Raw genomic sequence first — 56,927 nt, 5'->3', positions numbered from 1 at the left:
AGCTGGCTCGCACCAGCATCTACACCGGCGGCGACCGGAAGGTCTGGCTGCGGCGTCGGATCATCCGGGTGGAGTCGACGTTGGGGGTCTACGCCGACTGACGTCACTGGATCGGGTGCCCCCGGCGCAGCCGGTGCAGCAGGTCGAGGAACGCCGCCGAGTCGGCCCCGAGTGTCGCAAAGTACGCGCTGTCCGCTGATTCGACGTCCCGGGTCGCGCTGTTGACCAGCGCCACCCCGGCCTCCGTTGCCCTGATCAGGCGGGCCCGGCCGTCGTGGGGATGCGGGAGCCGTTCGATCAGCTGCGCACGCTCCAGGCGACGCAACACCTGCGAGGTCATCATCACGTCGGTCCCGGCTCGGCTGGCCAGCTCATGTTGGGTGAGCGACTCGTCCTCCCGCGCGGCGGCGGACATCGCCAACAACACGTACTGGACGTGGGTGAGGCCATGAGGCGCGAGGGCATCACGCATCACGCGCTGCCACGCCGTGGCGACATGCCAGAGCGCCAGCCCGGGGCTCTGGTCCGGGTCAGGATGCGCGGTGCGCAGCCGCGATCCCGTCACGCCGTCCGGTCCAGGTGGGCGAGCAGTCCGGCACCACTGGACCGGGCGGCGTCCCGCATTCCGCGACCGAGCACCAGTCGCCACAGTCGCGCCATCGGACCGCGCAGGGCCACGGTCACGCTCATGGTCGTCGTTGCGCCGATCTTCTCCACGTGGTGGATGAAGTCCAGGTGGGCCCCGGGCAGTGAGCCGGTGTTGGTGAAGGTCTGATCCTGGGTCAACGCGGTGATCGTGAAGGTGGACTTCGGCCCGCTTGTCGGCTCCATCGTCCCGGTCGCCCCGAGGACCACCGGGCCGTCGAGCGAGGCGGCACGCACCTCAGGGTCCCAGGTGTGCCAGGAGGACGGATCCGCCCAGCAGGCGAACACGGCCGCCGGGTCGTGCGTGGTCTGTGCGTTGAACGAGCTCACTGTCAGTATGAATTTAGTATGCGCGCATACTATTTATCGAGTCAAAGCGGTCTCCGGCCGACCACCGTGGTCACGCCTCGCGCAGCAACCCGTCCAGCACCCGCACCCCGAACCGCAGCGAATCAGCCGGAACCCGCTCGTCCACGCCGTGGAACAGTGCGGTGAAGTCCAAATCCGCGGGCAGGCGCAGCGGCGCGAAGCCGTATCCGGTGATCCCCAAGCGGGCCAGTGACTTGTTGTCGGTGCCAGCGCTGAGCATGTACGGCAGCACCACCGCACCCGGGTCCTGCGCCTGGAGCACCCGGGTCATGGTGTCCACCAGGTCACCGGTGGCAGGGACCTCCAGGCCGATGTCGATGTGCTCCGGCTCGACCCGGACCTGGGGACCGGCGAGCTCGCGGACCTTGGCCAGCACCGCATCGTGGTCACCGGGCAGCGGCCGGATGTCGATGGTCGCCGAGGCACGACTGGGTACCACGTTGCTCTTGTACCCGGCGTGCAACTGCGTGGGGTTGGCCAGCGTACGGATCGACGAGCCGACGAAGCGCCGGGCCGGGCCGAGTGCGCCGATCAGTCGGTCGATGGCCAGCGGGTCGTCGACGTCCAACGGCAGCCCGGTGAGGTCGGCGACACCTTCCAGCAGAGCCAGGACGGTCGGCGTCAACCGGATGTCCCATTGGTACGCGCCCACCCGGGCCACCGCGGCGGCCAACTCGGTGACCGCGTTGTCCGGGTTGACCGCCGACCCGTGACCGGCCTGGCCGTCCGCGATCAGCTTGAGCCAGGCGATGCCCTTCTCCGCGGTCTGCAACAGGTACGCGCGACGACCGTCGACGTCCACGGAGAAGCCGCCGACCTCGCTGATCGCCTCGGTGGCACCCGCGAACAGCTCCGGACGCTCGTCCACCGCGTAGCGCGCGCCGTAGGTCCCGCCCGCCTCTTCATCGGCGAACATCGCCACGATCAGGTCCCGAGCCGGACGGCGGCCCTCGCGCATCATCTGGCGGACCACCGCCAGGATCATCGCGTCCATGCCCTTCATGTCCACGGCCCCGCGGCCCCAGACCATGCCATCGAACTCCTCGCCAGCGAAGGGGTCGACCTTCCAGTCCTTGGCCTCGGCCGGCACCACGTCGGTGTGGCCGTGCAGTACCAGCGCCGGACGCTCCGGGTCGGTGCCGGGAATGCGGACGACGACATTCGCCCGGCCCGGCGCGGACTCGAACAGCTCCGGGTCCAGCCCGACCTCCTGGAGCTGCGCCACCACGAACTCCGCCGCCGCGCGCTCCCCCGGGCCCGACCCGTCCCCGTAGTTGGAGGTGTCGATCCGGATCAGGTCCTGGGTCAACCGGACCACCTCGGCCTCGGCGGCGCTGAGGTGGGAGTCGTCGGCAGGGGTGGGCTCGGCGCCGGGCAGGGGGGTCATGCGCCCACCGTACCCGGCGCCGAAAAGGCTCAGACCGCTCAGAGGGTCAGGCCGCGACGAGCCAGCAGCGGCTCAGTCCGGGGGTCACGACCCCGCAGCTCACGGAAGGCGTCCATCGGGTCGATCGAACCGCCCTTGGCGAGCAGCACCGACCGGAACCGGTCGCCGTTCTCCCGACGCAGACCGCCGTTCTCCTCGAACCAGGTCACCGTGTCGGCATCCAGCACCTCGGACCAGATGTAGGAGTAGTACCCGGCGGAGTACCCACTGCCGAAGACGTGGTTGAAGTACGTCGTCCGGTAGCGCGGCGGCACCGGGGCAAAGTCCACACCGGCCTCCGCCAGAGCAGCCGCCTCGAAGGCCTGCACCTGCTCCACCTCGGTGGGCACCTGCTCCGGGGACAGCCGGTACCAGGCCTGGTCCAGCAGCGCCGCCGCCAGGTACTCGGTGGTGGCGAAGCCCTCGCCGTCCTGACGGGCGGCGATCAGGGTGTCGATCCACTCCGACGGCATCGGCTCACCGGTCTGGTGGTGCACCGCGTAGGCGGCCAGGATGCTCGGCTCCCAGGCCCAGATCTCGTTCACCTGCGAGGGGTACTCCACAAAGTCGCGGGGCACCTCGGTCCCGGACTGCGAGGGGTACCGCACGTCGGAGAACAAGCCGTGCAGGGCGTGCCCGAACTCGTGAAACATCGTGATGACCTCGTCCCAGGTGAGCAGCGTGGGCTCACCGGCGGCGGGCTTGGGGATGTTGAGGTTGTTCACCACGACGGGCTTCTCGTCCAGCAGGTGCGACTGGTCGACCAGGTTGTTCATCCAGGCACCGCCGCGCTTGGAGTCTCGGGTCCAGTAGTCACCGAGGAACAGGCCCAGACCGCTGCCGTCCTCGTTGAACACCTCGAACACCCGGACATCAGGGTGGTAGCCAACCAGGTCGGGGCGCTCGGTGAAGCTCAGGCCGTAGAGCTCGTGCGCGGCGCGGAACACGCCCTCGTGCAGCACCCGATTCAGTTCCAGGTAGGGGCGCAGCAGGGAGTCGTCCAGTGAGCGGACCTCCTTGCGGACCTGCTCGGCGTAGTACGACCAGTCCCAGGCCTCCAGCGTGGCCTCGGGCAGATCGCGACGCAGGGCAGCCTCCAGGGCACCGGCCTCGGCGCGGGCATTCGCGACGGCGGCCGGGGCCAGCGGACGCAGGATGCCGTCCACCGCGGCGGTGGTCGTGGCGGTGGCGTCCTCGACCACGTAGGCGGCGTGGTGCTCATAGCCGAGCAGCTGGGCGCGCTCGGCACGGGCCTTGGCCAGGGCGAGCAGGGTGGCGCGGGTGTCGTGCTCGCCGCCCTTGCCGCCCCGGGTGACGCTGGCGGTGTGCAGCCGCTCGCGCAGACCGCGGTGCGCGATCTGGGCCAGCAGCGGCTGCTGGGTGGGCAGGATCAGATCGATCAACCAGGCGCCCTCGTGCCCGCGACGGGTGGCGGCCTCCGCGGCAGCGGCGATCGCGTCCTCCGGCAGACCGACCAGCTCGGCCGGGTCGGTGACCAGCACGGCGGCGGCATTGGTCTCATCCAGCAGCAGCCGACCGAAGACGGTCTCCAGCCGGGTGATCTCCGCGTTCAGTTCACGCAGTCGGGCCTGGGCGTCCTCGTCCAGTCGGATGCCCGCCCGGATGAAGTCGGTGTGCAGGTTCTTCAGCAGGTAGGCGGTGTCCGGATCGAGATCCAGGTTCTGCTGCACCAGGGCGTCCACCCGGGCGAACAGGCGGGCGTCCAAGAAGATCGCGTCGGCGTGCTCGGCAAGCAGCGGCGCGATCTCCTCCTCCAGGGCGGCCAGCTCGTCGGTGGAATCGGCGGAGGCCTGGTTGAAGAAGACCGTCGCCGCCACATGCAGCAGATGGCCGGAGCGTTCCAGTGCCACCAGGGTGTTCTCCACCGTGGGCTCTGCCGGGTCGGTGGCAATGGCCTCGACCTCGGCCCGCTCCTGCGCCATCCCGGCCAGCAACGCCGGACGGTAGTGCTCGGGACGGATCCGGGTGAAGTCCGGCAGACCGTAGGGCAGCGTGGACGCGGTGGCGAACGGGTTCGCGGGATCGAGGGTGGTCATCGGGCCATCATCGCCGATCCGTAGCCAGCAGCGTGCCGACCCAGTCGTCGTACCGGGCCTCACCCTTGACCGCGCCCCCGCGGATGCAGCCGTCCATCGAGAACCCGGCCCGCACCGCCACCGCCCGGGACGCCTCATTCCCGGCGAAGGCCCGCCACTCCACCCGGTCCAGGCCGAGCCGCCCGAAGGCCGCCTCGATCACCAGCTCCACCGACCGGCCCATCAGCCCCCGCCCGCGCGCGTCGGGATCGAGCCACCACCCGATCTCCGCCGAGCGCACCGGCTGCGCGGTCAGTCCGATCATGCCGACCAGTCGCTCGCTCTCCCGGATTCCCCAGGTCGGACCGCCCTTCGCCCATCCCGCTGGCACGAAGTCCTCGACGAACCCCACGGCGTGCTCGCGCAGGTAAGGGCCCGGCACCGTGGTCCAGCGCTGGATGTCCGGGTCCTGGCAGATCCGCGTGATGTCGTCGACATCCGCGGCGGTCGGAGTGCGCAGCAGCACCGTGCCGTCGGTCAGCTCGAAGGGTTCCATCCGGGCATGCTGCCAGGTCAGCCGCGCGGGGTGAAGGTCATGTCATGCGCGGCGGCGACCGCGGCGTGACGCAGCATTCCCGCCTCGGTCGTCAGCCCCCGGGCCAGCGCCGGGTCGGCGTCCACCGCACGCTCCCAGCCCTGATCGGCGAGCGCGGACAGGTACGGCAGGGTGGCGTTGGTCAGGGCGTGCGTGCTGGTCACCGGCACCGCACCCGGCAGGTTGGCCACGCAGCAGAAGGTCGACCCATGCACGGTGAAAACCGGGTCGTCGTGGGTGGTCGGCCGGGTCGACTCGAAGCAGCCGCCCTGGTCCACCGCGATGTCCACCAGCACCGACCCGGGCCGCATCCGTTCGACCATGGCATCGGTGACCAGTCGGGGCGCGCGGGCACCGGGGACCAGCACCGCACCGATCACCAGATCTGCCTGCGCCACCCGGTCCGCGATGGCCAGCGCCGAGGACGCCACCGTGCGCACCCGCCCCTCGAAGGCCGCGTCGATCTCGCGCAGCTTGGGCAGGGACAGATCCAGCACCGTCACCTCGGCCCGCATTCCCAGCGCGACCTCGATCGCGTGTCGCCCCGAGACGCCACCACCGATCACCAGCACCTTCGCCGGTTCCACGCCGGGCACCCCGCCCAGCAGTCGCCCGGCGCCTCCGGCCGGTGAGGTCAGGTAGTGCGCGCCGATCTGCACCGCCAGCCGCCCGGCGACCTCACTCATCGGGGCCAGCAGCGGCAGGCTGCCATCGGGAAGCTGCACCGTCTCATAGGCCAACGACGTGACCCCGGAGGACAGCAACGCCTCGGTCAACGGGCGGTCCGCAGCGGCGTGCAGATAGGTGAACAGGGTCAGATCCGGGCGCAGGAACCCGTACTCCTGCTCGATCGGCTCTTTGACCTTGCAGATCAGCTCGGCCGTCGACCACACCTCGGCGGCGGTGGGCAGGAGGTGGGCACCCACCGCGCGGTACTGCTCGTCGCTGATCGCTGAACCGGCCCCGGCACCCGACTGGATCAGCACCTCGTGCCCGGCCGCGACCAGCTGATGCGCCCCAGCCGGGGTCAGTGCGACCCGGTCCTCGTGGTTCTTGACCTCGGTCGGAATGCCGATCCTCATGCGTGTGCTCCTGTCTGGTGACCTGTCCCCCACGCCCCAGGGTGCCAGGATCGGCGGTATGGGCCATCGCAAGCAGCGTGTCGGAGCACCGCCGGGATTCTTCGCCTGCGAGGCGGCCGGTCTGGACTGGTTGCGCGTGCCCGGCGGTCCGCCGGTGGTCGAGGTGCTCGATGTCGCCGACGATCACCTCGATCTGGTGCGGCTGACCGAGGTCGGCCCGGACCGGGCGAAGGCCGAGGACTTCGGTCGACGACTGGCTGTGCTGCACGACGCCGGAGCCCCCGCCTTCGGCAGCCCGCCCGAGGGGTGGCACGGCGACGGATTCTTCGGCCCACTGGACCAGCCCCTGCCGATGCCCACCGGCGCGCACGACTCGTGGGGCGAGTTCCTGGCGGTGCGCCGACTGGAACCCCTGCGCGACCTGCTGCCCGCCGAGGACGCCCACGCACTGGACCCGCTGATCGCGCGGCTGCGCTCCAGTGAGCTGGACGACGACGACTCCCCCGCCCGGTTGCACGGCGACCTGTGGTCCGGCAACGTGCTGTGGACCGCGGACGGGGCCACCCTGATCGATCCGGCCGCACACGGCGGGCACCGGGAGTCCGACCTGGCGATGCTCGCCCTGTTCGGCTGCCCGCACCTGGACGCGGTGCTGGCTGGCTATCAGGCGGTGCATCCACTGCGCCGAGGCTGGCAGCACCGCAGGAGTCTGCACCAGGTGTACCCGGTGGGAATGCATGTCGTGCTCTTCGGCGGTGGCTACCGGGCGCAGCTGCACCAGTTGCTGGCCGCGATCCCGACATGACGAAGGCCCCGGGTGTACCCCGAGGCCCTCGCAGCTGGTGACAGCATCCCTACGCCATCGTCCACCGCGCCCGCTTGTCCTTCTCCCGCGCGGCTTGAACCGTCCCGGCCTCGTTGAGGACCGTCGATGACGAGCCACCCGTCCCGTGTCCGTCCAACCCTCACCAGGGAAGCGTGCTCCACGTCCGGGCCGGTCCCTCCGCGACGGGATGCTGCCACCGCCGCGCGGACCGGGTGAGACCAAGTCTCGCCGGGTACAGCAAACGGCGTCCAGGGATTATTCCTGGACGCCGTTTGACGGGGTGGATCAGCTCACTTGACGGTGCTCGGGTCGTCGGTGGTCATCCGCGCGGTCAGCGTGATGGTCGACCCGGCCGGCACCTCGCCGTTCATCGGGTCCTGCGTGACGACGACCCACTGCGACGGGTCCTCAATCGTGCGGCCCTGGCCGGTGGCGTCCGCGACATCGACGACCAGGCCCTTGGCCTCGAAGGTCTCCTGCGCGGTGACCAGCAGCAGGTTGGTCTGGTCCAGGATGGTGACCGCGGCGTCGCTGTTGGAGGCGGCGCTGTTGCCGGAGGCGGCGGTGGTCTCGTCCGAGCTGCCGTTGTCGGAGGAGCAGGCACCCAGCAGACCGACGGCGACCAGCGCGGTGGCACCGATCATCAGCGTGCGGGTGACGGGGCGGCGGGTCAGGGACATGGTCATCGAAGCCCTCCTGGGGCGAATCGTCTGGTCAGTGACCGCGGGCCCCGGGATCGCCGGGTCCGCGGAGGGTGGAGTGGTGCCACACGGGCCCCCCACAGGCGGCGCATCCCCGCCCGACCCGGACGGTGCACCCTCGACGCACAGGGTACGCCCGGTGTCAGCCGTGTTTCACCAGGATTTCCGCTGCGTGACGCGGGACACGTCCGCCCCTGACCGGTACGTCCTGATTACGCCGTCAGCGCCGGTTCCTCGGGTTCGGACAGGGACAGCACCGCCCCGATGACCCCCGGCGTGCGGGCCACCTCGCGCTCCACCGCGGCCAGCGCATGGGCGGCATCGTCCTCCGCTGGGTTGCCGGCCAGGTCCACGGCACCAGTGAGGAACACCCGCCCGGCACCGACGTACTCCAACCGCACCTGCGTCACCCGCGCCACACCGGGCAGTGCCAGCAGCGCCCGGACCGCCGCCCGCTCCAGCTCCGGGTCTGCCGCCTCACCGACCAGGAACCGCCGATTGCGGTCGATCAACACCAACGCCACCACCCCGAGCAGCACCCCCACCAGGATCGAACCCACCGCATCGGGCACCGCGGACCCAGTGAGCTGATGCGCCCCGATCCCCGCCGCGGCGATCACGATGCCGATCAGCGCCGCCGCATCCTCAAAGAACACCGCCCGCACCGTCGGGTCCGAGGTGGACAGGATGTGCTCCCACAGCTCCCGATCCCGACGGTCCGCCGCCGCACGTGCCTGCCGCCACGCCTGCAGGAAGGAGATGCCCTCCAACACGAAAGCCACCGCCAGCACTACATAGGCCACCGTGAAGGACTCCGCCGGTTCCGGATGGGCCAGTTCCTGGATGCCATGGGTGATCGACACCCCGGCGCCCACAGCGAACAGCCCGATGGCCGCGAACAGCGACCAGATGTAGATCTCCCGGCCGTAGCCGAAGGGGTGGCTGCGGTCCGCCGGTCGCGCGCCGCGTCGCTGCGCCACCAGCAGAAAGACCTCATTGCCGGTGTCCGCCCAGGAGTGCGCCGCCTCAGCCAGCATCGAAGCGGCACCGGTGACGACGGCGGCCACGGTCTTGGCCAGCGCCACCAGCGCATTGGCCCCCAGGGCGAGCACGACAGTCACGGTGCTCTCCTGGTGCGGGGTGTTCTCGCTCATGGGACTGGATTACCACCAGGACGCATGCCGCGCCGCCCGTCTAGAGTCGGCACCGATGTCCGAGAACTCCGCCCCCACCGCCGCCCCCGGCCGTCTGCGCAACCGACTCGGCTGGGCACTCGGGGTGCTGTTGGCCGTCGTCGTCGCCCTGACCTTCGGCGTGACCACCGCGAGCGCCCGGCTCAGTTTCGGCCCGCATGAGGCGCAGTACGACGTCACCATCGACCAGCAGATCACCCTGGACCTCGGCCCATTGGGTGCGCTGGAGCTGGACTCCCCGCTGCCGCTCGGACTCGGAGCCCGGGTCACCGTGCAGGAGATCCCCGAGGACGTCGACGCGCTGAACGACATCGACACCCTGCAACAGCTGAGTGATGACGCGGCCTCGTACTTGCAGTTCTTCACCGGACCGCAGGCGACAGTCGAGGACGCGGCCCGGGCCTTGATCGGCGATGCGCTGTGGCGGGCCGGGTTGGCGCTGCTGGTGATCGCCGCCGGGACGGTGGCTGTGCGGGCGCTGCTGGGCCGTGCGCGTCGGACCGAGCTGGCCCGTGGTGCCCGCCAGCACTACGGCCCCGTGCTGTCGGTCACGGCCACGGTGCTGGTGCTGGTGCTGGCAGTGAGCGTGTCCGTGGTCCGCGAGCGCCGAGAGCAGGCGCAGGCCACCCCCGTGACCACCGTCTTCGACGACACCCCGCTGGAGGGGGCGCGGGTGACCGGCCGGCTCGGCGGCATCATCAACACCTACGGCGGCCTGCTGGTGGACGCCTATCGGGACAATGAGGACTTCTACGCGCAGGCCGACGACGCGCTGGTCGCCGCGTGGCAGGACTGGGAGACCACCCCCGCCGCCGATGACTCCCCCGCACCGGAGCCGACCGCGAGCACCTCACCCACCCCGTCGGCCAGTCCGAGCGGCGAGGGGTCGGAGCCCATCACCCTGCTGCTGGTCTCCGACCTGCACTGCAATGTCGGGATGGCTCCACTGATCACCTCCATGGTGGAGCTGTCCGGGGCGCAGATCGTGCTGGATGCCGGGGACACCACGATGAATGGCACCTCGGTGGAGCAGTACTGCGTGACCACTTTCGCCCGGGCGATCCCCTCCGGTGTCGACCTGGTGACCGCACCGGGTAACCACGACTCCTCGGACACCACCGCGCAGTACGCGAAGGCCGGGGCCACCGTGCTGGACGGCAGTGTGATCGATGTGCGCGGCATCCGGATCCTCGGCGACCACGACCCGAAGGCCACCCGGCTGATCATCGAGCAGCAGCAGGACGAGTCCTACTCCTCGGTGGCCCGCCGGTTGAACGAGGTGGCCTGTGCGGACCCGGACGGGGTGGACCTGGTGCTGTTCCACAACCCCCGCATCCCTGCGCTGTTGGATGACGGCTGCGTGCCCGCGCTGTTCTCCGGGCATCTGCACTCACGCACTGACCCGGAGCAGATCGGCCAGGGCATCCGGTACATCAGTTCCTCCACCGCGGGCGCTCAGGAGAACGAGCCCCGGATCGGTCCGCTCAAGGGCACGGCGGAGATGACGCTGCTGCGCTTTGACCCGGACACCCGCAGCATCCTGGACTGGCAGCTGATCGAGATCGGCACCGATGCGTCGGCCACCGTGCACGACCGCACCGCCTGGCCGCAGATCGAGGAGCTACCCGCCGAGGATGAGGACGAGGACGGCAGCCCGACGCCGACCGCGTCCCCCACCGCGGGCTGATCTATGCGGGTGGTGCTCGCCCCGGACTCATTCAAGGAGTCGATGAGCGCCGACCGCGCTGCTCGGGCGATGGCCGCCGGGGTGCGCGCAGTCCACCCCGACGCGCAGTGCGTGCTGCGACCGATGGCGGACGGCGGCGAGGGCACGCTGGCGGTGTGCACGAGCGCCCCGGGTTGGGCGGCTGTCGAGGTGCCGGTCGCCGGACCGCTGGGTACCCCGGTCACGGCCCTCCTCGGGTGGCATCCCGACCGACGGCTGGCGCTGGTGGAGTCAGCCCAGGCAGTCGGCGTGCACCTGGTGCCCCCAGCCGAGCGGGATGTGCTGCGGGCCGACTCGGGCGGGGTGGGTGAGCTGCTGTCGGCGGCGCTGGATCTGGGTGCGAAGCGGGTGGTGATCGGGCTCGGCGGCACGGTGACCAGCGACGGCGGGGCGGGGCTGCTGCGGGCGCTGGGGGTGCGGCTGCTGGGGCCGGGCGTGGTCCGGCCGGGTGCGTGGGGACCGGGTGCGGAGACCGGCGTGCTGGGCCCGGGTGCGGCGACCGGCGTGCTGGGGCCAGGTGCGCCCCTCGGGGTGACCGGCTTGGACGCGACCGGGCTGGACCCTCGACTCCGTCGCACCGTCCTCGACCTGGCCTGCGACGTGCGCAACCCGCTGCTCGGCCCACGGGGCGCGGTGGCGGTGTTCGCGCCGCAGAAGGGGGCGACTCCCGCGCAGCTCCCGGTGCTGGAATCGACACTGACCGCACTCGCCCCGCAGCTGGACCATCTGCGTGCGGCCCGACTGCGCCAGGACAGCCCGCGTCTGAACGGCCTGCATACGGACCACGACGAGCGGACCCCGGTGGCTGCCCTACCCGGCGCGGGGGCAGCGGGTGGCCTGGGTGCGGCATTGCTCGCGCTGGGGGCTCGGATGCGATCCGGGGCCTCGGTGGTGGCGGAGGCGATCGGATTACCCGACGCGATCCCCGGCGCGGACCTGGTGCTCACCGGGGAGGGCCGCGTCGACGCGCAGACGCTGGAGGGCAAGGTGGTGGCCGGCGTGTGCCAGCTGGCGCGGGCAGCCGGAGTGCCGGTGGCAGTACTCGGCGGGTCCGTCGCGCAGGACACCCGGTTGAACCGACTCGGTGCGGTGGCGATCCGTGACCTCGGCACCGGGCTGCCACTGTTGGAGGCGCTGCGGCGCGGGCCGGAGCTGGTGGAGCAGGCGACCGCCGACCTGCTGCGCACGCTGCCCGGCTGACCGGGTGCGATCCGGGACCACCGGCCCGCACCGACCGTCACGGAACGCCGATAGCCTCGATCCGTCACCGCCTTCCTGAACTGGAGTGTCATGGGCTACGAGCTGGGCACCGACGGACCGTCCGCCATCGTGGTGGGCGTCGATGGCTCCGAACCCTCGCTGCGGGCCGCCGCCTATGCCCTGGGCCAGGCCCGACGGCACGGCAGCCGACTGGTGGCGGTATTCGCCCGGACCACCACGGGCGGGATGGCCTCGATGATCGACGCCAGCGGCTCAGCCCGGACCGCGGTGCTCGCCGCGCAGGACGAGGTGGAGACCCTGCTGCGGCGGGCGCACGCCACCGAGGCCGGCGGAGTGGAAGCCGAGCTGATCGTGCGCCCCGGCGACCCGTTCCAGGTGCTGTCCGACGTGGCACGTGAGGTCCGGGCCGACTGCGTGGTGGTGGGCTCCTCGGAGTCCATCGGGCACCGGTTCGCCGGGTCGTTGGCCGTGCGTCTGGTGCGCAAGGCGCACTGGCCGGTCACCGTCGTTCCCTGATCGGAACCGCCTCGGGTGAACAGCCAGTTCACCCGGGTGAGCGCTCACACTCGGGCTGATCCGCGAGCATGCCTGACCGATCCTGAGGTCAGCGCTGGGGGGCGTCGCGCCCACCGTCCCCCCCCGCTCGGTGCGCAGCGGTTCCCGGCGATGCCCTGTCGTCGTCCTCCGAGGAACCCGCCATGCCGCTGTCCCTCCGTTCGCTCCGCCGGATGCCCGCCCGCCCACAGCCCAGCACCGGACGACAGAGCCCGACCGGTGCGCGCAACGGTCCGGAGCCGCATCGATTGGTCGGTCTCCTGCTCAGTGCGGTGGTGGTCGGCGCGCTGACCCCCGCCACAGCCCTTGCCAGCACCGCCGCACCGGTTCCGTCCACGAGCACCGCACCATCCGCGGCTGCCGCGCCGTCCACCAGCACCACGCCGGCCCCGAGTGCCGCGCCGTCCCCGTCGCCGAGTGACGTCGCCGAGCTGTCGGATGCTGCTCGCGTAGCGGACACCCACCCCGAGGCCACGCCCCTACCGGGTCCACTCGCCCCCGCGTCACTGCCCGCCCCCGGGCCGGGTCCGCTTCCCCCTGAGCCACTGCCCGAGCCCGGCTCCCTCATGCCGACATCAGCCCCGACACCCGACGCCCCCACCCCGCCCGACGCCCACGCCGACGGGGCAACCACCCCGATGCTCGTCACCCTGGCCCCCGGCACCAACGTCACCGCCACCGCCCGCGCCGCCACCGCACAGGACGCCTCCACCATCGAGGACCTCTACCCAGCGGCCTCCGGGTTCGCCGCCGACCTCACGCCGGAGGCCATCTCCGAGCTGGACGCCGATCCGCGGGTGATCTCCGTGGAGCCGGACGGACCGATGGCGATCACGGCCACCCAGCGCCCGCCGTCCTGGGGCCTGGACCGGATCGACCAGCCCACCCGGCCGCTGTCCGGCACCTTCACCTACCAGTACACCGGCAAGGGCGTGACCGCTTACGTCATCGACACCGGCATCCTGGCCACCCACCGGGAGGTGAAGGGTCGGGTCCGGTCGGGCTTCACCGCGGTGCAGGACGGTCGCGGCACCACCGACTGCAACGGCCATGGCACCCACGTCGCGGGCACACTCGGCGGCAGCACCTACGGCGTCGCTAAGCAGGTGACCCTGGTCCCGGTCCGGGTGCTGCCCTGCGCCGGGTCAGGCACCTTCAGCCAGCTGATCGCCGGGATCGACTGGGTGATCGCCGATCACAAGCCCCAGACCCCGGCGGTGGCCAACATCAGCCTGGGTGGCACGCTCAGCCCCGCGGTGAACGCCGCCGTCGACCGGTTGATCGCCGACGGGGTGATCGTCGTGGTCGCCGCCGGCAACGGCAACAAGGACGCCTGCGGCACGTCACCGGCGTCGGCGCGGTCCGCGATCACGGTCGGTGCCACCACCAAGGTCGACCGGCGGTGGCCGCAGTCCAACTGGGGGCGCTGTCTGGACATCTTCGCGCCGGGCGAGCACATCCTGTCCTCCTCGCACCGCAGTACAACGGCGAGCTCGTCGATGTCCGGCACCTCGATGGCGGCACCGCATGTGTCCGGTGCCGCGGCGATGATCCTGCAACGCACCCCCAAGGCGACCCTGGCGGCGGTGTGGAACGCGATGTCCGCCCGCAGCTCCAAGAACCAGGTCACCGGCGCGGGCACCGGGTCACCGAACCGGCTGCTGCGCACCCCCTGAACTCAGGGCCGCACCGTCACCCAGCGCTCGGTCACCGCGTAGCCCACCGCCCGGTTCATGCCCAGGCTCGCCGCGTTGTCACCGGCACCCCCGGTGCCAAAGAGCTCAGCACCCTCCGCGGCGAGCGCGAGCACGGAGGCTGCCTTCACCGCCGTGGCGATCCCCCGTCCTCGATGGGGCGCTCGCACCGCGGTGAAGGCGGTCTCGACGCGGTCGGACAGCCGCTCGACGGCGGTCATCGCGACCAGCGCTTCCCCGTCGCTCGCCCCGAACACCCGACCTTCTCCGAACAGCGCCACCGCACTGTTCCGGTCCAGATCCGGTCGCGGGGTGGCAGGTCCCTCCGGGTAGTCCGCCCGGGTCGCCCGGTGCAGATCGAGCACCCGGGGCAGATCCGTCACGGTCAGCTCGCCGACGGCGATCCCCTGACCGGTCACCCGCGCCACCAGTGCTGTCAACCGGGCCGGGTTCAGGTCGTCGCGGTGCAGGCGAGCACCCCAGGACTCGGTCACCACCCGCGCACCCGCGTCGAGCAGCACGGCCAGCTCGGGGTCGTCGGAACGCAACGTCCTGGTGGTCATCCGTGCACCGTAGCCGGACCCGCCATCGAATCGATACGACAATTCCGGCCACACCTGGGTAGTGTCACCGCACCGACTCAGCGAGGAGAGCGCTTCCATGACCGACCCGGGCACCACCGGCCTGACCCCCGATTCCCTGGCCCAGGCCTCCACGACGATCCTGGACGACGACCGGCATGTGGACCCCGAACTGGTCCGGCTGGCCCGGCGCGCGGCCGCCGACGGCGCGGTCCTTCTGCGCCATGACGGCACCCTGCCGCTGGTCGCGGACGCCCGGGTCGCTGTCTTCGGCCGGGTGCAGATCGACTGGTTCGCGGTCGGTTACGGCTCCGGTGGCGACGTGAACGCCCCCTACACGATCAACCTGCTGGACGGGCTCCGGGAGGCCGGGGTCGACGTCGACACCGAGCTGGCCCAGACCTACACCGCCTGGTCCGCCGCGCACCGCCCCGACCCGGGCGAGTGGGGCACCTGGCCGCGTTCCTTCGAGGAGATGCCGCTGGACCCCGCCCTGGTCGACGCCGCAGCCGCACGCACCGACGTCGCCGTGGCGGTGATCGGCCGGGCCGCCGGCGAGTCGCGGGACAACGCCCTGGAGCAGGGCAGCTTCCTGCTCACCGATGACGAGCGCCACATGCTGGAGCAGGTCACCGCGGCCTTCGACCGGGTGGTGCTGGTGCTCGACATCGGCAGCACCATGGACCTGTCCTGGCTGGAGGACGACTTCGGCCGACGGATCGGCTCGGTGTTGCTGGCCTGGCAGGGCGGCATGGAGTCCGGCCGGGCCGTCGCCGACCTGCTCACCGGTGCGGTCTCCCCCAGCGGTCGACTCACCGATTCCATCGCGCTGCACTACCCCGACTACCCCACCGCCGGGAACTTCGGGCACCTGGACGAGAACGTCTACGCCGAGGACGTCTACGTCGGCTACCGCTTCTTCGAGACCTTCGCCCCGGACCGGGTGCAGTTCCCCTTCGGCTTCGGACTGAGCTACACCAGCTTCCAGCTCGACGACGACGGCAGCACCGTCACCGGCGACACCGCCGCGGTGGCCATCCGAGTCACCAACACCGGTCAGCACTCCGGACGTCAGACCGCCCAGCTGTACGCCGCTCGACCCCAGGGCGCTCTCGGACAGCCGGTGCTCACTCTCGCTGCCTTCGGCAAGACCGCCGAGCTGGCCCCCGGCGAGACCAGCACCATCCGGCTCACCGTCGACCTGACCGAGCTGGCCAGCTACGACGATTCCGGGGTCACCGGATACCCGCACGCCTGGGTGCTCGAGGCCGGCGACTACACCCTGCACGCCGGTGTCGACGTCCGGGACGCCGGAGCAGCCTCACCCATCGCCCGCTTCACGGTCCCGCAGACCCGAGTGGTGCAGCAGCTGCGCCAGGTCGCCGCACCGGACCCGGCCCAGCCCTTCCTGCGCATGCGGCCGGTCGCCGAGGGCACCTCCTTCCGGGTCGACCGCGAAGAGGTGCCCACCAGCGCCGTCGAGCGCCCGGCCCGCATCGCCGAGGCCCTGCCCACCGAGCTGCCCACCACCCACCGCGGCCTGACCCTGACCGATGTCGCCGCCGGGCGGGCCACCCTCGCGGAGCTGGTCGCCGACCTCGACCCGGAGGAACTGGAGGGCCTGACCCGCGGCGACTACGTGATGGACTCCCCGCTGGGCGCACCGGGCAACGCCGGCGTCCTCGGCGGTACCACCGAGGCCCTGCGCGCACGGGGCATCCCCCCGATCACCACCACCGACGGCCCCTCCGGCATCCGACTGTCCGCCTACGCCAGTCTGCTGCCCTGCGGCACCGCCCTGGCCGCCACGTGGGACCCGGACCTGGTCGAGGCGCTTGCCGCTACCCACGGTGCCGAGATGGTCGCCAAGGGCTCGGACATCCTGCTCAGCCCCGGGACGAACATCCACCGTGACCCGCTCTGCGGCCGTAACTTCGAGTACTTCTCCGAGGACCCGCTGATCACCGGCCGGACCGCCGCCGCCGTTGTCCGCGGCATCCAGTCCACCGGTGTGGCCGCATGCCCCAAGCACTTCGCGGCCAACAACCAGGAGGAGAACCGCAACCGCAACGACTCCCGGGTCTCCGAGCGGGCCCTGCGTGAGATCTACCTGCGGGGCTTCCAGATCTGCGTCGCCGAAGGTCGCCCGCAGACGATCATGACCAGCTACAACAAGATCAACGGTGTCTGGGCCCACTACCACCACGACCTGGTCACCACCGTGCTCCGTGAGGAGTGGGGCTACGACGGGCTGGTGATGACCGACTGGTGGATGCAGCCGGCCACCGACCCGGACTTCCCCGCGCTGACCAACGACGCCTACCGGGTCCGGGCACAGGTCGACGTCCTCATGCCCGGCGGCAAGGACTTCGGCACCGACCACGGGGACGGCAGTCTGCTGACCAGCCTCACGGCGGAGGAGGGGATCACGCTGGCCGAGGTGCAGCGCACTGCGCAGACCGTGCTGCGGTTCGTGCTGGGGACGCGACGATTCCGGGACAGCATCGGCTGACACGCTCGCGGGGGGGGCGGTTCGGGTCGCCACTCGAACCGCCCCACCGCAGACTGCTCGGCATGACCGACCTCACCGCCCTCGCCCTGATCGGCTCCCTCAAGCCCTCGCCCGCACCGTCCAGCAGCGAGCACCTGGCCAACCAGGTGCTCGCCGCGCTCGCCCAGCACGGCGTGACCGGCAGCACCCTCCGGCTCGCCGACTACGACATCCGCCCGGGGGTCGAGACCGACATGGGCGACGGCGACCAGTGGCCGCAGATCCGGGCGCAGGTATTGGCCGCGGACATCCTGGTGATCGCCACCCCGATCTGGATGGGACAGACGTCCTCGGTGACCAAGCGGGTGCTGGAACGCCTCGACGCCGAGCTGTCCGAGACGCAGGCCGACGGGCGACCGATCCTGTTCGACAAGGTGGCCGCGGTGGCAGTGGTCGGCAACGAGGACGGCGCGCACCATGTCAGCTCCGAGCTGTTCCAGGCGCTGAACGACGTCGGCTACAGCATCGCGCCGCAGGCGGTCACCTACTGGGTGGGCGAGGCGATGGGGTCGGTCGACTACCGGGACCTGCCCGAGACCCCGGAGTCGGTGGCGACCACCACGGCGACACTCGCCCGCACGACCGCGCACCTGGCCCGGCAGCTGGCGACGGCGGCTTATCCCGGAGCGTGACGTGCCGCCTCGGGTGGCTGCGGCTCAGTGGTCTACCGGGGCAGGGGCTCGGCTGCGTCCTGGGCAGCGGGTCCGCCGCGCAGCGGGCAGCGTCTCAGCGAGGCACCGGGGCGGGTGGGATGGGAACCTCCGACACCACAGCCTCGGGCACCGCCGCAGGCACACGACGCCGTGGCCGGATCGTGCTCCACGCCACCGCCGCGAGCACCACCACGATCCCGACGATCTGCACCACGGTCAGCGACTCCCCCACCACCACGGTGCCGAGCAGGATTCCGGTCAGCGGGTTCAGCATCCCCAGCGCCCCGACCTGCGCCGCCGGCAGGTGTTTCAGGCCGCCGAACCAGCACAGGAACGCCAGCGCGGTTGCGATGAGACTGGTGAAGGCAAAGCCGATCCCCGCCCGCAGGTCGATCTCCGGCGGCGGACCACCGATCGCCGCCACCGCCGCGAGCACCAGACCGCCCAACGTCATCTGCCAGGCCGTGGAGGCCAGCACCGGAGTACCCGCCGACCACCGTTTGCCGAGCAACGCTCCGGTCGACGAGGACAGCAATGCCGCCACCGCCGCGACCACCCCCACCGGGTCGATGGCCCCACTCGTGCCACCGAGCACCAGCACCAGCGCGCCCGCTCCGATCACCCCACCGGCGACCGCCCGGAATGTCGGTCGCTCACTGGTCAGCGGCCAGGCCAGGAAGGTCAGCGCCAGCGGACTGAGCGCCATGATCGAGGAGGCGATGTTGCTCGGCAGCAGTTGCGCGGAGGCGTAGACCAGCGCGAAGAACCCGGCCACATTCAGCAGCGCGAGCACCACCGACTGCCACCACTGCCGCCCGTGCGGCAGTGCCCGGGCCAGCGGCAACAGCACCAGACCGGCAGGCAGCGCACGCAACGCCGACCCCCACAGCAGCGCATCGGCAGGCAGCATCTGCCGGGTCACGACGTAGTTGGCGCCCCAGGCGATCGGTGCCACCGCGGTGATCGCCAACCACCGTCCCTTAGCTTCCATGGAAGCCACTATAGCTTCCATGGAAGGTATTCTGACCGGATGAGCCCGGACCGCGTCGCCAGGATCCAGCAACAGTGGCAGCGAGAACGCCCTGACCTCGACGTCTCCCCGCAAGGACTCATCGGCCGCTTGCACCGCCTCGCCGATCTGATGCGGGTCGAACTCGTCGCGCTCTACCGGCGCTACGGACTGGGCGAGGGCGAATTCGACGTGCTCGCCGCCCTCCGACGCCAAGGCGCACCCTACGAACTCGCACCCGGAGCACTGGCCCAGCACACCATGGTCACCACCGGCGCCATGACCAAGCGTCTCGACCGCCTGGAGGAGGCCGGACTGGTCGAACGTCGACCCAGTGACGACGACGGACGCGGCCGGGTGGCACGCCTCACCGAGGCCGGACGTGCCCTGTTCGACGAGGCCTTCACCGCCCACATCCGCAATGAGCACCGCCTGGTCGCCGCCCTCGACCCCGCGCAGCAAGCAGCCCTGGCCGACCTGCTCACCGTCTGGCTCGGCGGATTTGAGACCCCGGAGGCCTGATCAGGCCTGCTCGGCGACCTCGTCCTCGTCCTCGACCGGCCGGGTGTGCCCCTCGGTCTCCTCCGGTTCCATCGGCGGGTCCGGGGTGTGTAGGCGGGAGTACACCGCCCACACCACCGACACCAGCGGCACCGCGATCACGGCCCCCAGGATGCCGGCGCTCAACGTCCCCGCCGTCACCGCCAACGCCACCACCACCGGGTGCAACGACACCTGCTTGCCCATCACCAGCGGCTGCAGCACATGCCCCTCGAACTGCCCGATCAGCGCGATCCCGATCCCGACAACGGCAGCCTGGATCGGACCGTTCGCCGCCAATGCCACGATCATCGCGATCACCATCGCCGCCGGCGCACCGATCAGCGGGATGAACGCACCGATCAGCACCAGCACCGCCAACGGTGCCGCCAACGGCACGCCCACGATGCTCAGCAGCACGAACGCCAAAATCCCGTCGGTGACCGCGATGATCACCGTGCCCCGGGTGTACCCGGAGAACGTGTACCACCCGGCACCACCGGCGGTCAGCCAGGTTGGCCGCACCCGCGACGGCAGCTGGTTGAGGAACCACGTCCACATCTCCTGCCCGCGCGCCAAGAAGAAGATCGCGCAGAACAGCGCCAACGCCAACGCGGTGAACACCTCCACCACCGACCCCGCCTGCGAGGCCGCCTGCCCGGCGATGTCCCCGGCATGATCCTGGATCCACTGCCGCCCGGTGTCGATCCACTCCCCGATCTGATCGTTGGTGATCGTCACCGGCAGCGGACCGTCCTCCAAGAAGTCGACGATCTGATCGATGCCGTCCCCGAACTGCGCCGACAGCGCCGTCCACTGCGTCGCCACCGAGTAGCCCACGTAGAAGATCAGCCCGGACAACACCAGGAACCCCGACAGCAACCCCAGCGCCGTCGCCAACGGCCGCGGCATCACCTTGGCGTAGATGTCCACCAGAGGCCGCAGCACCGCCGTCAACACCAGCGCGATGAACACCGCGATGAACAGCAGCTTCACCTGGGAGGTGGCGTAGAACACCACCCCGACCCCGACCAGCAACACCAGCAGCCGCCAGGTCGTCCCAGCCGAGGTCTTCAACCACTGCGGCACATTCTCCTCAGTGCCACCGGTAGGACCTCGCCGCTGACCGGCCACCCGGCGCACCCCGCTCCCGCCGCCCGGGATCTGCTCGGCCATCGTGTGTGCCACCTCCACCTCGACACCTGGACCGGACGGTCGCCCGGTCACCGACCGCCCCGCCGCCGGGTCAGCCGCCCGACCAGGAACGATCCAGTCGCCTCCCAGTCTGGACCCGGGAGGCGATGCATGCCCGAGCACCGCGCCGTGCTATCTTTACTCACCGTTCCTGCGACACCGGGGCCGAACGCTGCTGCGCTCGATCCGGGGCCGTGGGGAGCACCTGTCCGGGTGGCGGAATGGCAGACGCGCTAGCTTGAGGTGCTAGTGCCCGTATAGGGCGTGGGGGTTCAAGTCCCCCTCCGGACACTCGTTGAGACAGCGACGACGAAGGCCCCGATCCCGCCAGATCGGGGCCTTCGTCGTTCCGGAGGACACCTGGCCTACGCGGGCCCCACGGCCACGGGCACCGCGGCGGGTGCAGCGCGACGGCCTCACCGGGGCCCGACCTCTCAGGAGCCGGCCGGCAGCATCTCCTCCAGCGCCGCGATCACCTCGGGAGAATCCGGTACCGTGCGCGGCCGGAACCGGCGCACCCGGCCATCCGGTGCCACCAGGAACTTCTCGAAGTTCCAGGTGATGCGCCCCGCCTTGCCGGAGTCGTCGGGCGCTTGGGTGAGCTCGCGGTAGAGCGGATGCGCGTGCCGACCGTTGACCGGGGTCTTCTCCAACATCGGGAAGGTGGCGCCCCAGGTCACCGAGCAGTACTCGGCGATGGCGTCGGAGCTGCCTAGTTCTTGCAAGAACTGGTTGCTGGGCACCCCGACCACAGTGAAACCGCGCGGGCCGTACTCGCGGTGCAGCGCCTCCAGTTGCTCGTACTGCGGGGCGAGTCCGCACCGGGACGCCACGTTGACGACCAGGGCGAGCCGACCGTCCACGAGTTCCCCGAAGGTGGTGTCGGTTCCACGCAGTGTGCGCACCGGGATGTCATCGAGCTGCATGGTGTGCAGCATCGCACCGTGCGGCGAGCGCGTCGAGGCCAGCCGCTGCACGGTGCGATGCTGCCTTCCCCGGACCAGAGGGCCCGGGGTCCACAGTCTCAGGCGGTGGGTTCGACGCTCCCGGCAGTCTCCTGCGGCAGCACGATGTCGTCCTCCGGCTTGGGGGCGAGCATGCCAGTGAGCAGCGCGGTGATGTCCAGCCCGGTGCCGGCCTTGACCACGGCAGGCACCTTGGTCACCAGGTCGGTGGCCAGCTTGGTCAGCCCGGAGGCGGACTCCGCGTCCCCCAGCACGGTGATCGAGTCGACGTTGCCGATCGGGGCAGCAGCTTCCCGCATCATCGAGGGCAGGGTGGCCAACACCTGGTCGATGACAGCGGCCTGACCGTAACGGTCGAAGGCCTCCGCCAGCAGCTCCTTGACCCGCGCCTCTGCCTCACCACGGGCCCGAATCGCCTCTGCCTCGGCCAGACCCTGCGCCTGTGTGGTCTCGGCCAGGGCCAGACCGTGCGCCTTGGCGGCGTCAGCATCGGCCAGACCGCGAGCCTTGGCGGCCTCAGCGTCCGCCAGACCGCGAGCCTTGGCGGCCTCAGCGTCGGCCAGACCCTGGGCACGCAGGTTCTCGGCCTCGGCCAGACCCTGGGCCTGGATCCGCGCGGCGTCGGCGTCACCCTGGGCGCGGATCGCTGCGGCGGCACCTTCACCCTCGGCGGTCAGCCGCTGCTGGTCGGCGTCGGCGGCCTTGCGCACGGCCACCGCCTTGGCCTCGGCCTCCTTCTCCGCGGTGTACAGCGCGGCATCCGCTCGCTTCTGCGCGTCGTAGAGATCGGCATCGGCCTTGGCGCGAACCTCGGAGTCCAGGCGCAGCTTGGTCAGCTCGACCTGCTGCTGGGCGTTGGCCTGCTCAGCCTGGGTGATCTCGGCCTGCTGCGCGGCAGCCACCTTCGGCCCGACGGCCTCCGCCTCGGCACGGGCGGCGTCGGTCTCCTTCTGGAACTCCGCCTCCCGCAGCGCCGCGTCCTTATTGGCCTCGGCGATGGCGATCCGGGCAGCGGCCTTGGCGCGCTCGGCCTCCTGCACGTTGGTCGCCTCGGCGATCTCCGCTTCACGGCGCACCTGCGCGGCCTGCGGACGACCGAGGTTCTCGATGTAGTCGGCCGGCTCGGAACGGATCGCGTTGATCTGCAGGGTGTCGACCCGCAGACCGGACTCGGAGAGCGCCTTCTCCGCCTCCAACTTGATCTCGGTGGCAAAGGCGGCACGGTCGGCCAGCACCTGCTCGACCGAGAGGTTGCCGATCACCGCACGCAGCGCACCTGCCAGGACAGTGGCCACCACACCCGGCACATCCTCTTCACGTCCGAGGAACCGCTGTGCGGCCGCGCGAACACCCTCGGGGGTGCCGTCGATCTTGGTCAGGGCGACCGCGTCGACGGTGACCTTGATCTTGTCCGAGGTGACACCCTCATCCACCCGCATCGGCACCTCGGTGGCGGACAGGTCCAGGGTGGCGGAGCGTTGCACGAAGGGCACGACAAACACGCCCGAGCCGATGGACACCTTCACCGGGGCGTCGCCACCGGAGCCGCCGGTGATCACCAGCGCCTCGTTGGCCTTGGGGATGCGGTAGCGGGAGACGATCGCGCCGACGGCCAGGCCGACGACAGCGAGCAGGGCGACAATGCCCACGATCAGGGAGCTCATGAGTGTCCTCTCGACGGTGCGGCCGACGGGATGGAGTACTGCGGATGTGGTCAGTCGACGGGGGCGACCAGGGCGCGTTCCGTGCCGTCCGCCCGGACGATCCGGACCATGGCGCCCTCGGGCAGGTCCTGTTCGGCCAGCGCGGTGAGGGTGCGTGGAGCGCCCTGCCAGCGGATCCGGACCACACCCGGCCGCTGCGGGGATGCCGCGGTGGTGAGCATGCCGGTCTGCCCGGTCAGGTCGGTGTCCTGGGGCTGGTTGGCGCTGCGTCGGTGCAGCGCCTTGGCCAATGCACCGAGCAGCAGCATCATCACCAGCCCGGCCACCACCGCGACACCGATCACCGCGGCGGCGGGCCAATCGGTCAGCTGCTGCAGGATCAACCCGGTCCAACCGAAGACCGCGATGCCGCCGACGATCCCCACGGTCGAGATACCGACGTCCCCGGGCAGGCTCAGCTCGAAGGCGTCGAACACCCCGTCGAAGATGAACGCGATCAGGGTCAGTGCACTGGCCCCGATAGCGACGACCAACAGTGCCGTGGTCATGGCGATTTCCCCTCAGCGGTGGTGCGAGTATGCGGCCGTCGGGGCGGGATTCCCGCGGACGGTGCGACATTCCCGGTGGGACGAACCTCCACCAGAGCTGCGCCATCAGCCAATCTAGCCGGTCGCCGTTCAGCACGGAAAAGCACTCGTCGCCATTGTGCACATGTCGCCACAATCGCCCGGAACTCATTGGAAGTCCCGGGAGGTACTGGCCACGCGCAGGGACATCGGTGCCAGATGTTCGGCAATCAGGTTGGTCGCCCCGTCGGCCCGTTCCACCCGACCACGCACCACCATCGCCCGGGCAGTGCGCGCGGTATGCCGGAACCGTTGCCACAGCCCGGTGCTGCACACCACGTTGAGCAGACCGGTCTCGTCCTCTAGCGACAGGAAGGTGACTCCCCCGGCGGTGCCCGGCCGTTGACGGTGGGTGATCACCCCGGCCACCGCCACCCGCCGACCGGGCTCCTGATCGAAGACTTGCACCACCCGCAACACTCCAGCGGCGTCGAGCCCGTCCCGGACGAACTCGGTGGGATAGGAGTCGACACTCACGCCGGTGGCCCAGACATCCGCCACCGCCAGCTCCACCGGACTCATCCCGGGCAGCGTCGGTGCCACCACCCCGACCGAGACACCGGGCAGCGTGTTCGGACCCTCCTGCGCCAACGCCCCTGCGGCCCACAAGGCTTCCCGCCTGGTCACCCCCAGAGACTCCAACGCGCCGGCGGTGGCCAGCGCCTCGACCTGCGCAGTGGTCAGCTCCACCCGACGCACCAGGTCCCGCAGGTCGACGAACGGACCGTGCGCTTCCCGTTCCGCGACCAGCCGTTCAGCGACCTTCTCCCCCACCCCCCGCACCGAGGCCAGTCCGACCCGCACCGCCAACGACCGAGGGATCGTGGCCCCGGAACGGTCCGGGTCGACGGTGCCGGAGCGCAAGGGTGTCAGCCGAGGTTCACCCCCCGGTGGCACGGCACCAATCCGTTCCACCACCGCTTGGACCTCGGAGCGCTGCACATCGACCCGCAGCACCTCGATCCCGTGCCGGCGGGCGTCGGCGATCAGGGTCTGCGGGGAGTAGAAACCCATCGGCTGCGCGGCCAACAACCCGGCGTAGAACGCGGCCGGGTGGTGCACCTTGAGCCAACTGCTGGCGTAGACCAGGAACGCGAAGGAGTAGGCGTGTGACTCCGGGAAACCGAAGTCGGCGAAGGCCTTGAGCTTCTCGAAGATCTCCTCGCGGATCGACTCGTCCAGACCGTTGCGCGCCATGCCGGACATCAACCGGTCACGCAGCGCCTCCATCTTCTCCATGCTGCGTTTGGAGCCCATCGCGCGGCGCAGCTGGTCCGCCTCCGCCGGGGTGAAGTCCGCGACATCGATTGCCATCTGCATCAGCTGCTCCTGGAACAGCGGGACGCCCAGGGTGCGTTCCAGCGACGGACGCAGTGCGGGGTGCAGGTAGGTCACGGGTTCGCGGCCCTGATACCGCTCGATGTACGGATGCACCGAACCGCCCTGAATCGGCCCGGGCCGGATCAACGCGACCTCGACCACGATGCCGTAGAAGCTGCGCGGTTGGAGCCGGGGCAGGGTGCCCATCTGTGCGCGGGACTCGACCTGGAACACCCCCACGGTGTCGGCGGCGCACAGCAGGTCGTAGACCAGCGGGTCCTCGTTCGGCAGGCCGTGCAGGTCGAGGGCGGGGCCACCGTGCCGGGACACCTGCTCGAAGGCCAGTCGCAGGGCGGTGAGCATGCCGAGCCCGAGCAGATCGAATTTCACCAACCCGGCGTCCGCGCAGTCGTCCTTGTCCCATTGCAGGACGGTGCGGCCCTCCATGCGTGCCCACTCGACCGGGCACACCTCGATCACCGGGCGGTCGCACATCACCATTCCGCCGGAGTGGATGCCCAGGTGCCGGGGCAACCGCAGGAACCGGTCGGCCAGGTCGATCACCTGCGCCGGGATCTCCGCCAGGTCACTGGCCGGGGGTGGCCGGTGCGCGGGCACCACGTCATGCCCGTCGGCAGTCCGGGCCCCGACCGGGCGGTACTCGTCCAGATCCGCCCGGGGCGGCTGGGTGGGCTGCGCCGGCTCTGGCTCGTGATTCCACCCCCACACCACGCCGTCCGGGTCGCGTTGTTGCTGGGCGTACTGCTCCTCCCGGGCATCCGCCGACCACCAGGGGTGCCGGGGCTGGGGACCGCGCAGGGTGCCCCAGCGTTCGATCGACTTGCTCCAGGCATCCTGTTGCCCGGCGTCGTAGCCGAGCGCACGTGCCGCATCCCGGATCGCCGAGCGCGCCCGGTAGGAGATGACATTCGCCACCTGGGCGGCGTGGGTGCGCCCATGGGTGGCGTAGACGTACTGGATCACCTCCTCCCGGCGGGCGGATTCGATGTCGACGTCGATGTCCGGCGGCCCGTCCCGTTCCGGCGCGAGGAAGCGTTCGAACAGCAGTTGGTGACTGACCGGGTCCACCGCGGTGATCCGCAGGGCGTAGCAGACCGCCGAGTTCGCTGCCGACCCGCGGCCCTGGGCCAGGATGCCCTCCCGGCGGCAGAAATCCACCAGGTCGTAGACCACCAGGAAGTAGCCGGGGAATCCGAGGTCCTCGATCACCCGCAGCTCGTGTTCCAGCTGGGCGTAAGCACCGGGCACTTTCTCTTGTTCCGGCGGCCCGTAACACTCCAGCGCACCGCGGCGGACGAGTTCGCGCAGCCAGGTGGCCTCGGTGTGGCCCTCCGGCACCGGGTAGGGCGGCAGCTGGGGCGCGACCAGGTGGAGGTCGAAGGCCAGCTCGTCGGCCAGCTCCGCCGCGGCGGACACCGCTTCCGGGTGACGACGATGCCGGTGCAGCATCTCCGCCGCGGACATCAGGTGGGCGGTGGGGGCACCGGGCAGCCACCCGTCCAGCTCCTCCATCCCGGAGCGGGCACGCACCGCCGCGAGCGCCGCGGCCAGATCGGCGTCCCGAGGGTGGGCGTAGTGCACATTGCCGGTGGCGACCAGTCGCAGTCCGCATTCGACGGCCAGGGCGGCGAGCGCGTCGGTGATCTCCCCGTCGTAGGGGCCGCCGCTCTCGGTGACCTCGACCACCACGTTGCGGGCTCCGAACAGTGCGATCAGCCGGTGCAGTTCGGCGCGGGCCCGGTCGATGCCCTCGGCGGTGACCGGGGCGGGTTGGGGACCACCACAGAGTGCCTGACGGACCGGGCCCTTGCGGCACCCGGACAGCAGCACCCACTGATCGGCGGCCCGCTCGGCCAGGTCCTCCCAGCGGTACTGCGCGGCACCCTTCACCCCGGTGGCCAGGTGTGCCTCGGCGATGGTGCGGGATAGTGCCCGGTATCCGGCTGCACCCCGGGCCAGCACCGGCAGGTGGATCGCCCGGGGGTCGGGCACACCGGTGGGCGGGTCGAGTACCTCCGGTCCGGTGGTGCCGGGCACCGGCAGGTGCAGTTCGGCACCGAAGACGGTCGGCATTCCCACCCGTCGGGCTGCCTCAGAGAAGCGGACCACACCGTAGAGGCCGTCGTGGTCGGTGAGGGCCAGTCCGGTCAGCCCCAGACGGTGCGCCTCGGCCGCGAGCTCCTCGGGTTGGCTGGCACCGTCCAGAAAGCTGAACGCGGAGTGGGTGTGCAATTCGGCGTAACGGAGCGGGTCAGTCATAGATCGCCTCGCAAGTCCACCCGTGCTGGTGGGCGGCGAGCAGCAGTGCCCGGCCGTCCATGAGGGTGGCTTGCAGGTGGACCCGGACCCGGGGACCGGCATCCTGCCACCAGCGCTCGGCCAGCGGCCACGGCCCTGCCCAGCTGGCGATCCGGTGATCGGTGGTGCGGGTGCGGACCAGGGCGGGTGGGGCGCTCAGGACCATCCGGGCACCGAGGACCACGGGCGCACCGGCGGCGTCGAGCACCTGCACCGGGGCGGGTTCCTCCGGGACAGTGGCCGGGGCCGGGGCGGGCAGCCGCCCGGGCCAGGGTCGATCCGCCGGACGAGCGACCTCCTGCTGGGCACCCCAGGGTCGCAGATGCACCTGATCGCGCACATCCCGGCCGCCCTGCACCACCGCAGTGAGGACGCCATCCCCACCGAGCAGCCCTTGTACCCGGTCCAGGGCGCGATGGGCGCGCAGGTCCCCGCCGGAGGACCCGCCCCACAGTCTCCCCTGTTCGGCCCCGGCCGCCGCGACGTCCTCGGCAGTGACGGTGAGCCGCACGATGCCTACCGGTTCGCGTTGATCGGCGTCGTCGTCCACCGGTCGGCTGAGCGCACCTGCGGTCAACCAACCGTCCAGCTGCCAGCGGATCCGGTCGGTGATCCGGGCCGCGGTGAGCCCGCCCAGCCCGCCGGTGTCGGTGCGCCAGGTCCGGGTCAGATCCTCACCGGTGTCGGTGCGGGCGGTGATCCGCAGTCGTCCGCAGCTGACCGCGTGGCTGGTCAGCAGGGTGTGCAGCTCCTCGGCCAGTCGTCGCCCGGCGAAGGTCGCGGTGTCGACCCGGTGGGCCGGGGGGTCCACTGCGGAGCTGACCTCCAGATCCGCCTCCGGACGGCGTCGTGCCGGGGGGCGCAGATCGTCGCCACGGGCCAGGGTCCAGGCCCAGCTGCCCCATTCCCCGAACCGGGCGTACACCTGCGGACCGTCGAGCCGGGCCAAGTCACCGAGGGTGCGCAGGCCGAGCCGACGCAACAGGTCGATCAGCGCGGCCACCGGTCGTTCGTCCTGCACCGCGGCGGCCAGCAGCTCACTCACCGGTCGGGGCGCGAGGAAGGCGGCGGACTCCCCCACCGGGACCCGCTGTTCGGCCCGGGCCGCCACCAGCGCGGCCAACAACCCGTCGGCGGTTCCGACCTGGCATTCGTGCCCGGTGTGGTCGGCCACCGCGGAGACCAGACGCTCGGCCAGCAGGTCTTCGGTGCCGTGGAATCGCGCCGCGCCCCCGGCCGGGAGCAGCAGCAAGCCGGGTCGGAGCACCTCGATGCCGGGCACCACGGTCTCCACCGCCACTGCCACCGGTTCGAACAGTCGGGCGTCCCGATCCTCATCGGCGGGCAGCAGCACCAGCTCCGGGCAGACCGCCTGGGCCTGACGCCGACGCATGCCCCGGCGCACCCCTTCCCGCCGGGCCAGGGCGGAAACGGTGTGCACCCGGGCACCCGCGAGCACGGCGGCGGGGTGATGCAGTGGCGTGCCGGTGGCGACCAGCGCGGCGACCACCGGCCAGTCCGGAGTCCAGACGACGGTGGTGCGGGTGCCCCGCTCCTGCGATGCCGCACTCATCCGACCAACCTCAGCCCGGACTCGGCGGCGGGGGCCAGCGGTTCCGGTGTGGGCAGGGTGTAGGGGTCGGTGTGTCCGTCGTAGGGCAGCACCAGGGTCAGCTCCTCCGGACGACCACCGGACGAGCCCCGGCCAGTGCGAGTCAGGTGCAGCTCGCGAGCACGCAGCCGACCGTCGCCCTCCCCCGGGCCCGTCCACCGTCCACCGGTGACGGTGACCACGCAGCTTGCGCCGGGCCAGGGGGCGGTCGCCAACAGCACCGATCCTCGGTCCCGGGCCCGCGCCATCAACCGTCGCCGGTCGGCGTCCTGCAGCGCCGTGCCCGGGCCGACCACCACCACATCGATACCGTCCAGCAGCGCGGCCAGCACGCTGGGTGCGTCGGGCCCCGGTCGAGGCACCAGCGCCAGCCGATCCAACCCCACCCCGGCCTCGGCAGCGGCGAGCAGCCCGATGCTGGGCTGCCCAACCACGGCGGCCCAGGCCTCCCGGGTGGTGCAGGCCGCGGCGATCATCGCCAACACCAGCGAGGTGGACCCCAGCACCGCGGTGGTGCTGCCCCGACGCAGCCCTTCCGGCAGCAGTGAGGTCAGGGCGGACGGGACCGGCAGGGGCGGACGATCAGTGAGCAGCACGGGTGCAGGTCGTGGCTCCACCTGTTCTCGGCCTGGCACCGGAAGCCGCCGGACCGGCGGCGCAGCCTCGACAGGTACTGTCACGACTTGGCGGGCACCGGTACGCAACTCCGCGGTGGCCAGAGCGGCGCGGGCCAAGGCGATCCGCTCCGCGGGTGCGTCCGTCATCCCACGCCTCCTCTCGACAGCTTGTTCGAACACATGTTCGATCATGCCAGTAGACGCCGACACGCTCTGGGGTGTCAATCCGGCCACCGCCTCCTGGGGACCACCCCTCCCTATTCGGTCCGGAACACCCCTCACCGGTCGATTCCGCGGCCCCTGTCACGGCATGATGCGAAGTGGACCCCCGACACCACGACCGGAGGAGCACCATGTCGTTCTCGCTCGACCGCCCTGAGGCACCTGAGCCCTACTCGCTGCTGCCGCAGGTACCCGAATTCGCCCTGAGCAGCACCGATGTCATCCATCGCGAGCAGATGGACGCTCGATTCACCGGTGACGGCGAGGACCTGTCCCCCGCACTGGAATGGTCCGGCTTCCCGGAGACCACCCGATCGTTCCTGGTGAGTTGCTTCGATCCGGACGCACCCACCCCGGCCGGGTTCTGGCACTGGACGGTGCTGAATGTGCCGGCGAGCACCACCTCCCTGCCCCGCGGTGCCGGACACGCCGACGGCTCCCTGCTGCCCGCCGGGGCGGTGCACCTGCGCAATGACAGCGGCAACGTGGGCTACCTGGGCGCTGCTCCGCCTCAGGGGGATCGCCCGCACCGCTACGTCTTCGCGGTGCACGCCCTGGACGTGGCAGAGCTGGACCTCGGGCCGGAGGCCACCCCGACCGTCGCAGCCTTCACCGCGCTGTTCCACACCGTCGCCCGCGCCACCCTCGCCCCGACCTACGCGCACTGATGGGCCTGGGCACCCTCGACTGGCAGCCCGCCGTCGATCACCTCGACCTGCTCGCCCCCGCCACCGCCGCCGCCATCACCGCATGGGCCGACACCGATCCTGACGTCGCCACCGACCTGGTGGTCGCCGCTATCGATCCGGAGCTTGCCGACACCGCCGCGCTGACTGAGGCCTACGATCTTCCGCTGTCCGGATCGGGCAACTGCGTTCTGGTGGCCGGTCGTCGCGGCGGTGAGGAACGGATCGCCGCCGCCGTGGTCCGTGCGACCACCCGGGCGGACGTCAACGCGACGATCAAGCGGCTCCTGGACGTGCGCAAGGCGTCATTCCTCCCGATGGACCGCGCCGTCCAGGAGTCCGGGATGGAGTACGGCGGCATCACCCCGATCGGCGTGCCCGCCGACTACCGGGTGCTGATCGACTCCCGCGTCGTCGCACCCGACCCGGACGCAGGCGACCTGGTGGTGATCGGCTCCGGTCGACGTCGATCCAAACTCGCCCTGCCCGCCGCACTCCTGGCCCGATTGCCCGGGGCCGAGGTCATCGAGGGCCTGGCCCTCGCCTGACTCAGAGCACCCCGGCCCGGGCGGCGGTACGGTGCGCCACCGCCGTCAGATGCTCGGCCCGCGCGTCGATCACCCGTCGATAGTGGCCGAAGAGCTCGAAGGTGACGCAGCCGATCAGTTCGGTCCAGGCGTCGACCACCGCGAGCGCCCGGTCCCCGGGCATGCCATCGAGTGCCAGATCGGGCCGAGCGACCGCGAGGTAGCCCTGCAGTCGTCGGATGTCCCCCTCCAGATCGCCGGCATGCTGCGTGGTTTCCGCGGCGAAGACTGCCGCTAGATCGGCCCGGTGCCCATCGGTCGCCCCCGCCGCCGAGGTCGCGCCCTGCTGCACCGCCCATGACTCACAGGCGATCTGGGCCAGCAGCAGGGACACCCGGGACGCCAGCTCGGCCGTCTCCTCCGGGGCGACATAGCCCGGCACTGGCGAGCCGTAGATCAACGCGAACTCATGCGGGTGCGCCAGCCCCCACGCGCGCACCGCCCGGAAGACCGCGTGCCAGCGCCCGGTCAGATCACCCCGGTCCACCGCCGCCTCCGCCGCAGACGCCGCGTCTGCCAGCCCCTGAAAGGCGTCGACGATCAGCGCGGTGAGCAGCGCATCGCGGCTCGGGAAGTAGCGGTACACCGCGGAGGGTGCCATCCCCAGTTCACGGGTGACCGCGCGCACCGAGAGCCCCGCCGCCCCCACCTGTGCCAGCTGCTCGCGCGCAGCATCGGTGATTCGTTGCACCAGCTCACGCCGAGCCCGGGCCCGCACTCCCTCGTTCTCCACGACTCGATCCTGCCATCGCCTTGCACCTCGGACAGAAAACGTGAACACTGCTCACATTCGAGAACGCTGTTCACACAAGGAGTTCAGCATGGCACACCGCCTCGTCGTCGGCGCCGGCCCCATCGGCAGCGCCCTCACCCGTCACCTGGCCGCCGCGGGCGACACCGTCACCCTCGTCACCCGCTCCGGACGCGGCCCCCAGGCCGACGACGTGACCCGGATCGCCGCGAACGCCGCCGACCCCGACCGACTCACCGCCCTCGCCACCGGCGTCGACACCGTCTTCAACTGCGCCAACCCCGGCACCTACTCACAGTGGGAGACCGAGTGGCCGCCACTGGCCGCCAGCCTGCTCACCGCCGCCGAGCGCAGCGGTGCCGTCCTGGTCACCCTGAGCAACCTCTACGGCTACGGACCGGTCGACGTGCCACTCAGCCGCGACCTCCCCCTCGCCGCCACCGGACACAAGGGCCAACTGCGCAACCGCATGTGGCAGGACGCCCTCGACCGCCACCGCGCCGGACGCATCCGCGCCACCGAGGTGCGCGCCTCCGACTACATCGGCCCCGAGGTCACCGCCGCCGGAGGCATGCTCCGCCGCTACGCCGACGCCACCCTGCGCGGCCGCACCGCCTGGGTCTTCGGCGACCCGGATGTACCGCACACCTTCAGCGACAGCGAGGACGTCGCCGCGCTGCTCGCCCTGGTCGCCGACGACGAACGCGCCTGGGGCCAGCCCTGGCACGTGCCCGCCGCCGAACCACGCACCATGCGACAGGCGCTCACCGACCTGGGCGCCGTGGTCGACGCGCCCACACCGCGACTGCGCCGGATGCCCCGTGCCGCCGTGAGCGCGCTGTCACCGGTGGTGCCGATCATGCGGGAGCTGGGCGAGGTGCTCTGGCAATTCGAGCGGCCGTTCGTGCTGGACGCGGCGGACACCACGCGGGAGTTCGGGGTGGTCGGGACGGCGTGGGAGACGACGGTGGAGCGGACGGGGAGGGCGTGGGCGGCACGACCGGCCTGACCTGCGCCGACCGCCACAGCCGCCTACCGTCGCAGGATGACCCTCGATGCTGTGGTGGTCGGTTCCGGCCCCAACGGGCTCGCCGCCGCCGTCACGCTGGCCCGGGCGGGCCTCGACGTCGTGGTGCTCGAGGAGCAGTCCACCGTCGGTGGCGGCAGTCGCACCGTCGACCTCGGGCTGTCCGAGGGCATCGTCCACGACCTCTGCTCCGCCGTGCACCCGATGGCCTGGTCTTCACCGTTCATGCGCGCAATCGGCATCCCCGAACGCATCGAGCTGCTGACCCCCGAGGCTTCCTTCGCTCACCCGCTCGACGGCGGCCGGGCAGCGATCGCCTGGCACGACCTGGACCGGACCGTTCACGAGCTCGGCCCCGCCGGCGGGAATTGGTGGCGGCAGGTGATCGGTGCCCTCGGTCCAGACGCGGTCGCCACCCTGCTGGAGGCACCGAGCCGCCGGCTGAGCTCGATCCCGGCCGTTGCCCGGGCGGCAGCCCGCCTTACCCTGGCCCCGCCGACCGACCCCGCTGCCGCCGCGCTGATCTCCGGGGTGGCAGCGCATGCCATCGCTCCGCTGCACGATCCCACCGCCGTCGGCACCGCTGTGCTGCTCGCCGGCCTGGCACACCGTGGGGCGGGCTGGCCGGTTCCCCGCGGTGGCTCCCAGGCCATCGTCGATGCCCTCGTCACCGACCTGATCGCGCACGGCGGGCGGATCGCCACCGATCACCCGGTCCGCAACCCCGCGGATCTGCCGCCTGCCCGTAGCACCCTGTTCGCCACCGCACCGTCGTCGGTTACCCACGCGCTCGGCGTCGATCTGCCCCCCGCAGACGCCACCCGACTGCTCAGCCATCCCTACGGACCCGGGGCCGCCGCCAAGGTCGACCTGGTGGTGCGCGGACCGGTGCCGTGGACCGATCCCCGGATCGGACACGCGGTCACCGTGCACCTGGGTGGTGGTCGTGGTGACCTCGCCCGCGCGGAACGCGTGATCGCCGCTGGACGACACCCGTCCGCGCCCTATGTCATGTTCGCCGATCCGACCGTGGTCGATCCCGGTCGACGCCGCGGTGACCTGCGCCCGATCTGGACCTACGCCCATGTCCCGGTCGACTCCACCCGTGATCCGTTGCCGATGGTGCTGGCCCAAATCGAACGCTTCGCCCCTGGGTTCCGGGACACCGTGGTCGCCGCGCACGCGGTACCGGCGGCTCGGCTGTCCGCGCACGACAGTGCTCTGTCCGGTGGAGACATCGCCGGGGGAACCCTGACGCTGCGGCGATTGCTCGCCGGACCGCTGTGGGGTCGAGCGCCCTACCGGGTGGGCGTCGACGGTGTCTACCTGTGCTCAGCTTCCGAACCGCCCGGCCCCGGGGTGCACGGGATGGCCGGGTACCGGGCGGCACGGCTGGCGTTGCGGGAGCAGTGGGGTCTAGCGGACCCGCTCAGCGCATCCTGATCCCGAAGCTCGCCTCACCCGAATTCAGGGCACCGATCCCCACCGTCACATGACAGCTGCTCTCCGGTTGCTCGGCCAGGACGCGGATGCCGATCACCTGCGCCGCGTTGCAGCTGGACACGCTGACACCATCGAGGCCGTTGCCACCGGTGAGCTGGGTCAACAGCTCGACCTCCATGCCGTCGGTGGTGTCCTGGGTGAACAGTTCGGTCTCACTGCCCTCGACGCCGCCCGCCCAGGTCGCGACCACCCGATACGGCACCGGAGTGGCAGACCCGGTGAGCGTGACACTGGTCGGCTCCACCCGGATGCCGTCCACCCGCTGCAATGCGAAGTCCGTCCCGACCACCGACGTCAGCGCGCTGTCCGTGCTCTCCTGCACCGAGTTCAACCAATCGCGGTAGTCGTCGGGAATCTTGCCCTCGTCATCCACCAGGTCGAGGTCGACCGACAGCGGCACCGTCATCGACTGGCCGGCGGCGAGCACCACGTCGGTCAGTCGGTAACCACAGGTGATGTCAAGGCCATCAGCAGAGGCACGCACACGCTGCACCACGCCGTCCTCCTCGGCCACCTCTGCGCAGTCGCTGCCCCCGTCCAGGCCTGGGGTCGCCAGCAACACATCGCCCTGGATCGGCGCATTCGGCGCAGCGGACAGGGTCACGGTCAGCGCCGTCATCTGCTCGGTGTCGTCATAGGCGGCGTCCAGATCCATCCGCAACCCGGCTGGCGTGCTCGTGCCGTTGACATGCGCCGGGGTAGTCGTGATCTCCACCACCGGCTCAGTGTCATCGGACTCGAAGACCCCCGTCACCCACAGCAGCACCGCCGCCGCGATCACCGCGACCGTGACACCCACCCCGATCAGCACCTTGGCCCGGGTGGACATCCCCGTCTCGACCGGTCGACGCGGCGCGACCCGCGCATCGGGCCGGGCAGCAGCCTTCATCATGGTGGCACCGGAGTCATCCGCCGGATCGGCCTCGGCCAGCATCGGCGTCGGACGACCCATCGGCTGCATCGGGCGCAGCGACGTCGCATCCATCCCGGCGTCCTCGCCGGAGGCGTCAACGTCGCCCGAGGCCACCCCACCGAGCGCCCGCTCCACGTCGGATTTGTCGGGCAGCACCGACCGGCTGTCCACCCAGTTCTCCGGGGCGGGCTGGGGGGCCAGCGCGGGCCCGTCCAGCACAGCCGCAGGCAGGGCACGCAGCAGTGACGCCGTCGTCGCTGCTGAGGACCGCTGAGCTGGGTCCTTGGCCAGCATCAGGTCGATGACCCGCCACAGCGCGTCGTCGATCGGCAGCCGCGGTGGTGCGGAGTTCACCTGCCGCATCGCGACGGTGACATTGGTGCCCGGCCCCGCGAACGGCGTCCGGCCGCCGAGCAACTCGTACAACACCACACCCACCGCGTAGACATCCGAGGCGGGGCCGAATTTGCCGTAGGACACCAGCTCCGGCGGCATGTAGTTGGGCGTGCCGATCAACTCGGTGGCGGGTGCAGCCTCATCCAGCATGATTCCGGCGATGCCGAAGTCGGCCAGTCGGACATCCTCGGCGCTGGGCTGCCCGGCATGGGCCAGCATGATGTTGTCCGGCTTCACATCACGGTGGATCACGCCCTGGGAATGGGCGCTGTCCAAAGCGTCCAGCACTGCCGCCGCCAGCGGCACCGCCATCGACGCAGGCAGGGTCCGCTGCTGCTTGAGCAGACTGCCCACGCTCGGACCCTCGATCAGGTCCATCACGATGGCGAGGTCCTGCCCCTCCACCACAAAGTCGTGCACCTTGACGATATTGCGGTGGTCCAGCCCGAGCAGCACCGAGCGCTCGTTGATGAACCGGGTCAGGATCTCCGGGTCCGAGGCGTGCTGCGGCCACAGCAACTTGGCAGCCACCTGCTGCCCGGTCTGCCGGTCGAGCGCTCGCCACACCTCGCCGGATGCACCCTGACCGATCCGCTCGACCAGGGTGTACCGGCTGCCGAGCGCCCGCCCGGCTGCTCCGGGATCGGTCACTGCGCGCCCCCGGCGAACCAGAACAGCGTCGCGGCGGGGTCACCGGAGGCATCGGCCGGGCGTAGCCCAGGATCAGAGGTAGAGGCGTGCAGCACCGCCACGTCCTCATCGGCCAGCGTCTGGCCCTGACCGAAGTCGAGGTCCGGTCCGACCACGCCGTCCGCATGGGCGAGATCCAGCCCGGACAGGGCCGTCCGCACCGCGGCGGGATCGGTGGAAGCCGCCGCCTCGACGGCGCGGATCAGCGCCACCGTCGCGTCGTGACTGGCAACATCACCGCGGGTGATCCCGGCAGCGCAGCTGTCGTCTCCGTAGATGTTCACGCAGTTCACGTCACCGCTGGCCAACCGCAGCGCGGAGAAGAACACCGCCGCGTTCTGCCCGGCCTCGGACTCGGTGAGCGCCACATGGTCGTCGGTGTCCGTGCCCACGCTGAACAGCCACCCGGCGGTGGTGCCCGCCGCCGTGAGCCGGTCACCGAAGTCCGTGGTCAACGCCTCCGGGGTCAACACCACCGGCAGCTGCCGGGAGCCCAGCAACCCCTGAAGCGCCACCACCAGGTCCGCCTGCTCCTGCGCCGATCCGTCGATCACCACGGAATCCACCTCACGGGACTCCAACAACGCCACGATCTCCTGGGCCATCGCCTCCGATGCGCCCAGGACACCAGCGTGGGTCGCATGCAGATCGAGCTGCTCCCGACCGTCCGCTGTCGCCAGGTAGGGGCGCTCGGCATCCGCCTCGGCCAGGGCCGCCTCGATCTGGGTCACGACCGCCTCATCACTCGGGGCCAGCGACCAGACGCCCTCACCCTCAGCACCCCCGTAGGGCAACACCACCGCGGTGCTGGCCTGCCGCGCTGCGCGCACTGCCGACGCGGTGTGATCACCGGTCGACGCCAGCACCACACCGGCAACGTCGTCGTCCAGCAGCGCCTTCATCGCCGCCTGCGCCCCGGCCTCGGTGCCGTCGTCCAACGCCACCGTGAACTCGACCTCAGCACCGCCGAGCTCGAATCGGTACGCAGCAACCCGTGCCCCCTCGACCAACGGCCGGAACTCCGAGCCGATCCCCTCCACCGGCGGCACCAGCACACCGATCCGGATCGGACCGTCGACCTGCGCCGACATCGACAGATCCGGTTGCATCGCCTCGGCCACCGGCAGCGGCTGATCATCACCACAACCGGCCAGCAGCAACGCGGACAGTCCCAGGCCCGTCGCCAGCGTCATCGTCCTGCGCATGCTCACTTCTCCCCCCGCAGCTGGAACACGAACACCGTCTCCAGGTCGTCGTCCACCTGCGCGAACGGCCGGTAGGCCGCCAGGCGCTCCTCCGCCGCCGCGTACTGCGCGGCACGCAGATCGATGTCGCGCAGCTCTCCCGAGCGCTGGTTGCCGTAGGCGGTCGTCGTGGTGCCGACCGAGTCGAGCACTGTGCCGGTCTCCCCCACCTGCGTGGTGATGCTGTGCAGCTTGCCGAGCATCCCGCCTCGGCTGGTCGGGTCCGGTGATCCCAGGTTGGCCAGCAGATCAGCGAAGTCCTGGTTCAACACCTCGGCCACCGCCGTCGACTGCGCCGCCGATCGCTGCATCGAGTCGCTCAGCTGCTGAAGCACCTGGCTGGACGCGAGATCGTAGGCGGCCAGGATCTCGTCCATCTCCGCCTTCATCTGCGCCCGGGACTCCTCGATCATCGTCAGCGAGGACTCGGTGGCAGCTTCTTTCTGCGCGGTCAGGTTGGTGACCAGCGAGGAGGACAACGCGTCGATCTCCGACTCGGCGCGATCAAGCGCACCCTGCGTCCGATCCACGGTCAGCAACAGCTGCTGGTTGGTGCTCTGTGCCGCAGTGTCGATCTGGGACTCGAGCTGGGTCAGCCGCTCTCCCAGACCGTTCTCCAGGCAGAGCAACCGGTTCGACAGCCACACCACGCCCTGGCCCGCGGCGGTCGGCTGCTCGCCCACACTCGGTTGCACGGCGGAGCAGGTCGTCACCTCAGTGAGCGGCTGCACGGTGTCATCCGGCCAGATCGCGGTGGCGAGCTCAGCCAGCGCGCCCAGCTCGGAGTCCAGCGCGGCGAGGTCCCCGCCGTCGGCGACCAGATCCGCGACCGACTGCACACGCGCCGACAGATCAACCAGTGTTCCGGTGCCCGCGCCGGCGTCGTACAACGCGGCCAGCTCCGTGTGCAGGGTGCTGGTGGTCGCCGTCAGCGCGGTCAGATCGGCGATGGCCGCATCCAGATCGGCGAATCCGCCCTGCAGACCGGCCAGCGCGGTGGAGGCCGCACTCGCGTCCGCCCCCATGGCGTTCACGGTGTCCACCGTCTCCTGGTACCCAGTGACCATCTCCCGGCTGGCGACCGCCAGACCCTGTGCGGGGCACCCGGGAACATCCAGCTGGTTGAGCGCCGCCACGATGGCATCCGCACTCGGGTCAGTGCCCAAACTGTCGGCCCAGGTGCTCGCGCAGACCTGACCGTTCGTGTTGTAGGAGGCCACCAACGCGCTCAGGTTCGCCACGTACTGCGAGTCGACGAACCACTGCCCGACACTCGTGGTGCCCTCGGCAGCATCGACGATGGCCGTGAGGTTGCCGCCGATGGTTCCGGCGTCGGCGAACAGCGCGTTGTACAGCGCATCGCGGGCGGACCCGAGGTCACCGACCGCCGACGCCAGCGCGTCGAGTTCGGCCTGCGCGGTCTGCACCGACGTCTGCGCCTGAGTCACCACTGCACCGGTCTGCTGCGCCCAGGTGGTCAGATCCGCGGACAGCGCCGTGGAGTCCGCCTCGGCGCTGACCAGGCGGTCCCGCAGGTCGGTCAGCGTGGCCGCCAGGCCGTCGCTCCCGGCGAGTACACCGGTCAGTTCGGAGACCGCAAGCTGGTCGAAGGTGTCGCGCACGTCGCCCTGCTTCTGCGCCAGCGCCTGGAAGTCGGTCGCCAGCGTGGTGCGCGCGATCGCCAGAGTGCAGGCCACGGTCCGCTGATCAGCCGCGGTCGCCTGACACTGCGCCATCGCCGCGGCGTCCTCCAACGCGGTCGGGTCGCCGATCGTCCCACGCATCAGCTCGTGCAGCGCCCCGCGGCAGTTCGTGGTCGGGGCGTCCTCGGTGAACAGGTCGACGATCGCCTGCAACTGCGCGTCGGCCACGTACACCGTGGACGCCACCGTGCGGACCTGGCCGTCCGCCAGAGTCGGCATCGTCACCGAGCACGCATCGATCGTCGTCGCCGTCATCTCCGGTGCCAGCGCCGTCGAGCCCAGAATCCCGTTCAGCGACGAGGCCAATGCCGACACACCCGAGTGCGTCTGGGAACCCACCTGGGTGATACCGCTCTGCGCGCTGCTCAGGATCGAGTCCAGCTCGCTCGCGGTCGACTCCAAGTGGGACAGCACCGTCTCCGAGCTGGACTCCAGCTCGCGGTAGGTCTGCTCACCAAGCTGCGCGACATCCATCTCCAGGGTCTCGTGCACCTGGTCGACAAACTCCAGCGCCTCAGCAAGGTTGCTGTTCACGTTCTGCACCAGCGAGATGGTCGAGGACTCCAACTGCGCGGAGTACCCGTCCGAACCGAAGGCACGGTCCACCAACGCGGACACGGAGGGGTCAGTGACCAGACCCGGCTGCACCGTGATGTCGAAGGCCGGTGTACGGAAGTCCTGGGTGTCGACCACCAGCGTGAAGTCCGCCGTGGCGGACAACATCGGCGGCGCCAAGAAGGCGGCCCACTGCACCGACCGCCCGGTGTCCGTGGTCTCGACCAGCACACCGTTGGTCGTCCGCGCATCCGCCGCACCGTCCGCGACCTGCACCACCCGGTCGCCGTTACCGACCTCGGCACTGGCCACGACGGTCAACGGGACACCGACCAGCGCCTGCTGCCGGTACCGCGCGCCGTTGGTCTCATACGACAGCTCGGTCGCCTCCGCGGTCAGGTCCTGCACACTCACCTGCACGACGAACCGGCCGGACTTCCCGTCCAACGCCGCCAGATCGGTCCCGGTGGAGCCGTCATGCCACCACGACGTCTGCACACGCACCGGCAAATCCGACACCGACTCGGTCGGATCGAGGTCCACCGTCGACTCGGAGATATGCCCCTCGGCATCCTTGGTGACACTGGCCGTCGACATCGACTGCACCGAAGTGTCCGTGCCCATGCGGACGTTGATCGTCTGCAGCCCGTACTGCTCCGACGCCGCCACCGGGCGCGTGATCAACACGGTGGCCAACACCGCGAGAATCACCACGATCGCCGCACCGCAGATCGCCCGACGGCGACTCCACCAGCTGGCTGTGAACACACTCTTGGCTGACACGAAGCTCCCCTTGTCACCGCACTCACGACGGAGCGCCGCCCTAACGGGCATTGATTACGGAGGGGGGATAGCGCAAACAAGCAATATCCAGAAGTGTTGTCGAATCAGAGGCTTATGGCGATTCGAGCGTATTGCACGTAGCGCTCAGTCGAATTGGCGACACCAGAAGCACGCGCCCCACGCGCGCCGAGGCAGCGCTCAGCCTCTAGTGAGCGATCCAACCGAAGCTTCCAACGCACACCGCACCAATCAAGGGGGCAGCGTTCAGTAGCCGGTGAACCAGTCACCCGCGCAGATCGATGCACCTCAGCCTCAGCCTCAGCCTCAGCCTCAGCCTCAGCCTCAGCCTCAGCCTCAGCCTCAGCCTCGACACAATCGCACCAGTCGAACCGCTCATCCACGAACTGCACCGACGTCGCATTCTCACCGCCGGTCAAGCCGATCTTGAGCCGACTTCCTGCCGAGTCGCCAGCCCATGCCCGCTCACAGAGCTACCCGTAGCTATCTGATTACCCACAAGTGCCGGATGCGCCCATTCCTGGACTATACCGGTGCTGCCTAATGGCCCGCAGCGCAATTCGAATTCGCGTCATTCTCGCTTCAGGCCCAGTCACTCGGTACGGTTGATGACATCTTCCCATACCAGCGATTCGCCCAAAAAGATCATTGTACCCGAGCTAACGCCTCGATACTCCCCACATATTGCGACAGCGTAACGCAGGTCTTTCGTCCAACTCAGGCGAAGCCCGGCGCACGACTGCCTTATAGAGGTAATAGTCGACCCATCAGCCCTCGTCGCACTCACATGGACGTCCCCGGTTGCCTCATTCCAGGATATCGTTAACGCACCACCCGGGCGGTCGGTGATATGAATAATTTTCCATAGGGGGTCTTCTGGGTCCACTCTCAGATCGAGGCCCAAGTCCGTGACATCGATCTCTTCAGGGAAGCCTTCGAAAATGCGCATCATACCCTCACTTTCGCTCGTGATGAAAACATTCAAACTGGAAAACTCCGGCCGCAATTCGCTCTGAATCCATGAGACAATCGGGAGATCATAAAGAGATACTCCGCTAGCCCGCCTACGGCTGTGTCGAGTGACTTATGAGCAGGTTTCGCACCCCGCCAATGAAAACTCTACGAGAGCTGTGACCCAGCGGCGAGGGACGCAGTTCGCTTGCGCATTGACCTAGCCGACCGCCTCAAAACGGCGGACGCGCTACGCGCACCCTGAGCAAACTCTTGCAATGCCTGTTCGATTGACCGCGCAGAAGGAACAACGAGCGCGGTCAAGTCTGGACCAACGATAATTGCGAAGCCGCCAAGGTTCTGAGTTTTCTCGTCGATCGGCTCGGCGTACACCACGGCGTGCGATTGGCCGTCTGGCAAATATCGCATTTTAGACGCCTGGTCAAATTCTATTCCGAGCAGGCCTGCGACCCAGGCGTCTGCCCTTGCCCAGTTGCCCGATATGCTCATTACTACCAACTCCATCAAAAAGTGAGCAATACTTGTCACCTACTGAGCCAGTATGGGGCACGTCGGCGAAATTTTCAAATCTCACCGCCGACACCATCGCGCTCGGCCGTAACCGGCCGAGCGGCGAACTAGTCACTTGATCAAGCGAAACAGAATCATTGCTTGCCAAAACCTCCTCGGGCCTCCCCGCAAGCACGCGCGAAAGCTGATTATCAGTGGTCGGGCTAAAGCGGCCGTTGTCCAATTACAATGCTGCGGAGATCTTCGGCGTATGAGCGCCACCGCCGGACCTCAGGTTCGGGGAACACACTTGCACCAGACTCGCGCTCTAGAAGCGGATACATCTGTTCAGGGCTTCCGAGTGCCGCGAACGCGCCCAAAAATATGTCCCATGGGTCAGGAAGCCGATCCGCATTCTCAACGATCCACGCCGTCCAAAGATACTGCCAGACCGCCGGGGCCTCGATGTCGAGCTCGTTGGTAGAAGCCCGGGGCAGAATTTCATTCACCGTTTCGGCATCTTCGCTCAATATAAGAGCCAGCTGGTCAATGATCTCTTGGTCTTCCGTCGCGCAGACTGACATCGCATTAGATTCTGCGAGATTGATAACGTCCCGGCATTGCATCCAGCCACGATCGAGTGCGTATCTAATCTCGGAAAGCGTGAGGTTGATACGCTCCGCTACCCACTTGGCATCAATCTTAAGGAAAAAGCATTCCATAGCGAACTGTCCAATGCGATTGATAGGGCTGCTGTTGAGCTCTCCTTACCAGTGCACAGCTTGTTAGCCACATCGGCCTCCTGCTCAGCGCAATGTCCCCCAGTCGTTAGTCGGATGCGTTCCATTAGCATGTTCCGGCCAGGACCGGCGGGCTCGCGATCGCGGCCCAACAATAGACGATCGAGCCCGATAGTGATTCGGGTCCGGTAGGCAGAAGTCGCACAAACGCGTGCAAATTTAATTAGAAATCACGCGCACCTTTTACGTAAGAAGCTATTCCATCGTCCGGGTCCACGGCGCTAGGAATCATAATTCCGTGACCTTCGCCATCGACTAGACAACTACCTCCTCCGCGAGACGGATGACTGAACAGCCACCCGCCAATCTCATCGATGAACTCTTCGCGTAGTTCAGCAGGGCTGGAAACTCGCAAATACCCACACGCAATCTCGGCGGCATTTTCACTAGCAGTGGACATATCACCCTTAATGTCTAATAGGACACACAGTCGTCCGCAGAAGGATAATCGATGCGGCATGGAAGGTTCATGTTCTTGGTTTCTTTTCGCTCACCGCCCGCACCTCGAAGCTAAAATACCAAAACAGGTCATCGCGCGCTTCCTGGGTGAGCTGGGGGAACTGCGCCGCGATGACCTCTTTAGCGCACTCTAATCCGCCCTTCCATCCAAGAGTATCCCAGTCGATCTCAATGTCTAGTAGCGAGCGCGAGACATTGCGCACCGCATCGGAATATTCTGCATCAACACGAGCAAGGCTTGGCCAAGGCGCCCTGTTGCATTCTCGTCCGATAAATTGCACGATCTGTGTACTGAGACTATCGTCGATCACTCGATAACCTACCTCACTTGAGGATTGCCTGAATTCCTGCACGTGCGTTACTTTCAACGATTCTCGTGACCCGCTCGTTTGCGATCAGTATTGAAATCTCGACGTTCGAGTCAATTTTTGCAGTTCGTCTCCCACGGCCGCCCTGACTTCGCCGTTCGCACCGCTCGCGTATGCCGCAGAAGCGTCACTCCATATACCCAGAGTTGCAGGGGCATCTGGAACCCAGTCCGGGAGATCGATCCCATAACGATGGTTCACCCCGACTGCACCGCACGCACCAACGCCGACACCTGACCCGCAGCCGTCACCGTCCGCTCATACACCCCCGCAACAGCACGCACACCCCACGCATCACCAGGAGTCGGATCACCACCCTGACCCACCACATGCCAATCAACCGGCCGACTCACACCGCCACCTGCACACCACTGGTCGCCGCCTGACCACCATGACCCTCCAACGCACTCACCAACTGCGCCTCAGCATCGTCATACGCCGCCACCGAATCCCGCAGCATCTGCGACAAAGTCTGCGCCTGCTCACGCACCTGAGTCCGACCATCCCCCCAATGCCGCTCAAACCGAGCCACAGCATCACGCACACCCCCGTGACCCACATCAGACTCATGCCCAGACAACCCCGACACAGAGTTATCCAACAGATCAGCCGCATCATCCATACGATCAGCCAGATCCTCGAGCTTGTCCCCCACAACCCTCAACGAATCACTCATCACACCCTCCCCGCACCACACACGAACACATCCTCACACAGGCGCCCCGGACCTCACCACGAAGCCCGGGGCACCTCAACCAGCAACGCCAGATCACGCACCCTTGAGCGCGTTCGCCAGCTCCTCGTCAGTCGAGCGGTATGCCTCAGCGGCCCGGCGCAGGAAGTTCTCAAGGTCTTCGAGAGCATTCACCGTGTCAGTGACTGCCTTGTTGAAGTCGGCGTACGTGCTCTGAAACGTGCCCGAGGCGTTGTCCGTCTGGAACCCAGCACCGATCAGCCCATCGACCGCGCTCTTGAGCCCTTCAAGCTCACCGATGCAGGCTTCCTTCCCAGAGCGCAGCTTCCCTGCAACATCGGTCAGTTCGTCGAAAGTCACGTTCAGGTTTGCCATGGTGGACCCCTGTCTTGTGGTATGCGAAGTCCATCTGGGCATTACAGGCATGGACCGTAGCAAGCGGGAGTCGGTTTCGGCAATGGGCGACTGACAGGTAGCGTTGCACAGGTGCGATTGACAGTCACGGCTCACGACGGTGCTACCAATGACGTTTCGATCGCCTTTATCGACATCACCCCTGATGCAACGATCGGGCGACTTCAGGCGATTTTGGTCAATCTGATGGCGTCGGACACCTCCGGCGCTGATCGTCGAGTAGCGGTCGATGGAACGGTGTACCCACCGCAGACGCCCCTCGATCAAACCGGGCTCAGATCTGGCTCCTGGGTGAGCTTGCTCGATGACGACGCGGTTCCGTTCGGCGGACGACCGCCGGTGGCCGGACCGGTGCAGGTGCGGACGGTGAGCGGCGTAGGTGCGGGTACGACGATCCACGTCGACTCGGGTCACGTGCGTGTTGAGGGCGTCTCTCCTGTCGACCTCATCGTGAGGGACGATCACACTGTCAACGCCGTGGGCCAACACAACGCCGACAGTGCGGGACTGGGCGCGGATACCGCGACGGTCGATGGTGAGCCCATCGACGGGGTCGTCTGGATCCCCCCGGGCGGGCAGGTGCACCTCGGGGATCGCATCATCGAGGTGCGCGACCGAGCCGCCACCGCGGCAATGGCGGAGTTCGTCCCGGAGTCCGGGGCGGTCAAGTACAACCGACCTCCCTGATTCCTCCCGCCTGAGCCCCCGGCAGTGTTCAAACTGCCACCGAGCCCGAGTGAACCCCCACAGCAGAAGTTCCCCTGGATGACCTCGCTCATCCCGCTGGTCTTCGCCGTCGTGATGGCGCTCGCGTTCAACAATCCCCGGATGCTTGCGTTCGGCTTGATGTCACCGCTGATGATGGTGGCCAACTTCATCAACAGCAGGAAGCAAGGCGCAGTCCGCTATCGCGAGCAGGTCGCTGAGCACACGGAACTCAGCGAACGAATCGAGAGCGACGCTGCGCAGGCGGTGGTGCAGGAACTCACTCGGCGGCTCTTCCTGTATCCCGATGCCGCCGAGGTCGGTGTCATCGCGACGACGCCCACTCCTCGACTGTGGGAGCGCCGTATCGGCGACGAGCACCACCTGGCACTGCGCTGTGGCACCGCTGATCAGCCCTCGGGTGTGACGCTCGAGGACCCCGAACAGCTGGAGCACAAGCGCAAAGTCGTGCGCGATGTCCGTGATGCCCCGGCTGTCGTGCACCTGGCGCAGACCGGTGTGCTCGGCGTCGCTGGGGCGGACGGACGGGCCAGTGCACTAGCACGTTGGTTCGTGGCGCAGATCGGTGTGCTCCACAGCCCCCGCGACGTGCAGGTCTATGTGCTCCGCGCCCCCGAGAACCGCAGTGCGGACGCCACCACAAGCACCCCGACCGTGAGCTGGGACTTCATCAGCTGGCTTCCGCACGCACGCCCGCTCTTCGGGCAGGACTGTATGAGCACGGTCGGCTTCGGAGCGCAGTCACTCGCTCGCCGGATCGCTGAGCTTCAACAGCTGATCGATCTCCGCCGGGAGGCCGCTCAACAGCAGACAGCCGGCCTGGAACCTCCGATCGTCGTCGTGATGGATGGCGCTCACCGGCTGCGTGCCATGCCCGGAGTCACGCGCATCCTCACTGAGGGACCGCGCTACGGGATCTACTCCATCTGCACTGACGAGAACGATCGCCTCCTGCCAGAAGAGTGCGTCACGGTGGTCGACATCCAGGACTCCGTTCAGCTCACGATCCGTCGGCACAAGGAGGATCCGATCCCGCAGGTGCTGCCCGACTGGGTCGATGACGACTGGCTGGACTGGGTGGGGCGTGCACTGTCACCGATGGAAGATGCGAGCCCACAGGTCTCCGACGCCGCGATCCCGGACGCCAGCCGGCTCCTCGATGTCGCAGGCTTGGAACCCCCTACCCCCGACGCCATCGCCGCTCGATGGCTACTGAACCCGCGCTCCACGCAAGCCGTCGTCGGGGAGTCGATCGACGGCCCGTTCCAGCTGGACATCTCTCAGGACGGACCGCATGCGCTTGTCGCCGGGACGACCGGGTCCGGGAAGAGTGAGCTGCTGCAGACCCTCGTCGCATCATTGGCGATCAGCAACACCCCCGAGGGGATGACCTTCGTCCTCGTGGACTACAAGGGCGGAGCAGCCTTCAAGGACTGTGTCGATCTCCCCCCACACCGTCGGAATGGTCACCGACCTCGACACGCACTTGGTGGAGCGCGCCCTCGAGTCGTTGGGGGCCGAGCTGCGGTACCGCGAGCATGTGTTGGCAGGCGCAGGGGCCAAGGACCTCGACGACTACATCGACCTCGCCGCCAGACGCCCTGATCTCCAACCGATGCCGCGACTGGCCATCGTGATCGACGAGTTCGCGTCGTTGGCCCGAGAGTTGCCGGACTTCGTGACTGGATTGGTCAACATCGCCCAGCGTGGTCGGTCATTGGGCATTCACCTGGTCCTGGCCACGCAGCGGCCCAGCGGTGTGGTCTCCGCTGAGATCCGCGCGAACACCAACCTGCGCATCGCACTGCGCGTCACCGACGCGGCAGAGAGTGCGGACGTCATCGACGCCCCGGACGCGGCCCGGATCGGGAAGTCGACACCGGGGCGCGCCTATGTGCGGCTCGGCTCGACCTCGCTGATCCCGTTCCAGTCCGGACGTGTCGGTGGTCGGCGACCCAGCGTCACGGAGGAGACCGACGCAGAGCCCCTCGACCCCCTGGTTCAGCGTCTTTCGTTGCCCGAACTGGCAGAGCCGGCACCGCAGCGACCGAAGGCAGCGGCTGACGCGGGTGACGTCGAGCGGACCGATCTCGCAGAGTTGGTCTCGGCGATCCGGGGGGCCGCGCAATCGTTGTCGATTCCCGAGCCGCGCAAGCCGTGGCTACCCGCCCTCCCAGAGCAACTACTCCTGTCCGAGCTCAATGTTTCAGACCTCTCGGACACAGGTGGGCCTGTCCCCTACGGTCGGGTCGACCTGGCTGGCGAACAACGGCAACCCGACGCGACGATCGACCTCGAAGACGAGGCGAGCCATCTCACCATCGTGGGTGCCGCCCGCACCGGCCGGACCACGGCGCTGCGCACCCTCGCTGCGTCGTTCGCCCGCACCTATCCCACCGATCAGCTTCATCTCTACGCCATCGACTGCGGCAACGGCGGGCTCCTTCCGCTCCGCGACTTCCCGCACGTGGGCGCTGTGGTGACCCGAACGCAGTTGGATGAGACATCCCGGCTGCTCGGGCGTTTGCGCGCAGAGCTCAAACGCCGTCAGGAACTGCTGGCCTCCGGCGGGTTCGCCGATGCGTCCGAACAGCGCCGATCGGTCACCCGGGACCAGCGGCTGCCGCGGATCGTCGTGCTGCTGGATTCGTGGGAGGGCTTCACCGCCACGTTCGACTCTCACGACGGTGGCAGCTTGGTCGATTCGACGATGACGCTCCTCCGAGAGGGCGCCAGCGCGGGAATCCACCTGATGCTGACAGGCGACCGTCAGCTCGTCTCCGGGCGGATGGGCTCACTCGTCGACGACAAGATCGCGCTCCGGCTGATCGATCGCACCGACTATTCGATGTTCGGTCTCAACGCGCGCAAGGTGCCGGAGAACATCGAAGCTGGGCGCGGCTTCCGCGCCGGAAGCGGTGCCGAGATCCAGATCGCGGTGGTGAGCCCGGACGCGTCGGGACAGAGCCAGCGCGAAGAACTGATTCGCTTGGGTGCCGAGCTGCGTGAGCGCGACCACGGCGTTGACCGTTCCCATCGGCCGTTCGGCGTGGAGTCGATGCCTGCCCGCCTGAGCTACTCAGACCTGGTTCGCCGTGCAGAGTCCGCCGGGCTGGTGGACGAGTTTGTGATCGGAGTGGGCGGCGATGACGTGGAACCGATCGGGTTCGATCCGCTACGAGGGCCCAGTGCGTTCGTGATCGGCGGTCCGTCGATGTCGGGCCGCAGCACCGCGTTGCTGACGATCGTGCGCTCGGCGCTCGACCACGGCTACGAGGTCGTGGGTCTCGCGCCACGGACCAGTCCACTGCGAGATTTGGTCGGCGACCAGGTGCGGGCGGTCGTGACCGACACGGATCTCACGCAGGACGTTCTGGAACCGCTCCTCGTGACGACGCCGGACGGGCCCCCGGTTCTGCTGGCCGTCGACGACGCGGACTTGCTACGCGACATCCCGGCGGACGCCTGGCTTAGAACGGTTGTTCCGCAGGCCTCGGACCGTCGCCTAGTGGTCGTGGTCGCCGGTCAGACGGATGTGATCTCCAAGGGCTTCTCTGGATGGTTGGTAGAGACCCGGAAGGCACGTCAAGGAGTCCTGCTCAAGCCGAACAACATGATCGAGGCGGATCTCATCGGCGGCCGGTTGAAGCGCAGCGACATCGGCGCGGAGGCTCCGACAGGACGCGGGTTCATCCAGGTGGGCTCGGCCCCCACCGCCAGTATCCAAATCGCACAGGTCACACCCGGAGGTGACGCATGACCGTCGACGAGTCCCCCAATGCCTTCGGAATCACCGTGCCGCCCAGCTGGGAAGAGATCGACCTCCGGCCGCTCACCCGAGACGCCGCGGTGCGACACATGGTCGACAAGCGTGTGCAGGAGGCCCCCGAACTACGCGAGCACCGAACGGAGATGGTGCGGTTCCTGCGCAACACTGTCGCTCAGGCGTGGGATTCGGGTGCGAAGTTCTGCGCCGTGTTCAGCGAACCGGCTGGGGAAGGCGTGATCCCGGGTACGCTCACGGTGACCTTCCTTCCACCGGCACCTGCCAGACCGGGCGAAGCCATGGTGGACGCGATCACCGACCAGCTGCAGCAGTCACCGGCTCCCGCAGGCGAGGGAGTCTGGCAAACGCTGACGATGACTGAGCTGTCCCAAGCAGGGACCGCAGTCCAGGTGTACGGAGTGCGAGACATCGACCTCAACCACGAGGGCTACCAGGTGCGCGCAGTGGTCATGAACACCTTCATCCCGACGGACGCTGGCGTTCTCCTGGTCGCGGGCACGTCTCCGGCCCTCGACGTCGCGGACGCGCTGTTCGAGCTCTTCGCGGCCGTCACCGACACCCTGACTCTGCACGCGCTCGGACCCGAAGAGGATGACGCATGAGCCGCCGCAAGCCCCAGCCCGAACCCGAGCAGACAACCACGCTGCCTGCCCCCGCGCTGACCACGGTGACACCACCTCCGCTCCCCCGCCGTCGTCACCATGACGACGCCACGGAGAGCGCCGTGTCCGGGAGCACCTCAGCGAACCGGGCTCGTCAAGTCATCCTCGAGCTGTCCGATGGCACACGGCGTCCGCTGCGCGGCACCCTGATCATCGGGAGGCAGCCCACCCAGCCGGAACGCTATGGCGATGTCTTGGCGCTTCCCGACACGACGCGGACCCTCTCTCGCGACCACCTGGAAGTCGGGATCACTCCCGGCGGTCAGGTGTGGGTGAGCGACATGGGTTCAGCCAACGGTTCGTATGTCGCCCGAGGTCCGGCTTGGACACGTCTGACTCCGCACCAACGGACGCCGATTGACGCCAATGACATGCTCCGCTTCGCGGACTTCAGCCTTCGCATCGCCTACGACGACCCGTCCTGAACCGGGCTGGGTCATTCACACCACCCCACCCCGCCGCAACCCCTCCGCCAACCCCACCCCGTCCCCCGCCGACACGAACACCGTCCCCGCCGCCCCCGCCAGCGCGTCCATCCCTCGCCGCGCCCCCGCGCCGACCCCGGGCGTCCCGGACGCCACCACCTGCTCCACCGGTGTCAGCTCCCGGATCGCCACCGCCGCGACCCGTCCGGGCCGTGCCGCGTCGAAGGCGCGGTACAGCTCGGGGTCGTGCTGTCCGTTGTCGCCGATCAGGATCCAGCGGGTGTCGGGGAACTCGTCGGCGAGGCGGAGCAGGGTGCTGGCTTTGTGAGCGTGGCCGGAGCGGAAGAGTGCCTCGCCGGTGGGTCCGAAGTCGGTGAGCAGCAGGGGTCCGCTGGGCAGGCCGACCCGGCCGAGGAATCGTCCGAGTGCGCCGGCGGTATTCCAGGCGCCGTTGGACAGGTAGAAGACGGGAGTGTGACCGTCGGCGGTGAGCTGCTGGTAAAGCTCGGGCATGCCGGGGACGGCGTGGCGGCTGGTCTCGCTGCGCAGCAGGAAGTTCCACAGGGCCACGTGGGGGCGCGGGACGAGGGTGACCAGGACGGTGTCGTCGATGTCGGAGATGACGGCGCGGCGGGTGTCGGGGTCGATGATGTGGATCGGGGCGGGGATGCCCTGGTCGCCGCCGGGGACGGACAGCAGGACGGTGGTGAGGCCGGGGGCGGTGGTGGTGGGGATGACGGCGTCGATGTAGCCGCCGCGGTCGGTGCGGACGATGTCGAGCAGCTCGCCGGAGGGTCGGCGGATCTCGACTTCGGCACCGGCGACCTCGGCGGTGAGGAGGTTGCGCCAGCCGCGGCGGGCGGTGGAGCCGGGGGCGGCGGCGAGTGGGTCGGTGAGCAGGATGCGGGCGCGCACCCGTAGCCAGGTCGTCGACCCGTAGGAGGGGTAGGCGACGACGCGTGGGATGAAGCCGTGGCGTCCGAGTCGGCGGACCAGGCGGCTGTTGACGCGGTCCTCGGCACGGGAGATCCACTCGGCGACGCTCATCGTCCCAGTATCACCGCAGGTGGCGGGCGGCTGCCGCCCGGATGGCCTGGCCGGTGTGGTCGAGGTCGCGGGCGGCCAGGGACCACTGCTGCCAGTAGAGGGTGACGTCGACGGGGTGGTCGGCGAGCGGGGCGAGGTCGGGGCCGGTCTCCGTCTCGGGCAGCATGCCCCACCCCATACCGAGCCGGACGGCGGTGGCGAAGTCGGCGGAGGCCGGCACGTGGTGCCGGGGTGGCGCGGTGGGGTCGACGCCGTGGGCGCGCAGGAAGGCGTCTTGCAGGTCGTCCTTGCGGTCGAAGACGACCACGGGTGCGCGGGTGAGCGCGTGGACGGTGGCACCGTCCGGGAACCAGGCACGCTGGCGGTCCGGGGCGACCATCGGGCGGTAGCGCAGGGCACCGAGCCGGTGGACGGTGCAGCCCTGGACCGGTTGGCCGCTGGTGGTGATGGCGGCCATGACGGTGCCGTCGCGGAGCAGGGCAATCGAGTGTGCCTCGTCTTCCCGGTGCAGGTCGAAGGCGATCCGGTCGGCCAGCGGGGCGAGGGCGGGTAGCACCCAGGTGCCGAGTGAGTCGCTGTTGACGGCGATGGACAACCGCGTCTGCTGCGTGGCGCTCCCGGCGTCGTGCTGGGCCTGTTCGGTCAGGGAGAGGACCTGTCGGGCCAGTCGGAGGTAGACCTGTCCGGCCTCGGTGACGCCGGCGGGCCGGGCCCGGCGGATCAGGACTTGCCCGACCGAGGTCTCCAACGCCCGGATGCGCTGGCTGACGGCGGACTGGGTGAGGTGCAGTGCGTCGGCGGCTGCCTCGAAGGAGCCGTGCTCGATGACGGCGACGAGGGTGCGCAGCTGGGGCAGCTCCATCAGCTCAGCTTATCGAGGTCGCACAGCAGTCATTGGACTACTGGCGTCCGCCGCACCTAGCGTCGCTGACGTGACCACCCTCCTCACCGGATTGCTGTTCGGGCTCTCGCTGATCGTGGCGATCGGCGCGCAGAACGCCTTTGTGCTCCGCGTGGGGCTGACCCGTCGACATGTGTTGCCGGTGGTGGTGGTCTGCGCGGTCAGTGACCTGGTGCTGATCGGGGCGGGCGTGGCGGGGCTGGGGGCACTGGTGGACGCGCACCCGATGGTGCTGACAGTGGCGCGGATCGCCGGGGCGGCATTCCTGATCGGGTACGCGGTGCTGGCCATCCGGCGGGTGGTTCGGCCGGAGGCGTTGACCGCGGAGTCGAGCAGTGCGCGCGGGCCGGTGGTGACGGCGCTGGCGTTGACCTGGCTGAATCCGCACGTCTATCTGGACACGGTGGTGCTGCTCGGCTCGGTCGCGGCGGGCCACGGGGAACTGCGCTGGTGGTTCGGGGTCGGCGCGATGCTGGGTTCCGTGCTGTGGTTCACCGCGCTGGGTTACGGCGCCCGGTTGCTCGGTCCGGTGTTCGCCCGGCCGAACGCCTGGCGGGTGCTGGACGGGGTGATCGCGGTGGTGATGTTGTCGATCGCGGCGGGGTTGCTCCTCGGGCTGCGGGGATGATTCAGGCCGACCGCCGCCGCACCCACGCACTGACCCCGTAGGTCGCCAGAATCACGGCCACCAGCACCGCGGTCGACGCCAACTGCACCCGTGCCGCGTCGTCGGCCAGCATCAGTGCCACCAGCCCGGCGAGCCCGGCGAGGGTGGCCCAGGTCAACCAGGGGAACCCCCACATCCGCAGGGTCATCGCCTCACCGCGCTCGGCAGCCTCGCGTTCCAGCCGGGGTCGGAGCTTGAGCTGCGCGACGGCGACCAGCACCCAGACCACCAGCAGCGCGGAACCGACGGCATTGAGCAGCAGCCCGAGCAGGTCATCCGGCAGCAACCAGTTGAGCGCCACCGCCACCACCGCGAAGGCCACGGATACCAACACAGACACCCAGGGCACGTCCCGGCGGGAGACCCGGCGCAGCACCGACGGGCCGTCGCCGCGCCCGGCCAGGGAGTACGCCATCCGGGAGGTGCCGTAGACGTTGGCGTTGAAGGCGGACAGCAGTGCGATGACCACTACCACCTCCATCAGCTTGGCAGCACCGCTCAGCCCAGCCAGGTCGAGCACCGCGACAAAGGGGCCGGACAGCAACTCCGGCGCGGTCCACGGCAGGACCAGCACCATGATGGCCACCGAGCCGACGTAGAACAGCATGATGCGCCACACGATGGTCCGGGTGGCCCGGGCGACGGCGCGCTGCGGGTCGCGGGCCTCGGCGGCGGCGATGGTGACGATCTCGATGCCACCGAAGGCGAAGACCACCACCAGCAGTCCGGCCGCGATGCCACCCATGCCCTCAGGTGCGAAGCCGCCATGGCCGAGCAGGTTGCTGGTGCCGACCGGATCGGTGCCGGGCAGCAGGCCGAAGACCAGCAGGGTGCCGATGATCAGGAACCCGACGATGGCGGCGACCTTGATGAAGGCGAACCAGAACTCCAGCTCGCCGAACTGCCGCACCCCGGACAGGTTGACCACCGCGAACAGCGTGACGAACACCGCCGCCACCACCCACTGCGGCACGCCGGGCAGCCAGCCGCTGATGATCTGGGCGACGCCGGTGATCTCCGCGCCGAGCACCATGATCAGGGTGAACCAGTACAACCAGCCGAGGGTGAATCCGGCCCAGCGTCCGAGCGCCTTCTCGGCGTAGACCGAGAACGACCCGCTGGCCGGGATCGCGGAGGCCATCTCGGCCAGCATCCGCATGATCATCACGACCAGCAGCCCGGCGATGGCGTAGGAGACCAGCACCGCCGGTCCGGCGGTGGCGATCCCGGCACCGCTGCCCAGGAACAGCCCGGCTCCGATCGCGGATCCCAGACCCATCATGGTCAGGTGGCGGGTCTGGAGGCCCGGGCGCAGGTGGTCGCGGGTGTCGCTGGTCATGGCTGTCCTGGGTCGGAGGGTGACGGAGGGGTCACCGTATCGGGGATTACTCTCGCGGCCCGCGCACCCGTCGCCACCACCGGGCACCACCGTCGTCCGGCTCCTCGTCCTGCTGGTCACGTTCGGCGAGTTGCGCCTCGACGCTGCGGGTGACCTGGGCCGTGACGTGCTCGGTCAGGCTGGCCCGGACCCGGCGACGTTCAGCGCGCAGCACCGCGACGTGTTCCAGATGTAGCGCCTTGGAGGTGCTGAACACCATGCCGATCATCACCACGGAGAACGGCAGGGCGATCAGGATGGCGGCGGTCTGGAGCGCGGTGAGCCCACCGGCGAGCAGCAGGGCGATGGCCAGCACGCCGACCAGCGCGGCCCAGATCACCCGGAGTCGGGTGCCGGGGTTGGGATTGCCACCGGCGGAGAGCATCGCGACGACCAGCGCACCGGAGTCCGCCGAGGTGACGAAGAACAGGGCGATCAGGATGATCGCGCCGATGGTCAGTGCCGCCCCACCGGGCAGCTGGGAGAGCAGGTCGAAGAGCGCGTTCTCCGGCACCACGCTTCCGTCGGGGCCGACCAGTCCCCCACCGCCGAACAGCTCCTGGTAGAGCGCCGACCCGCCGAGCACCGAGAACCACAGGAAGGTGACCACGGTCGGGACCAGCAGCACCCCGCCCACGAACTCGCGCACGGTGCGACCGCGGGAGATCCGGGCGATGAACACCCCGACGAAGGGCGCCCAGCTGATCCACCAGCCCCAGTAGAACGTGGTCCAGGACGCCTGCCAGGCCTCGCCCTCGGCACCCGAGTAGGCACTGACGTTGAAGGTCAGGGACAGGAAGCTGGACAGGTAGTTACCGATCGACTGGACGAACTCGCGCAGCAGGAACAGCGTGGGTCCGAGCACCAGGACCAGCAGCATCAGCACCCCGGCCAGCGTGACGTTGATGTTGGACAGCCACTTCAGGCCCTTGTCCAGCCCGGAGACCACCGACAGCGTGGCGGCGGCGGTCACGATGATGATCAGGACGATCTGCAACCCGGTGGAGGACTCGATCAGCCCCGCGTGGTCCAAGCCGGCGGCGATCTGCAACACCCCGAGCCCGAGGGAGGTCGCGACGCCGAACACGGTGCCGACCACGGCGGTCACATCCACCACGTCGCCGAGCCGGCCGCGCACGCGGTCACCGAGCAGCGGCTCCAACGCCCACCGGATCGACACCGGGCGGCCCTTGCGGTGGATGGTGTACGCCAGCGCCAGACCGACCACCACGTAGATCGCCCAGGCGTTGACGCCCCAGTGCAGGTAGGTCTGGGTCATCGCCGTCTGGGCCAGCTGCACCGGTGTGCCGTCGACCCCGGGCTTGGGATCGGCATAGTGACTCAGCGGCTCGGCGACGCCCCAGAACACCAGCCCGATGCCCATGCCGGCGGCGAACAGCATCGAGAACCAGGTGCCGAGTTTGTATTGCGGCACGTCGTCGTCCTGGCCGAGGGTGATGTCCCCCCAGCGCCCGATCCCCACCCAGATGGAGAAGGCGACGAATCCGGCCACCAGCAACACGTAGTACCAGCCGAAGCCGCTGACCACATTGGATTGCACCGAAGCGATGAACCGCTCGGCGGGGCCGGGGAACGCGATGGTCAACCCGGCGACCAGCGCCACGATGGCGGCCGAAGGCCAGAACACCGCCGGGGCGATTCCCCAGCGTTCACGAAGGGACGGTCGGGATGTGGACATCGGGACCTCGGGATCCTCGGGGGCGCAAAAAGACGCTCAAGAATGCCATCCGGCGCGCCAGAGCGCCACGTGCGCGGCGCGTCGGGCAGGCGCGGCCCGTCCTCGGGCGGATGACCCGGAGACGTCGGGCGACGGTCAGCCCCATTCCGCGAGCTCGCGGGTGGTCAGCCCCGTCGTCCCGACGTTCCAGCCCCGGGCAGCCGATGCCCCCGGTGTCGTGACTCGATCGGGCCGTGGATGCCGGTGAGCACACCGGATCAGTCGCGGTCAGTCGAGAAGCCCATCCAGTCGAGCAGGTCGTTAGCATCCGTGGTGGCCATCCCGCCCCTGATCAACAGGTCCGCCTGCTCGAATCGCGGGTCGAGCGGCTCGATCACTGACGGGATCGCGATGCACCGCATCCCCGCGGCCTTGGCGGCGAGCACCCCGGGCACCGCATCCTCGATGACCACGCACTGCTCCGGCGGAACACCCAGTCGCTCGGCAGCGGCCAGGAAGACATCGGGGGCCGGTTTGCCCGCCCCGACCTGGTCGACGCTCACGCGCACCGGCAGCAACTCCGCCAGCCCGACGGTGCTCAACGACACCTCGATGGCCGACAGCGGTGACCCGGAGGCGACAGCCATCGGCACCTGCGCAGC

General features: G+C 69.3%; 49 protein-coding genes and 1 tRNA gene (2 of these 50 running past the window's edge). 20 read left to right on the top strand and 30 right to left on the bottom strand.

Annotated elements, in window-relative coordinates; translation table 11 throughout:
* Nucleotides 1-101: the 3' end of a DUF5703 family protein gene (locus AB0N78_RS00535; RefSeq protein ID WP_363384390.1), read on the top strand. Its footprint begins 124 nt before the window's first position; the window shows 101 of its 225 coding nt (coding positions 125-225); its start codon lies off the left edge, out of view; the stop codon is at nucleotides 99-101.
* A 2-nt stretch (nucleotides 102-103) separates the two neighbouring features.
* Here the strand turns inward: AB0N78_RS00535 and AB0N78_RS00530 are convergent, their stop codons facing one another.
* The 6 genes from AB0N78_RS00530 to ald form a co-directional block, all read right to left on the bottom strand.
* Nucleotides 104-565 carry a MarR family transcriptional regulator gene (locus AB0N78_RS00530; RefSeq protein ID WP_363384387.1) on the bottom strand — a complete coding sequence of 154 codons (462 nt, stop codon included), beginning with the start codon at nucleotides 563-565 and terminating at the stop codon, nucleotides 104-106.
* Nucleotides 562-975, bottom strand: a complete 414-nt coding sequence (locus AB0N78_RS00525) for an SRPBCC family protein (RefSeq protein WP_363384384.1) — start codon at nucleotides 973-975, stop codon at nucleotides 562-564. The genes AB0N78_RS00530 and AB0N78_RS00525 overlap by 4 nt, the downstream gene beginning before the upstream one ends.
* Before the next feature lie 70 nt (nucleotides 976-1,045).
* Entirely contained in the window at nucleotides 1,046-2,401 is a 1,356-nt protein-coding gene (locus tag AB0N78_RS00520; protein ID WP_363384381.1) for a M20/M25/M40 family metallo-hydrolase, read from the bottom strand.
* Nucleotides 2,402-2,439: 38 nt separating this feature from the next.
* Entirely contained in the window at nucleotides 2,440-4,497 is a 2,058-nt protein-coding gene (locus tag AB0N78_RS00515; RefSeq protein WP_363384379.1) for a M3 family metallopeptidase, read from the bottom strand.
* 7 nt (nucleotides 4,498-4,504) lie between these two features.
* Complete coding sequence (locus AB0N78_RS00510; protein ID WP_363384376.1) at nucleotides 4,505-5,032, bottom strand: GNAT family N-acetyltransferase; 528 nt, start codon at nucleotides 5,030-5,032, stop codon at nucleotides 4,505-4,507.
* Between the two features lie 17 nt (nucleotides 5,033-5,049).
* A complete protein-coding gene (ald, locus tag AB0N78_RS00505; RefSeq protein WP_363384374.1) occupies nucleotides 5,050-6,153 on the bottom strand; it encodes an alanine dehydrogenase in 1,104 nt (367 codons plus the stop codon).
* Nucleotides 6,154-6,211: 58 nt separating this feature from the next.
* On the opposite strand from ald, the gene AB0N78_RS00500 reads away from it, so the two are divergent.
* Nucleotides 6,212-6,958, top strand: a complete 747-nt coding sequence (locus AB0N78_RS00500; protein WP_363384371.1) for a fructosamine kinase family protein — start codon at nucleotides 6,212-6,214, stop codon at nucleotides 6,956-6,958.
* A gap of 311 nt (nucleotides 6,959-7,269) precedes the next feature.
* On the opposite strand, the gene AB0N78_RS00495 is transcribed toward AB0N78_RS00500, so the two are convergent.
* Together AB0N78_RS00495 and AB0N78_RS00490 are read right to left on the bottom strand one after the other, a co-directional pair.
* Nucleotides 7,270-7,665 carry a hypothetical protein gene (locus AB0N78_RS00495; protein WP_363384369.1) on the bottom strand — a complete coding sequence of 132 codons (396 nt, stop codon included), beginning with the start codon at nucleotides 7,663-7,665 and terminating at the stop codon, nucleotides 7,270-7,272.
* 227 nt (nucleotides 7,666-7,892) lie between these two features.
* Nucleotides 7,893-8,834 carry a cation diffusion facilitator family transporter gene (locus AB0N78_RS00490; protein ID WP_363384367.1) on the bottom strand — a complete coding sequence of 314 codons (942 nt, stop codon included), beginning with the start codon at nucleotides 8,832-8,834 and terminating at the stop codon, nucleotides 7,893-7,895.
* A 55-nt stretch (nucleotides 8,835-8,889) separates the two neighbouring features.
* Between AB0N78_RS00490 and AB0N78_RS00485 the strand changes: the two genes are divergently transcribed.
* From AB0N78_RS00485 to AB0N78_RS00470, 4 genes are all read left to right on the top strand, one after another.
* Nucleotides 8,890-10,560: a metallophosphoesterase gene (locus tag AB0N78_RS00485; protein WP_363384365.1), complete on the top strand. Its 1,671-nt coding sequence runs from the start codon at nucleotides 8,890-8,892 to the stop codon at nucleotides 10,558-10,560.
* 3 nt (nucleotides 10,561-10,563) lie between these two features.
* The gene (locus tag AB0N78_RS00480; protein ID WP_363384363.1) at nucleotides 10,564-11,799 is read left to right on the top strand and encodes a glycerate kinase; all 1,236 of its coding nucleotides are present in this window, start codon (nucleotides 10,564-10,566) and stop codon (nucleotides 11,797-11,799) included.
* A gap of 90 nt (nucleotides 11,800-11,889) precedes the next feature.
* A complete protein-coding gene (locus tag AB0N78_RS00475; protein ID WP_363384361.1) occupies nucleotides 11,890-12,336 on the top strand; it encodes a universal stress protein in 447 nt (148 codons plus the stop codon).
* Between the two features lie 182 nt (nucleotides 12,337-12,518).
* Nucleotides 12,519-14,051, top strand: a complete 1,533-nt coding sequence (locus AB0N78_RS00470) for a S8 family serine peptidase (RefSeq protein ID WP_363384359.1) — start codon at nucleotides 12,519-12,521, stop codon at nucleotides 14,049-14,051.
* A 2-nt stretch (nucleotides 14,052-14,053) separates the two neighbouring features.
* Here AB0N78_RS00470 and AB0N78_RS00465 read toward each other — a convergent pair whose 3' ends face one another.
* Nucleotides 14,054-14,632 carry a GNAT family N-acetyltransferase gene (locus tag AB0N78_RS00465; protein ID WP_363384356.1) on the bottom strand — a complete coding sequence of 193 codons (579 nt, stop codon included), beginning with the start codon at nucleotides 14,630-14,632 and terminating at the stop codon, nucleotides 14,054-14,056.
* 97 nt (nucleotides 14,633-14,729) lie between these two features.
* Between AB0N78_RS00465 and AB0N78_RS00460 the strand changes: the two genes are divergently transcribed.
* Together AB0N78_RS00460 and AB0N78_RS00455 are read left to right on the top strand one after the other, a co-directional pair.
* Nucleotides 14,730-17,162 carry a glycoside hydrolase family 3 N-terminal domain-containing protein gene (locus tag AB0N78_RS00460; protein WP_363384353.1) on the top strand — a complete coding sequence of 811 codons (2,433 nt, stop codon included), beginning with the start codon at nucleotides 14,730-14,732 and terminating at the stop codon, nucleotides 17,160-17,162.
* A 62-nt stretch (nucleotides 17,163-17,224) separates the two neighbouring features.
* Nucleotides 17,225-17,833: an NAD(P)H-dependent oxidoreductase gene (locus AB0N78_RS00455; protein ID WP_363384350.1), complete on the top strand. Its 609-nt coding sequence runs from the start codon at nucleotides 17,225-17,227 to the stop codon at nucleotides 17,831-17,833.
* Nucleotides 17,834-17,927: 94 nt separating this feature from the next.
* On the opposite strand, the gene AB0N78_RS00450 is transcribed toward AB0N78_RS00455, so the two are convergent.
* The gene (locus AB0N78_RS00450; protein ID WP_363384347.1) at nucleotides 17,928-18,845 is read right to left on the bottom strand and encodes a DMT family transporter; all 918 of its coding nucleotides are present in this window, start codon (nucleotides 18,843-18,845) and stop codon (nucleotides 17,928-17,930) included.
* 39 nt (nucleotides 18,846-18,884) lie between these two features.
* Between AB0N78_RS00450 and AB0N78_RS00445 the strand changes: the two genes are divergently transcribed.
* Nucleotides 18,885-19,385 carry a MarR family transcriptional regulator gene (locus AB0N78_RS00445; RefSeq protein ID WP_363384344.1) on the top strand — a complete coding sequence of 167 codons (501 nt, stop codon included), beginning with the start codon at nucleotides 18,885-18,887 and terminating at the stop codon, nucleotides 19,383-19,385.
* Here the strand turns inward: AB0N78_RS00445 and AB0N78_RS00440 are convergent, their stop codons facing one another.
* A complete protein-coding gene (locus tag AB0N78_RS00440; protein ID WP_363386191.1) occupies nucleotides 19,386-20,579 on the bottom strand; it encodes an AI-2E family transporter in 1,194 nt (397 codons plus the stop codon).
* A 225-nt stretch (nucleotides 20,580-20,804) separates the two neighbouring features.
* Between AB0N78_RS00440 and AB0N78_RS00435 the strand changes: the two genes are divergently transcribed.
* Nucleotides 20,805-20,888 (top strand) — tRNA-Leu (locus AB0N78_RS00435).
* A 143-nt stretch (nucleotides 20,889-21,031) separates the two neighbouring features.
* On the opposite strand, the gene AB0N78_RS00430 is transcribed toward AB0N78_RS00435, so the two are convergent.
* The 6 genes from AB0N78_RS00430 to AB0N78_RS00405 form a co-directional block, all read right to left on the bottom strand.
* Nucleotides 21,032-21,523, bottom strand: coding sequence for a glutathione peroxidase (locus tag AB0N78_RS00430; protein WP_363386189.1), 492 nt, complete (start codon nucleotides 21,521-21,523; stop codon nucleotides 21,032-21,034).
* Between the two features lie 98 nt (nucleotides 21,524-21,621).
* Complete coding sequence (locus tag AB0N78_RS00425) at nucleotides 21,622-23,226, bottom strand: SPFH domain-containing protein (RefSeq protein ID WP_363384341.1); 1,605 nt, start codon at nucleotides 23,224-23,226, stop codon at nucleotides 21,622-21,624.
* A 50-nt stretch (nucleotides 23,227-23,276) separates the two neighbouring features.
* Nucleotides 23,277-23,774, bottom strand: coding sequence for an NfeD family protein (locus AB0N78_RS00420; RefSeq protein ID WP_363384339.1), 498 nt, complete (start codon nucleotides 23,772-23,774; stop codon nucleotides 23,277-23,279).
* Between the two features lie 186 nt (nucleotides 23,775-23,960).
* On the bottom strand, nucleotides 23,961-27,452 hold the full coding sequence (locus AB0N78_RS00415) for an error-prone DNA polymerase (RefSeq protein WP_363384336.1): 3,492 nt from the start codon (nucleotides 27,450-27,452) through the stop codon (nucleotides 23,961-23,963).
* The gene (locus AB0N78_RS00410; protein WP_363384333.1) at nucleotides 27,445-29,064 is read right to left on the bottom strand and encodes a DNA polymerase Y family protein; all 1,620 of its coding nucleotides are present in this window, start codon (nucleotides 29,062-29,064) and stop codon (nucleotides 27,445-27,447) included. The genes AB0N78_RS00415 and AB0N78_RS00410 overlap by 8 nt, the downstream gene beginning before the upstream one ends.
* Nucleotides 29,061-29,867 carry a hypothetical protein gene (locus tag AB0N78_RS00405; RefSeq protein WP_363384331.1) on the bottom strand — a complete coding sequence of 269 codons (807 nt, stop codon included), beginning with the start codon at nucleotides 29,865-29,867 and terminating at the stop codon, nucleotides 29,061-29,063. Before AB0N78_RS00405 ends, AB0N78_RS00410 begins: the two co-directional genes overlap by 4 nt.
* Nucleotides 29,868-30,073: 206 nt before the next feature.
* On the opposite strand from AB0N78_RS00405, the gene AB0N78_RS00400 reads away from it, so the two are divergent.
* Nucleotides 30,074-30,610: a YbhB/YbcL family Raf kinase inhibitor-like protein gene (locus AB0N78_RS00400; RefSeq protein WP_363384328.1), complete on the top strand. Its 537-nt coding sequence runs from the start codon at nucleotides 30,074-30,076 to the stop codon at nucleotides 30,608-30,610.
* Complete coding sequence (locus AB0N78_RS00395; RefSeq protein ID WP_363384326.1) at nucleotides 30,610-31,176, top strand: YbaK/EbsC family protein; 567 nt, start codon at nucleotides 30,610-30,612, stop codon at nucleotides 31,174-31,176. The genes AB0N78_RS00400 and AB0N78_RS00395 overlap by 1 nt, the downstream gene beginning before the upstream one ends.
* Nucleotide 31,177: 1 nt before the next feature.
* Here the strand turns inward: AB0N78_RS00395 and AB0N78_RS00390 are convergent, their stop codons facing one another.
* Nucleotides 31,178-31,948: a TetR/AcrR family transcriptional regulator gene (locus AB0N78_RS00390; RefSeq protein ID WP_363384324.1), complete on the bottom strand. Its 771-nt coding sequence runs from the start codon at nucleotides 31,946-31,948 to the stop codon at nucleotides 31,178-31,180.
* An 88-nt stretch (nucleotides 31,949-32,036) separates the two neighbouring features.
* On the opposite strand from AB0N78_RS00390, the gene AB0N78_RS00385 reads away from it, so the two are divergent.
* Both AB0N78_RS00385 and AB0N78_RS00380 read left to right on the top strand, forming a co-directional pair.
* Nucleotides 32,037-32,975, top strand: a complete 939-nt coding sequence (locus AB0N78_RS00385) for an NAD-dependent epimerase/dehydratase family protein (RefSeq protein WP_363384321.1) — start codon at nucleotides 32,037-32,039, stop codon at nucleotides 32,973-32,975.
* A gap of 36 nt (nucleotides 32,976-33,011) precedes the next feature.
* Nucleotides 33,012-34,436, top strand: coding sequence for an NAD(P)/FAD-dependent oxidoreductase (locus tag AB0N78_RS00380; RefSeq protein ID WP_363384318.1), 1,425 nt, complete (start codon nucleotides 33,012-33,014; stop codon nucleotides 34,434-34,436).
* Here the strand turns inward: AB0N78_RS00380 and AB0N78_RS00375 are convergent.
* From AB0N78_RS00375 to AB0N78_RS00345, 7 genes are all read right to left on the bottom strand, one after another.
* A complete protein-coding gene (locus AB0N78_RS00375; protein WP_363384315.1) occupies nucleotides 34,423-36,456 on the bottom strand; it encodes a serine/threonine-protein kinase in 2,034 nt (677 codons plus the stop codon). The genes AB0N78_RS00380 and AB0N78_RS00375 overlap by 14 nt on opposite strands.
* The gene (locus tag AB0N78_RS00370; RefSeq protein ID WP_363384312.1) at nucleotides 36,453-37,700 is read right to left on the bottom strand and encodes an ABC transporter substrate-binding protein; all 1,248 of its coding nucleotides are present in this window, start codon (nucleotides 37,698-37,700) and stop codon (nucleotides 36,453-36,455) included. The genes AB0N78_RS00375 and AB0N78_RS00370 overlap by 4 nt, the downstream gene beginning before the upstream one ends.
* 2 nt (nucleotides 37,701-37,702) lie before the next feature.
* On the bottom strand, nucleotides 37,703-40,780 hold the full coding sequence (locus AB0N78_RS00365; RefSeq protein WP_363384309.1) for a hypothetical protein: 3,078 nt from the start codon (nucleotides 40,778-40,780) through the stop codon (nucleotides 37,703-37,705).
* Nucleotides 40,781-42,483: 1,703 nt separating this feature from the next.
* Nucleotides 42,484-42,981 carry a hypothetical protein gene (locus AB0N78_RS00360; protein WP_363384306.1) on the bottom strand — a complete coding sequence of 166 codons (498 nt, stop codon included), beginning with the start codon at nucleotides 42,979-42,981 and terminating at the stop codon, nucleotides 42,484-42,486.
* Nucleotides 42,982-43,526: 545 nt separating this feature from the next.
* Nucleotides 43,527-43,871, bottom strand: coding sequence for a hypothetical protein (locus AB0N78_RS00355; protein WP_363384303.1), 345 nt, complete (start codon nucleotides 43,869-43,871; stop codon nucleotides 43,527-43,529).
* A gap of 364 nt (nucleotides 43,872-44,235) precedes the next feature.
* A complete protein-coding gene (locus AB0N78_RS00350) occupies nucleotides 44,236-44,562 on the bottom strand; it encodes a type VII secretion target (protein ID WP_363384300.1) in 327 nt (108 codons plus the stop codon).
* Nucleotides 44,563-44,655: 93 nt separating this feature from the next.
* Nucleotides 44,656-44,955: a WXG100 family type VII secretion target gene (locus AB0N78_RS00345; protein WP_363384297.1), complete on the bottom strand. Its 300-nt coding sequence runs from the start codon at nucleotides 44,953-44,955 to the stop codon at nucleotides 44,656-44,658.
* A 111-nt stretch (nucleotides 44,956-45,066) separates the two neighbouring features.
* Between AB0N78_RS00345 and AB0N78_RS00340 the strand changes: the two genes are divergently transcribed.
* From AB0N78_RS00340 to AB0N78_RS00320, 5 genes are all read left to right on the top strand, one after another.
* Entirely contained in the window at nucleotides 45,067-45,681 is a 615-nt protein-coding gene (locus AB0N78_RS00340) for a hypothetical protein (protein ID WP_363384295.1), read from the top strand.
* Nucleotides 45,682-45,759: 78 nt separating this feature from the next.
* Entirely contained in the window at nucleotides 45,760-47,325 is a 1,566-nt protein-coding gene (locus AB0N78_RS00335) for an FtsK/SpoIIIE domain-containing protein (protein ID WP_363384292.1), read from the top strand.
* Nucleotides 47,210-49,480 (top strand): FtsK/SpoIIIE domain-containing protein, encoded by a 2,271-nt coding sequence (locus AB0N78_RS00330; protein WP_363386187.1) that lies wholly within the window; start codon nucleotides 47,210-47,212, stop codon nucleotides 49,478-49,480. Before AB0N78_RS00335 ends, AB0N78_RS00330 begins: the two co-directional genes overlap by 116 nt.
* A complete protein-coding gene (locus tag AB0N78_RS00325; protein WP_363384289.1) occupies nucleotides 49,477-50,109 on the top strand; it encodes a hypothetical protein in 633 nt (210 codons plus the stop codon). The genes AB0N78_RS00330 and AB0N78_RS00325 overlap by 4 nt, the downstream gene beginning before the upstream one ends.
* Nucleotides 50,106-50,594: an FHA domain-containing protein gene (locus AB0N78_RS00320; RefSeq protein ID WP_363384286.1), complete on the top strand. Its 489-nt coding sequence runs from the start codon at nucleotides 50,106-50,108 to the stop codon at nucleotides 50,592-50,594. The genes AB0N78_RS00325 and AB0N78_RS00320 overlap by 4 nt, the downstream gene beginning before the upstream one ends.
* Before the next feature lie 15 nt (nucleotides 50,595-50,609).
* Here AB0N78_RS00320 and AB0N78_RS00315 read toward each other — a convergent pair whose 3' ends face one another.
* Complete coding sequence (locus tag AB0N78_RS00315; protein WP_363384284.1) at nucleotides 50,610-51,641, bottom strand: phosphatase domain-containing protein; 1,032 nt, start codon at nucleotides 51,639-51,641, stop codon at nucleotides 50,610-50,612.
* A 10-nt stretch (nucleotides 51,642-51,651) separates the two neighbouring features.
* The gene (locus tag AB0N78_RS00310) at nucleotides 51,652-52,503 is read right to left on the bottom strand and encodes a LysR family transcriptional regulator ArgP (RefSeq protein WP_363384281.1); all 852 of its coding nucleotides are present in this window, start codon (nucleotides 52,501-52,503) and stop codon (nucleotides 51,652-51,654) included.
* A gap of 70 nt (nucleotides 52,504-52,573) precedes the next feature.
* On the opposite strand from AB0N78_RS00310, the gene AB0N78_RS00305 reads away from it, so the two are divergent.
* Nucleotides 52,574-53,170, top strand: a complete 597-nt coding sequence (locus AB0N78_RS00305; protein WP_363384278.1) for a LysE/ArgO family amino acid transporter — start codon at nucleotides 52,574-52,576, stop codon at nucleotides 53,168-53,170.
* 1 nt (nucleotide 53,171) lies between these two features.
* Here AB0N78_RS00305 and AB0N78_RS00300 read toward each other — a convergent pair whose 3' ends face one another.
* From AB0N78_RS00300 to AB0N78_RS00290, 3 genes are all read right to left on the bottom strand, one after another.
* Nucleotides 53,172-54,548 carry an amino acid permease gene (locus AB0N78_RS00300; protein WP_363384275.1) on the bottom strand — a complete coding sequence of 459 codons (1,377 nt, stop codon included), beginning with the start codon at nucleotides 54,546-54,548 and terminating at the stop codon, nucleotides 53,172-53,174.
* A 46-nt stretch (nucleotides 54,549-54,594) separates the two neighbouring features.
* Nucleotides 54,595-56,286, bottom strand: coding sequence for a BCCT family transporter (locus AB0N78_RS00295; protein WP_363384273.1), 1,692 nt, complete (start codon nucleotides 56,284-56,286; stop codon nucleotides 54,595-54,597).
* Nucleotides 56,287-56,543: 257 nt separating this feature from the next.
* A protein-coding gene (locus AB0N78_RS00290; protein ID WP_363384270.1) for an HAD family phosphatase crosses the window boundary here: on the bottom strand, nucleotides 56,544-56,927 show its 3' portion. It continues 306 nt past the right edge of the window; only the last 384 of its 690 coding nucleotides appear in the window; its start codon lies off the right edge, out of view; its stop codon occupies nucleotides 56,544-56,546.

Origin of the sequence: Cellulomonas sp. NPDC089187 (assembly GCF_040685135.1) — a bacterium.
Lineage (GTDB): Bacteria > Actinomycetota > Actinomycetes > Actinomycetales > Cellulomonadaceae > Cellulomonas.
This window is presented reverse-complemented; position numbering and strand designations above follow the sequence as displayed.

Bases quoted from the DNA above. Each gene is read 5' to 3' on its own strand.
- AB0N78_RS00490 (WP_363384367.1), bottom strand. From the start codon at position 8,834: ATGAGCGAGAACACCCCGCACCAGGAGAGCACCGTGACTGTCGTGCTC.
- AB0N78_RS00335 (WP_363384292.1), top strand. From the start codon at position 45,760: ATGACCTCGCTCATCCCGCTGGTCTTCGCCGTCGTGATGGCGCTCGCG.
- AB0N78_RS00465 (WP_363384356.1), bottom strand. From the start codon at position 14,632: ATGACCACCAGGACGTTGCGTTCCGACGACCCCGAGCTGGCCGTGCTG.
- AB0N78_RS00325 (WP_363384289.1), top strand. From the start codon at position 49,477: ATGACCGTCGACGAGTCCCCCAATGCCTTCGGAATCACCGTGCCGCCC.
- AB0N78_RS00385 (WP_363384321.1), top strand. From the start codon at position 32,037: ATGGCACACCGCCTCGTCGTCGGCGCCGGCCCCATCGGCAGCGCCCTC.
- AB0N78_RS00500 (WP_363384371.1), top strand. From the start codon at position 6,212: ATGGGCCATCGCAAGCAGCGTGTCGGAGCACCGCCGGGATTCTTCGCC.
- AB0N78_RS00395 (WP_363384326.1), top strand. From the start codon at position 30,610: ATGGGCCTGGGCACCCTCGACTGGCAGCCCGCCGTCGATCACCTCGAC.
- AB0N78_RS00440 (WP_363386191.1), bottom strand. From the start codon at position 20,579: ATGGCCGAGCAGATCCCGGGCGGCGGGAGCGGGGTGCGCCGGGTGGCC.
- AB0N78_RS00470 (WP_363384359.1), top strand. From the start codon at position 12,519: ATGCCGCTGTCCCTCCGTTCGCTCCGCCGGATGCCCGCCCGCCCACAG.
- AB0N78_RS00430 (WP_363386189.1), bottom strand. From the start codon at position 21,523: ATGCAGCTCGATGACATCCCGGTGCGCACACTGCGTGGAACCGACACC.
- AB0N78_RS00360 (WP_363384306.1), bottom strand. From the start codon at position 42,981: ATGGAATGCTTTTTCCTTAAGATTGATGCCAAGTGGGTAGCGGAGCGT.
- AB0N78_RS00345 (WP_363384297.1), bottom strand. From the start codon at position 44,955: ATGGCAAACCTGAACGTGACTTTCGACGAACTGACCGATGTTGCAGGG.
- AB0N78_RS00370 (WP_363384312.1), bottom strand. From the start codon at position 37,700: ATGCGCAGGACGATGACGCTGGCGACGGGCCTGGGACTGTCCGCGTTG.
- AB0N78_RS00400 (WP_363384328.1), top strand. From the start codon at position 30,074: ATGTCGTTCTCGCTCGACCGCCCTGAGGCACCTGAGCCCTACTCGCTG.
- AB0N78_RS00295 (WP_363384273.1), bottom strand. From the start codon at position 56,286: ATGTCCACATCCCGACCGTCCCTTCGTGAACGCTGGGGAATCGCCCCG.
- AB0N78_RS00445 (WP_363384344.1), top strand. From the start codon at position 18,885: ATGAGCCCGGACCGCGTCGCCAGGATCCAGCAACAGTGGCAGCGAGAA.
- AB0N78_RS00405 (WP_363384331.1), bottom strand. From the start codon at position 29,867: ATGACGGACGCACCCGCGGAGCGGATCGCCTTGGCCCGCGCCGCTCTG.
- AB0N78_RS00495 (WP_363384369.1), bottom strand. From the start codon at position 7,665: ATGACCATGTCCCTGACCCGCCGCCCCGTCACCCGCACGCTGATGATC.
- AB0N78_RS00515 (WP_363384379.1), bottom strand. From the start codon at position 4,497: ATGACCACCCTCGATCCCGCGAACCCGTTCGCCACCGCGTCCACGCTG.
- AB0N78_RS00300 (WP_363384275.1), bottom strand. From the start codon at position 54,548: ATGACCAGCGACACCCGCGACCACCTGCGCCCGGGCCTCCAGACCCGC.
- AB0N78_RS00425 (WP_363384341.1), bottom strand. From the start codon at position 23,226: ATGAGCTCCCTGATCGTGGGCATTGTCGCCCTGCTCGCTGTCGTCGGC.
- AB0N78_RS00420 (WP_363384339.1), bottom strand. From the start codon at position 23,774: ATGACCACGGCACTGTTGGTCGTCGCTATCGGGGCCAGTGCACTGACC.
- AB0N78_RS00520 (WP_363384381.1), bottom strand. From the start codon at position 2,401: ATGACCCCCCTGCCCGGCGCCGAGCCCACCCCTGCCGACGACTCCCAC.
- AB0N78_RS00380 (WP_363384318.1), top strand. From the start codon at position 33,012: ATGACCCTCGATGCTGTGGTGGTCGGTTCCGGCCCCAACGGGCTCGCC.
- AB0N78_RS00315 (WP_363384284.1), bottom strand. From the start codon at position 51,641: ATGAGCGTCGCCGAGTGGATCTCCCGTGCCGAGGACCGCGTCAACAGC.
- AB0N78_RS00450 (WP_363384347.1), bottom strand. From the start codon at position 18,845: ATGGAAGCTAAGGGACGGTGGTTGGCGATCACCGCGGTGGCACCGATC.
- ald (WP_363384374.1), bottom strand. From the start codon at position 6,153: ATGAGGATCGGCATTCCGACCGAGGTCAAGAACCACGAGGACCGGGTC.
- AB0N78_RS00510 (WP_363384376.1), bottom strand. From the start codon at position 5,032: ATGGAACCCTTCGAGCTGACCGACGGCACGGTGCTGCTGCGCACTCCG.
- AB0N78_RS00485 (WP_363384365.1), top strand. From the start codon at position 8,890: ATGTCCGAGAACTCCGCCCCCACCGCCGCCCCCGGCCGTCTGCGCAAC.
- AB0N78_RS00310 (WP_363384281.1), bottom strand. From the start codon at position 52,503: ATGGAGCTGCCCCAGCTGCGCACCCTCGTCGCCGTCATCGAGCACGGC.
- AB0N78_RS00415 (WP_363384336.1), bottom strand. From the start codon at position 27,452: ATGACTGACCCGCTCCGTTACGCCGAATTGCACACCCACTCCGCGTTC.
- AB0N78_RS00460 (WP_363384353.1), top strand. From the start codon at position 14,730: ATGACCGACCCGGGCACCACCGGCCTGACCCCCGATTCCCTGGCCCAG.
- AB0N78_RS00480 (WP_363384363.1), top strand. From the start codon at position 10,564: ATGCGGGTGGTGCTCGCCCCGGACTCATTCAAGGAGTCGATGAGCGCC.
- AB0N78_RS00350 (WP_363384300.1), bottom strand. From the start codon at position 44,562: ATGAGTGATTCGTTGAGGGTTGTGGGGGACAAGCTCGAGGATCTGGCT.
- AB0N78_RS00410 (WP_363384333.1), bottom strand. From the start codon at position 29,064: ATGAGTGCGGCATCGCAGGAGCGGGGCACCCGCACCACCGTCGTCTGG.
- AB0N78_RS00475 (WP_363384361.1), top strand. From the start codon at position 11,890: ATGGGCTACGAGCTGGGCACCGACGGACCGTCCGCCATCGTGGTGGGC.
- AB0N78_RS00455 (WP_363384350.1), top strand. From the start codon at position 17,225: ATGACCGACCTCACCGCCCTCGCCCTGATCGGCTCCCTCAAGCCCTCG.
- AB0N78_RS00320 (WP_363384286.1), top strand. From the start codon at position 50,106: ATGAGCCGCCGCAAGCCCCAGCCCGAACCCGAGCAGACAACCACGCTG.